Genomic DNA, 57,671 nt, shown 5'->3' with positions numbered 1-57,671 from the left:
CATTATGTCTATCGTATTCGTGCCGATTTTGCGGATGCCGGCTAAAATTTGCTCCTGCGAGCCTTTGCCAAGCGCTACGACACTGATGACGGCTGCGATACCGATGATGATGCCTAGCATCGTAAGTAGCGAGCGCAACTTATGAGAGAGCATCGCACTGATGGACATTTTAAAGCTTTCTATGAGCTGATCTTTGTAATAGACAAAAGCGCTTTTTTGCGGTGCATCGTGTTTTTTTGCGGTAAAAATTTCATCTTTTTTTGTCGTATCGCTAATGATGTTGCCATCTTTTATCTCGATGACGCGGTTTGCGTATTCGGCGATCTTTGGATCGTGTGTGACGATGATTATGGTGTGTCCGAGCTTATGTAAATTTACTAAAATTTCCATCACTTTTAGACCGCTCTTGCTATCAAGCGCTCCGGTCGGCTCATCGGCTAGGATTATCTCACCGCCATTTATCAGTGCCCTTGCGATAGATACGCGCTGTTGCTGACCGCCTGAGAGCTTATTTGGTAGGCTTTGCGCCTTATCGTCAAGCTCGAGCGAGGCTAAAATTTCATGCGCTCTTTGCTCTCTGCTTTTTTTATCCACACCTGCATAAACACTTGGAAGTGCGACATTTTGCAGAGCGTTCATCGTGGCAAGTAGATTGTATCTTTGAAAGATGAAGCCAAATTTATTGCGTCTAAGCTTAGCCAGTGCGTCGGAGTCGAAATTTGATATATTGGCGCCATCTAGCAGGTATTGTCCGCTGCTTGGACTATCAAGGCAGCCTAAAATATTCATCAGTGTCGATTTGCCAGAGCCCGACTGGCCGATGATAGCGATAAATTCTCCCTTTTTGATGCTTAAATTTATGCTGTGTAAAATTTCGATATCGCTATCGCCTACTTTAAATTTTTTGACGATATTTTTTAGCTCGATCACCTTGGGCCTCTATTTTCTTTCTCGACCATTTTAGCGATCTCGCTTGCCGTGCTTTGCGAGGTCACGATCTCATCGCCATCGTTTATGCCACTGATGATCTGAGTGTCGAGGTTGTCCCTTATGCCTGTTTGCACCTGCGTTTTTACCGCGTTTTGCTTATCTTTTAGTACATAAACGAAGCTCTTGTCACCCTCTTTTTTGATAGCTATGGTAGGTATGATGATCGCGTCTTCTATCTTTGCGACCAGGAGCGTATTTTGCGTCGTCATCCCGATGCGTAAAATTCCGTCTTTGTTATCCACGATGCTTTGAGCGTAATAATAGACTGCCGAGCTGCTTGATGAGCTAGAGGACGAGCTGGAACTGCTTGAAGTGCTAGAATACGAGCCGTCGCTAAGAGTCGTGAGCCCCGGATCTATCGAGCTCACCTCGGTTTGAAATTTCGTATTTGGCTCGGAGAGTATGGAGTATTCGACCGGAGTGCCGACTTTTATCTTTGTTATGTCGCCCTCGGCGATTTGCATTTTCATTTTTACCTTGCTTAGATCGGCGATATTTACGATAGTAGGCGTCGTTTGGTTTGAATTTACGGTCTGCCCCTCCTCTACTTGCACGGAGACGATCGTGCCATCTCTAGGCGCTACGATACGAGTGTAGCCAAGGTCGATCTTAGCGGTACTTAGCTCGATATTTGTCTGGTTGATCTGCGCTTTTATCTCTTTTAGTTTCGCCTCGTTTGAAACGTATGTATTTTTTGCGGTCTCAAATTCTTGCTTTGAGGTAGCGTTTTTCGCAAAAAGCCCCTTTTCGCGCTCATACTGCGTTTTAGAGATATCTAGTGCGACCTTTGCGCTTTCTAGCTGCGCCTCATATATCCTAAGCTGCGCTTCTTTGTTGTCGACGTTGTTTTGCTGTGTGGAGCTGTCTATCTCGGCTATGAGATCGCCCTTTTTGACATTATCGCCTAGCTTTACATATAGTTTTTTTATCTGACCGCCCACCTGAGCGCCCACATCTACAAGCTCGGTAGCAAAAATTTCGCCCGTGGCGTCTACCTTTTTAGAAAACGAGCCTTTGACGGCCTTTTGGGTTATAAACTCCACCCTTTCGCCGCTAGTCTTGAAATACTTATCGTAGACGAAAGCTAGCGCCAGAGCTACGATCAGCAAGAGGATAGCAATTTTAATGATTTTTTTCATTGTGATTCACTTTGGATAAATTTTGTCAATTTTATTTAAAAAAGTTGAAAGAAATGTTAATCCAAGCTTTTAAATTCCTGCACTAGCCATCCCTGCCTCGATCAAAAAACAGCTTGGCTGATAGGTGATCTTTTTGATCTTGTCAAATTTAGCATAGCTTAGATAAAGCTCGTCGCGCGCCCTGGTCACCGCGACGTAAAAGAGCCGCCGCTCCTCCTCCAGACTGCCGCCCATGCTCATGAGCTTTAAATTCGGAAAGCGATTTTGCGCCAGATCAACGATGAATACTTGATCAAACTCTAACCCCTTGCTCGCATGCACGCTAAGTAAGCTCACTCCATCACCCTCGCTCATCTCGTTGCTGCCAAGCGTGATGAAGTTATAAAATTTCTCGACATCGTTATAGTTTTTGCTAAGCTCGCTAAGGACGATAGATTTTTGCATTATACGCTCGCGAGCTTCCCCCTTTATAGCAGGATCGACGTTTCCGTTTTTTAGTGTCGCGCGCTTGGTGCTTAAATTTTCTACTATCAGCTCGTAAATTTTACTGTCTCTTATCTCGTTTATGAGTGAATTTGGCCTTACTAGGCGTCTAGCACTCTTTAAAAAGTTGTAAATTTCATATAAAAACAGCGCCCCGCCCTCGCTTAATTTTTGCATTTTTAGTATCGGATGCGCTAAAAACCTGTCGCTAAATTTCAGCTCTTTAAACCTCGAAACATCGGCAAATTCATCAAGATCGTCAAATAGCCCAAGCTGATAATTGTGCCTTTTTATCGAGGCGATGCTGACGTTTTTGTCCGGATTTAAAAGCCCTTCGATCAAATTTCCGTGTCCTAGCTTGACCAGGGCGTCGAAAATTTCTTTACTAAGCGCGCTACCTACGCCTTTTGCGTATTCACAGATATGGATGAACGCCATGATGTCTTTTGGGTTTATAAAAATGCCCATGATATCCACGAGCGCCTTTATCTCGCGGCTTTCAAAAAAGCTCACGCCGCCTTTTCGCTTTGAGCTGATACCACGCTCTTTTAGCGCGACCTCGATGCCGTCTGCCGAGGAGTTGTTGCGAAAGATGACAGCGATATTTTCGCGCGAAAACGGCGAGAGCGAGATGATATCGGCGATCGCGGAGTATTGATCGAAAAGCTCGTTATAAACAAGCAGCGTAGGGGCTTTAAATTTCCCCTCCCTGCTGACGTTTAAATGTTTCTCGTAAAGACGCGGGTTGTTTGCTATGACTTTGTTTGCGAGAGCCAAAATGCTTGAACTGCTGCGGTAGTTGACATTTAGTGCGTAGATGTTGGCGTCTTTAAAGCGATCTTTAAACGAGCCGATGATCTCGATATTTGCGCCGTTGAATGCGTAAATGCTTTGATCAAAATCCCCGACACAAAATAGGCTTTTTGTCTTAAACGCGCTGATGAGACTGCCTTGAAGTGTGTTCGTATCTTGATACTCGTCGATCAAAATTTCATCGTAATCAAGCGGTGCGCCGTTTTTTAGCTCGTCTCGCATCTTGATAAGAAGATCGTTAAAGTCTGCGTAGCCAAATTTCGCCTTCTCGCTCTCGAATTCGTTTAAAATATCCTCGTAGATCTCAGCATAAACGCCCTGCTCTTCGCTCTTTAGCTTTAGCCAATCAGCAAAACTGACGTCGCTCACGCTATTTTGATATAGCGAGTAAAGATCGTAAAGATACGCTCCGCCGTAAGGCTTGACGTCGCTTAGATGATGAAATTTACGCCTTTCAACGAGGCTTTTAAGTAAAATTTTAAGCTCGCTTGGCTGCTTTAAAACCACGCCCTTGCCTAGCTCTTTAAGTAGGCTATAAGAGACCGAGTGAAATGTGCCGGCGGTGATTTTGGCGGTGATCTTTTTATCAAAATAGCGATTTAGCCGCTCGATCATCTCGGCTGCGGCCTTGTTAGTAAATGTAAGAAGTAAAATTCGCTTGGCATCGACTCCTAAATTTAACAAATGTGCGATGCGAGCGACGATGGTGCTCGTTTTGCCCGTGCCTGCGGAGGCGATGATCAGATTGTGCCCTGCTGGAGCGGTCGCGGCGGTGTATTGTTCTTTATTTAGACGTGAAAGTGGCATGATTTCCTCTGTAAAAAGTGGAAATTATACCCAAACGGGCTTAAAACAAATAATGTAAATTTTTGTTTGGATTTAGGCAAATTTTAATATAATCGGCTCAACCACACGCCTATTTGAAATAAATAGCTGCCTCTTGAAAAATAGGCATATCGTGGAGCAAGAGGCAGTATGGGGTTCGATTCCCCACTGTGTAGGCCACTTAATTTTTTTCAAATCCGGGCCTCGGCTCGGTCGTTTAAAGCGTTTGCGGTATGCGAATGAAATTCCCCCGCAAGCGCCTCTTAAGCGCATTTTGCAAGGAGATGAGATGTTTACTAAAATAGAAATTCCACCACTACAATCTGGCATATTATATAAAGACAACAAATTTTATAAGCGCCTGCAAAGCGGTATTTATCGGTTTTTTGACTTTAGCCGATACCGCGTCACGCTACTGCCAGACATCCCGTGTGAAGTGCAAATTTACTCGCAAGAAATTTTAAGCAAAGATAATATCGCGTTTCGCGCGTCATTTGTTTTTACATACGAGATCGTAGCTACGGGCGAGATAGCAGTGCTCAGCAGGGACGATCTTGAAAACAGACTTCGCACGATCGTGCAGCTTTACGCCAGAAGCGTGATCTCGGCTTTGTCGGCGCAGGAGATCGCCGCACACACATTTACGCTCGATCCAAATGCGATAGGCGAACAAAGTAAGCGAGCTGGGGGTTAAAATTTTAAGCGTAGACTTTTTGGATATCACTTTTCCAAAGGCTATTCAAGCGTTATTTGCACGCGAGCTGGAGGCGAATCTACGTGCAAAGATCGAGCTGGAAAACGCTCGCACCATAATCGCCACTACGCGCGCGCTCAAAAACGCCGCCGCGATAATAAAAGACGATAAAGAGATGAAATTTTTACAGGTCATGGAGCTACTGCAAAATGCCGTCAAAACGGGCAAAAATACGCTAAATGTGAGCGAGATACTGGCGGAGTGATTTATCGCTCTTATTACCGCGATGCCACAAACACCGCGGCAATTTAACTACTAAAATTTTAAAATTTAACCTCCGCCGAAAGCATAAACGTCCTGCTTTCGCCCAGGCTCAAACCTTGGATGGAATTTAACCCGGAATTCGCGCCCGTGCCGTCCATACTCACCGGGTTCATCCCCGCCCAGTATCGCTTGTCAAAGACGTTATTTACGTTAAATCTAAGCGTTGTTTGCTTGCCTAGCCACGTCTTGCTCGTATAGCGCACGCTAAGGTCGGTCGTGAAATATGAGGGCGTCTTTTGGCTATTTACGTCGTCAATATACATCCCGCTTGAATAGTGAAAATTCGCACTGAATGCGAGCTTGTTGGTATTTGGCACGACGTAATCAAATAGCAAATTCGAATTTACCTTTGACACGCTAGGCACGACTTTGCTGTCCGCGGCGGCTAGCTTTGGATTTTTAAATTTCGGGCTAATCAGCGTCACGCTGCCAAAGACGCTTAAATTTTCTATCAGCCTCCCGCCAGCCATCACTTCAAGCCCTTGATTTATCTGTTTGCCGTGCTCGGCGTAGTTATCGCCGCTGTCCGCATACGCTAGTGGTCGCTCTATCCTAAATAGCGCGGTGCTGACATCAAGCTCGCCTATGCGCGCCTTTGCGCCGATCTCGTATTGCTTCGAGCGGTAGGGGTTTAGCACGACGATATCGCCGCTAGCTTTCGTATACGAGCCGCCCTCTTGCAGGCTGTCGGCGTATGTCAGATAAAGGCTCACGTTTTCAAGCGGCTTATAGATGAGGCTTCCCGCCCAGCTAAGCCCAGATTTATCGTATTTTGTGATAAACGGCGCGGTTTTTCTGTTTGCAGTCCTAGCGCGCGACTTCATCCACGCATTAGATAGGCTTATCATCACTTCAAATTTATCGTTTATCGCCACGCTATCAAGCACGGAGATATTTTTCATATCGACATAGTTTAGCTTGTATAGATCGCTACCGTTCCTGCCGCCCTTATTAGGGAAAACTTTTGGCGCGTTTATGTTCGCGCTGCCAAACTGCGGGCTATACACGGGATTTGCGAAGCGATAAGTGTAAAATCTATATCCGTTTAGCTGCGCGCTAAAATCGTGTTTTAGCCCCCAAGTCTCAAATTCCGTGACCGCTTTTAAATAGCCGTTTGGCAGCTCGTATCTGGCGTTTGGGATACCGCCGATGTGGTGCGCGCGGTAGTTGCCGTTGTTATCGTAGATCGCGTTTGTGATGCGGTGCGTATCGCGATCGAACCTCTGCCACGCAAAGCCGCCCTCAAAATACCAAATATCGCCCGGCGAATACATAAATTTAAGACTTGCAGTCTTATTTTTCAAATTCATACCGCCGTATGGCTGCCCGAGCCCCGGCGTTTTGTCATTTACAGCGTTTGGGATTTTATACTGCGCCACGCCACGCGTGATCGGGATGTAAAATAGCCCCGCAAAGCCGTGCGTGTTGTGCTCGTAGTAGCTAGCCGCGGCTTGCAATGTGAGCGCGTCCGTCGGATAAAGCTCAAACACGGCAGAAGCCAGGCGGCGCTGATAGTTGCTACCTTTTACCTGCTTGGCGCCGTCGCTGCCGTAAAAGACCGCGCGGTAGCCGAATTTTTCAAACTTCATCGAGCTATCAAGCCCGAGCCCGAAATTTGCGCGACTAGCGTAATCACCCCAGATGACCTGCTGATTTTCGACCGGACGCTTGCGCGTATAGCTGAAAATGCCGGTTGGATTTTGCTCGCCGTAAAGCGAGCCCGCAAGCCCGTTTTGGATCTGCAAGCTCTCGAACATCGCCATCGGATGTGCCACAGTCGCGACCGAGTAAAAGCCGTCCCAAAAGACGTTGCCAACGACACTACCCTGAAATCCGCGCGTCTGCGGACGTCCGGCGACCGAGCCGCCATACATCTGTATCGACGCGGACGGGAAAAATTTGACCGCCTCCTCAAAGCCCGTCACGCCTTGATTGTTCATCGTTTCTTTGGTTATCGTGTTGATCTGATAAGGCACGTCCTGCGTGCGCTTGCCGGATAAAATTCCATGTTGGATGTTTTTGTTTAAAAACCCTTCGTCGATACCGCTTTCGCTGATGTTATCACCGACGGAATTTACTTCAACGGCTTCTAGTTTGACTTGCTCTGCTGCGCTTGCGCTAAGGCATATCAAGACTGCACATGCGGCAGTTGAAATTTTAGATCTCATCTAAACTCCTTTTACATAAAATATAAAACTGTATATAATATAAACTATCTACTTAACGCTAAATTAAAAAAATATTTTAGTGATATTTACAATTTTATATTTTACTATTTACCTATTAAGAGCACTTTGGCTATAATCACGCAATGAAAATGAAAAAGCTTAAAATTTTAAAATTCGCCCTCGTTTTTTTAGCGCTTTTATTCGTCATATTTTTGATATTGGACGCCATTTTTCCTCTAAATTTAAGCGCGCTAAATAAAAGTCAAGCCAAAATTTTATACGACACAGACGGCAAGATCATCAGGATGCAGCTAGCAAACGACGGTATATGGCGTTTTCACACGGACGATGTGCCTGAAATTTTAAAGCAAAGCGCCCTACTCTTTGAGGATAAATATTTTTACTACCACTTTGGCGTGAATCCTCTCGCGATGATGAGGGCTACCGCTTACAATCTCACGCACAAAAACCGTATCGGAGCCAGCACTATAAGCATGCAAGTAGCGCGCATGATGGAGCCAAGCAAGCGAAGCTACACGAACAAGATAAAAGAAATTTTCCGTGCGTTGCAGCTAGAGTGGCACTTTAGCAAGGATGAAATTTTAAATTTTTACTTCAACCTGGCCCCATACGGCGGCAACATAGAGGGTGTGCGAGCGGCCGCTAGATTTTACTTCGGGCGGGAGCTAAACGAGCTTAGCTACGCGCAAATGGCGCTTCTTAGCACTATCCCAAAAAATCCGAACAGGAACCGACTCGATAAAAAATCTGACATCAATCGCCTAAAAAACCGTGTCGTAAAGCTGCTTTATAAGGCTAATATCATCGATCTTAGCGCATTTAAACGCGCTCAAAACGAGCCTTTTAAAAACACCCGCGTAAAAGCACCCTACAACGCTCCTAGCTACGCTGATGTCGCATTTAAAAATGGCCTTACTAAGACGAATTTAGACCTTGAAATCCAAAACGATCTTTTGAATATATTAAACAACGCGATGATAAAGCTTCGTGAAAAGAACGCAAATAACGCCGCTGCAGCCGTGATAGACAATGAAAAAATGAGTGTCATCGCCTTCGTCGGCTCTCACGATGAGCGCGCCAAAGACGGGCAAAACTCGGCCCTAAACATGAAACGAAATGTCGGCAGCACGCTAAAGCCGTTTATATTTTCACTAGCGCTTGATAGCGGGCTAATAACGCCTAAAACGCAGCTCATAGACACTGAAATTTTCATAAACGAATACGTCCCCAGAAATTTCAGCGGTGGCTTTTTAGGCATAGTGAGCGCCAAAGATGCACTAAATTTCAGCCTGAATATCCCGGCTGTGAATTTAAACCTAAAGCTGGGGGACAACTCGCTTTATGAGCTTTTAGATAGGGCGAATTTAGTAAATGAGAGTAAGGAATTTTATGGAGCTAGTATAGCGCTTGGAAGTAGTGAGATGAGCCTTTTAAATTTAGCCCATCTTTACAGCATTTACGCAAATGGCGGCGTATTAAGGCCGCTTGAGTTTGCGGGAGAATTTATAAACGCCCAGGATACGAACATCACTCTAATAAGCCCGCAAAGCGCCTATCTGACGGCAAAAATGATGAGCGAGGCGTCGCGCTCGTATCTAAAAAACGTATGGCGATACGCCCAGGATACGCCTACTATCGCGTTTAAAACGGGTACGAGCTACGGCTCGCGCGATATATACGCTATCGGGTTTGATAAAGACTACACCATAGCCGTTTGGATAGGAAATTTCAACGCCCAAAAGACCGACAAGCTCACCGGACTAAACGACGCCTCAAAAATCATCTTCGATGCCTTTAAACTCATGGCTCAAAAGCGAAATTTACACTTTCTAACAAGCACTGATGGCATCATCAAGATACCTACCTGCGTCGATGCGTTTGAGTTTGAGCAGTGTAAAAATTTACAGATCGACGAGCAAATTTCAGGCGTTTGGCTAAAGGATAAATGCACGAGCATAAGGGGCGAGGAGCTTGATTTCATGTACAAAAACGGCTTTTTGAACAAAGAGGAGCTAAGCTCTAGCCCGTGCCTTGAGACGCTTAAGAGCAAAAAGCCTTTATTTGCCAGCCCTTACGCGAACGAGACTATATTAAGCGATAGCAATATAACCAAAGTTATGCTAAAATGCTACGCATATTTGGGGGATGAGATCTACCTAAAAGTCGATGACGGCGAGTTTAAAAACGCACCTAGCGGTAGTGAGAATATCGTATCTTTAGGGATCGGCGAGCATACTTTAAGCTGTCTTGACGAGAACTCGAATTTAAATGAAATTCAGATAAAAATAAGGAGATAGGATGCGCAGTAGATGGTTGTTTCTAGCCTTTTTGTCGGCCATAAATTTAAACGCTTTGAGCTTTAACGGCGAGGTCGATGTCAAAACGCCTTTGACGATAGAATTCGGGCTTAATGAAAATGTGAGCGACAAGCTCGTAGGCACGATCGATAAAAAGAAAATTTTCGAGTGCCAGCCAAAGCTGGAGGGCATAATAGAATACAAAAAAGATAGCCTCGTCTACTATACAAACCAGCTTCACCAGGGTGTGGGCTACACTTGCAAAATGAATGGCGGCAGCGTGGAGTTTGAATACGGTAAATTCAAGCTAAAAGAGGTATTTAAAGCTTCAGACAGCAAATACATACTGAAATTTAACGACGAAGTAAATGCTACCGAGCTGAAAAAGATAAAGATAAGCGATGTGAATTTTAGCGTAGATAGCATGTCAAAGGTCGATTTCGCGCTGAATTTAGATAAAAATTTAAGCGCTCCTACTTTTGAAATTCCTGCAGGATTCGAGAGCAAATTCGGAGCGAAATTTGAGGAAAATTACAGCTACACATACTCACAAAAAGCCAAAAACGACGATAATGAGCAAAATTTTAAAAAAGAAAATGAAAAAGCAAAGACGCTTTTTATAGAAAATTTAGAGCCAGTCAGCCTTGATAGCGGGAAGCTAGCCGCCAGGATCTATCTCAAAGACTGGATGGATGACGATCGAAACCTCAAGAAATTCATTCACGTCAAGGGCATTCAAAATTTCAAAATGAGTGACTTGAACTACATCGAATACGAGCAAAGAGAAAAAATGCAGGCTGAAGGCAAGGATCTTTACTACTACATCGACATCATCAGCGATGATTTCAAGCCTCAAACCGAGTATGAGATAACGATCAAAAAGGGCTTTGGCGATAGTGACAACATCGTGAGAAATGATAGCGTTTATACGGTAAAAATGGGCAATTTAGCTCCGTTCGTGGAATTTACAAATGACAAGCCGTATATCTCAAGCGTCGGTCAGATCGGCATAAAAAGCGCAAACGTGAGCGAGCTCAAGGTCACGGTCGAAAAGCTAGCCGATCAAAATTATAGATATTTTCTAAATTTCAACTCCAGCAGCGACGATCTAAGCACTTTCAGCAAAGAGGTCGCGAGCAAAAAATACGATCTTGGCGGTGCGCTAAATGAAGTCTCCTTACATAAAATAAGGCTTGATTTCGCTGGCGGCGGAGACGGAGTGTATAAGATAAACCTCTCTTACGGTAAAGATCAAAGCATCTCAAAGGTCGTTTATCTAAGTGATATCGCCATCAGCGCCAAGGTCAGTAAAAACGAAATTTTCGTATTTGCCAACAGACTTGGCGAAAACACGATGCTGGCAAATGCTAATGTCAAAATTTACAGCAAAAAAAATGACGAGCTGGCAGTTGGCGCGACAAACGACGAGGGCGTATTTAAATTTAAACGCAAAGACATCTATAAAGACGTCTCCTCCGTCGTCGTATCCTTGGGCAAGGAGCAAAATTTCCTCCTCATAAACGAGGATGAAAACCTAAACGAAAACGCCAGATATATGCTAAAAGATGCGAACGAAACGATCGATGCTTGGACACATTTTGCCACCGATATCATCCGTCCAAACGAGGACATCGAGGGTGCGATATATCTAAGAGATAGAGATTTCAAGCCACTTGTAAACATGCCCGTAAAGCTAAAGATCACTGATCCTCAGAGCAAAGACATCGCGGAATTTGCTGCAAAGACGAACGAATTTGGCGTCATAAGCTTTAGCAAAAATATTTCAAGCGAGCTTAGCGGACGCTTTACGCTAAGCATAATCTACGCAAACAAAATCCTCGCAAAAGAGCCGTTTTTCGTCGAGAGCTTCGTGCCTGCAAGGCTTAAAAACGAGATCACCATGTCAAGTGAAATTTTACAGGCTAATGAATTTATCCCGCTGGAATTTTCAAGCAACTATCTCTTTGGCGGTGCGGCTAGCGGGCTTGAAGGATCGTTTGAAGTCTCATTTTTTGACTCGGAGTATAAAAACGAAAACTACAAAGACTATAAATTTAAAAACAGCACGATAAAAAGCAAGGGATACGCCAGCCTGGAGAGGCGAATAAAGCTCAACGAAAAAGGCAAAGCAAGCGATATCCTCGGGCTTAGCCTAGAGGGTGAGGGTGACGGTGATGTGCCTTCTATACTAAAAGGCGTCATAAATTTCAGCGTAAATGACGATGGTAAAAACGTCAGCACTAGCAAGACTTTCAAGGTCTATCCTTACGAAAATATGGTCGGAATCTTTGCCGACAAGACCTTCGTAGAGCCAAACGAAAAGATAAACATCAAAACAGTCGCTCTAAACGCCATCAGCGGCGAGCCTAAAAATTTGAGCCTGAAATTTAGCGTCAAGCGCTCGGTCTGGGAATACACGAGCGACGATAGAGGCGTAGTCAGATGGCATGAAAGGCTAGATGATGTGGATAACTTTTTCAAAGATAGCGGTTCGTTTGACTACAGCTTCGCTCAAAGCGGCTCATACACGATCGTGGCTTCCGACATAGTAAGCGGCTCTAGCACCAGCATCGATATCGACGTCAGCGGCTGGAACTACTCGACTTTAATGCCGACAAAAGAGCTTAGCAAAGCTCAAGTCAAACTAAACGCTCAAAGCTATAAAAAAGGTGACGAGCTAAGCGCGGATATAAGCTCGGCGATCAAGGACGGACTAGCGCTCGTGACGCTCGAAGATGGCGATGTCAAAGCCTATAAGGTCGTGCGTATCAAAAATAACTCGGCAAATGCTAAATTCAAACTTGATTTTGATTTCAACGGACTGTATGTAGGCGCAAACATCTATCGCCTAGCCGATGACGGCGTGACTCCTTTTAGAACTCACGGTAAAATTTACGCAAAAGCCGACAAACCTGAAAGAAAGATGGATTTGCAGATCGACGCGCCAAAGACGGCAAAGACGAATCAAAACGTAAAAATTTCGCTAAAAACGCTACCAAACGCCGATATCAGCCTCTTTGTAGTCGATCTTGGCGTGTTAAATATCACTTCGCAAGCACCGGCAAATCCTCTGGCGTTTTTTAACAAAATTTTGCCCGACTCGGTCTTTGACTACGATATCTACGACAAGCTCACAAACTACAAGGTGGACGGCAAAGTGCTAAGCTTTGGCGGCGATACAAAAGAGCTGGCTATGGAGGCCAAACTCGCAAAACACGATAGTCCGGTCGATAGTAAAAATATAAAAACATTCGCTAAAGCCGCACGTCTAAAAGCCGACGCAAACGGCACGGCAAGCTATGAATTTAAAACGCCAAACGGCTTTAACTCGGCTATCCGCGTGGACGCTATCGTCTCGAACGAAACGCAGATGGACGCCAAAAATAGCGAAATTTTAGTAAAAGACGATGTCATCATCAAGCCAAGCGTGCTCGCGTATATACTAAAAGGCGATGAGCTAAACGCGAGCTTAAGGCTCATAAACACGACAAATCAAGATAAAAATTTAAGCGTTTCGATCAAATCAAGCCCAAATTTAGAGCTAAACAGCGACACGAAAGTAAATTTAAAACCGCTTGAAAATAAACTCTTGCCGCTAAAGATCGCTGCAAAAGAGGCCGGAAAGGCAAATTTTGAAATCACACTCGATAACAACGGCGACACACTTACAAACTACACGAACCTTGACGTAGTCGATCCTTATCCGATAAGCACCTACGCAAAGAGCCTAGTCATAAGCAAGACAAAAGATATCAAGCTGCCTAAGGGCTTTACAAACGTCAGCATAGACGCTTCAAATTCCGTCACAAGCCTACTAAACGCCGCTTCACAAAATTTGATCGAGTATCCATATGGATGCGCCGAGCAGCGAAGTAGCCGCCTTTTGGCGCTTTTAAATGCGAAAGTCAAAGAGAAATTCAGAGACGAAGATAGAAAGAGATTTATCACGCTAGGGCTTGAGGATATTATCAAGATGCAAAAGAGTAACGGCAGCTTTGGCTACTGGAACGAGCTAAGCTACGTAAATATCTTTGCCTCCGTTTATGCGACCGACGTTCTTTTGGAGCTGGACGAAGCGGGCTACAAAGTGCCAAAAAGCATCAAAGACAAAGCCGTCAAAAGCCTGGCAAATTTAAGCTACGATACGCCGTTTGAGGTGCTTTACGGCCTTTACGTCGCAGCCAGAGGCAACGCACTGGATAGAGCGGCTTTAAACAGAATTTACGACGAAAAGCTCTACACCTCAAGCGTTTTAAACAAATACCTGATGGCCTCTACTCTAAAGATCGCCGGACTTGACGACGAAGCTTCCAATGTGCTTAAAAATTTAAATGCAAAAGAGTCTAAAGAAAAGAGAATTTACAGCGATTTTCACTCGGATCTAAGAGACCGCGCCTTCGTGCTTTATCTGCATGCAAAGCATTTTGCGCAAAATTCATACTCTGACGAGCTTGCGAATTTCTTGATAACAAATATGGACGAGCTAAGCTCCACTCAAGAGCGAGCCTTCGTTTTGCGTGCGCTTAATGCCTACTTTAAGCCAAAAGCTAACGAGACGAACAATAAATTTAAGCTTAGCTATGACGGAGTGCAGAAAGATTTTGACGGTCTTTTAAGCGTAAATATCACGACCGAAAAGGGCGAATTTAAGATCGATCCGCAAGGAGAAAACAAACTCTTTGCCGGTATTTCAAGCTCTGCTTACGTTCCGCTTGAAGTAAAACACGCACTAGAGCCAAAAGAGCTTGATATATATAGGATTTTCGTGAATAAAGACGGCAAAGAGCTAAATTTAAGCAATCTAAAGGTAAATGACGTCATTTACTCCAAAATCACGCTGAATTCAAAAAGTCCTATAAGAAATGGCGTGATAAACGAGATGACAAGCCCTTGCTTCGAGGTCGTAAATGAAAATTTAAGCGGCTTTACAAGAAGCGAGCAGACCAAAAACGATATAGATTTAGAATATCAAAGCATCAAAGACGACCGCGTCATAAGCTTTTATAACCTTGAAAGTAAGAAAGCAACGCTATTTACGCCGTATCGCGTAGTGATGAGCGGCAAATGCACGCTACCTGCGGTCATCACGGAAAATATGTATAACGACACGCAAAACGACTACGACCTAGCTCAAAAATCTTTCAGCGTCAAATAAAATTTAGGGCGAGCGATCGCCCTAATCTACGTATATATATCGTAAATAAAAAGAAAATTTTAAACAATCTTTAGGTAAAATCGCTTCATTTTACGCGATTGTGACGCCACAAAATATCGGCGCGCAAAGCAAATAAAAGGATGGAAAGTGGCTGATTTTTACGACGCAAAGCAAACGGAAGAGAAATTTTATAAAATTTGGGAAGAGCGCGGATATTTCGAGATAGACGCGAACAAAGAGATCCAAGAGCCAAATAAAAAATTTTGTATCATGATGCCGCCTCCAAACGTGACCGGCTCACTTCACATCGGACATTCGCTCACTTTCACACTTCAAGACATCATGACCCGCTACAAAAGGATGGACGGCTACAAGACCCTCTGGCAGCCGGGGCTAGATCATGCGGGTATCGCCACTCAAAACGTCGTAGAAAAGCAGCTTTTAGCTCAGGGCATAACAAAAGAGAGTATCGGGCGCAAAGAATTTGTAAAAAAAGTCTGGCAATGGAAAGAAAAAAGCGGCGGTATGATAGTGCATCAAATGCGCCGTCTAGGCATCTCTCCTACGTGGAGCAGGCAGAGATTTACTATGGATGAGGGGCTAAAAAAGGCGGTCAAAAAAGCCTTCGTGAGCCTTTATGAAAAAGGGCTCATCGTGCGCGAAAACTATATGATAAACTGGTGCACGCACGACGGAGCACTCAGCGATATCGAGGTCGAACACAAGGAAAATAAGGGCAAGCTTTATTATTTGCGATATTATTTGGCTGACGAGCCGTCTAAATTTGTGGTAGTCGCCACGACGCGCCCGGAAACATACTTTGGCGATACGGCGGTAATGGTAAATCCAAATGACGAGCGATATAAAAATTTGATCGGTCGCAAGGTCGTGCTACCTATCATCGGGCGTGAGATCCCGATCATCGCCGACGAACATGTAGATATGGAGTTTGGAACGGGCCTAGTTAAAGTCACGCCCGCACACGATACGAACGACTACGAGGTCGGCAAAAGACATAACCTCGAATTTATCACCGTTTTTGATGAAAAGGGCATTTTAAACGAGCAGTGCGATAAATTTAAAGGACTTGAAAGGCTGGCGGCACGAGAGCCCATCGTGCGCGAGCTAGAAAGGATCGGCAACGTCGAAAAGATCGAGGATTACGACAATCAAGTAGGCTACTGCTACCGCTGTAAAAATGTCGTCGAACCATACATCTCAAAGCAATGGTTCGTAAAAAAGCAGATCGCCGACAAAGCCATCGAGGACGTCGCGGCTGGGCTGGCTAAATTTTACCCGCCGCATTGGATAAATAGCTTTAACGCGTGGATGAGGGAGCTTCGCGACTGGTGCATCTCGCGTCAGCTTTGGTGGGGGCATCAGATCCCGGTATTTTACTGCGACGAGTGCGCTCACGAGTGGGCGGATGAAGGCGAGCCGAATGAATGCCCAAAGTGCAAAAGCAAAAATTTTCATCAAGACCCGGATGTGCTTGATACGTGGTTTAGCTCGGGACTTTGGCCTTTTAGCACACTTGGCTGGGGCAACGGCGAGGAGCTAAAAAACGAAAAATGGTTCGAGGGCGATCTGGCTGAATTTTACCCAAATACCCTGCTGATAACAGGCTTTGACATCCTCTTTTTCTGGGTCGCCAGGATGATGTTTCAGGGGCAAAATGCGCTAGAAAAGCTGCCGTTTGACGACATCTACCTGCATGCTCTGGTTAAAGACGAGCAAGGCAGAAAGATGAGTAAGAGCCTTGGCAACGTGATCGACCCGCTTGATAGCATCGAGGAGTACAGTGCGGACATCTTGCGCTTCACGCTCGCCCTACTCGCCGTTCAGGGTCGCGACATCAAGCTAAGCGACGAGAAAATGAAGCTGGTTAGAAATTTTACGAATAAGCTTTACAACGCCGGCAAATATCTGCTTTTAAACGAGAGTAAATTTGACGACTTAGACAAAATCGAGGTCAAAACGCCGCTTGGAGCGTATATGCAAAGCCGCTTTTACGAGTGCGTGCGCGAGGTGCGCGAGAACATTGACGCGTATCGCTTCAACGACGCGGCGAATGCGCTTTATAAATTTTTATGGGACGAGTTTTGCGACTGGGGTATCGAGCTAAGCAAGGCGAGCAAAGCAAGTGTCGCCGAACTGGGCGCGATATTTAAAGAGACGATGAAGCTTTTAAGCCCGTTTATGCCGTTTATTAGCGAATACCTTTATCACGAGCTTAGCAGGACAAATTTAGAAAGCTCGGCGTCCATAATGATCTCACGCTATCCGCAGACAAAAGAGCGAAATTTAGAGATTGAGAAAATTTTCTCGCTCGTCATCGAAGCGATAGTCAGCATACGCCGCGCAAAGGCTACGATCGAGCTTGGCAACTCAAAAATAGCAAAAGCTTATGTCAAGCTTAACGGCGACGTAAATTTAAGCGAGGCTTCAAACTACATCGCCCTACTCGCAAAGTGCGAAAATATCGAATTTACGAGCAGCAAAATAGACGGCGCGATCAGCGATGTGAGCGAAAATTTACAAAGCTTCATACCGCTTGAAGGCGTGGATATGTCGGCAATAATAATGCGACTGCGGTCGCAGAAAACTAAACTGGGAAAAGAGATAGCAAAACTATCGGGCATGCTAAAAAACGAGAAATTTGTCGCCAACGCTCCGTCGGAGGTGATAGAGGCAAATAAATCAGGGCTTGCAAACGCGCAAGAACAGCTTAAAAAGATAGATTCAGAGCTTATGAAATTTGATAAATAAACCTTTGAAAGGAGCGACGATGAGAAACGGCAGTATCGGAGGATTCACACTTGGGACGGTAGTGGCGGTCGCGTTATCATGGGGAGCGAACCATAGCATATTGTGGGCTATAATTCATGGTTTTTTAAGCTGGATATATGTGATTTATTATATTTTGATCAGAATATGAGGTAGTTGAATTTAATGATAGAGATCTCAAATTTACAGAAATTTTATGGTAGCACGCAGATCTTGCACGATATAAATTTAAACGTCGCTAAGGGCGAAATTTACGCTATCGTGGGACACAGCGGTGCGGGCAAATCGACCCTGCTTCGCTGCATAAACGGACTGGAAAGCTATCAAGGAGGCAGCTTAAAGGTATTTGGGCGCGAGATAAGCGAGCTCAAACAAAACGAGCTAAGAGAGCTTAGGCGCGATGTGGGGATGATATTTCAGCATTTTGCGCTGATGGCTAGAAAAACGGTGTTTGAAAACGTCGCCACTCCGCTTAAATTTTGGAGCTATCCAAAGGAGAAAATCCAAACCAGAGTGAGCGAGCTTTTAAATTTAGTCGGGCTTGAAAATAAGGCAAAAAGCTATCCTAGCGAGCTAAGTGGCGGGCAAAAGCAGCGCGTGGCGATCGCTCGCGCTCTTGCACTAAGTCCAAAAATTTTACTCAGCGACGAGGCGACGAGCGCGCTTGATCCAAATACGACGAATTCTATCTTGGAGCTTTTAAAAAAGATAAACGCCGAGCTTGACATCAGCATCGTCATCGTCACGCACGAGATGGAGGTCGTAAAGTCAGTCGCCAGCAGAGCCCTTTTGCTTGAAGGCGGCAAGATAATCGGTAGCGGTAGCATCGAAGAGCTATTTTTAAAACCCGATGAAAAGATGAAGGAATTTTTGGGCGAGATCGAAATTTTACCCGCAAGCGGCGTGAATATCCGCCTCTTTTTCCCAAAAGAGGTCGCGCAAAACAGCGTCATCACGCACATGGCGCGCACGCTAAATATCGACTTTAACATCGTCTGGGGCAAGCTTGAAAAGCTCGATAAAAACGTGCTTGGCTCGCTCGTGATAAATGTCGAGCCACAAGACGAGGCGCGCGTGATCGAATACATCAAGCAAAGCGGCGTGCTTTGGGAGGTGGCGTGATGTTTGGCATAGATTTTTCTAAATTTCCTGACGTGTTCGCACGCATTTTACTTCCTGCGATCAACGAGACGCTTTATATGAGCTTGATTTCGACGTTTTTGGCCTTTGTTATCGGGCTTATACCTGCCGTTTTACTCGTACTTTCGGACAAAGACGGGCTAAAACCAAACGCAAAGCTTTACTTTACGCTTGACGTGCTCATAAATACGCTCAGAAGCTTTCCGTTCATCATCCTAATCATCGTGCTTTTTCCGGTCACAAAAATGATCGTAGGCACGAGCATCGGCACCACAGCGGCGATCGTCCCGCTTACTATCGGGGCTGCACCTTTTGTCGCCAGACTCATCGAAAGCGCGCTAAAAGAGGTCGATAAAGGCATCATCGAAGCGGCAAAGAGCTTTGGCAGCTCAAATTTGCAAATCATCTTTCGCGTGATGTTCGTCGAGGCATTGCCCGGTATCATCTCGGCATTTACGCTAACTCTCATCGTAAATATCGGCTTTTCAGCGATGGCAGGCGCAGTCGGAGGCGGCGGACTTGGCGCGGTCGCTATCAACTACGGCTATCAGCGTTTTAGACCTGACATTATGCTTTACACAGTCGTGATTTTGATCATAATGGTGCAAATTTTTCAAATTCTTGGAAACTTTTTTTACAAAATTACAAAAAAATAGCACATTTTATCTGATTTTAAAGTTTTTTCATTTAAAATCGCCGAATTATTTTACTTGAAAGGATAAACATGAAATCAGATATGTGCGAAATGTGTCGCTTGATAGAACATAAGTCGTCGAAAGACTAACCGCTAAGCACAAATTTCTTTTTAAGTGCTTAGCTTGCTAAATACTTAAAAAGAAATTTAGACACTACTTTAAATTTATCCTTTTAAGTCGTTTAGCGCAAATTTAAAAAAGGATAAAAAATGAACAAAATACTTCTCTCTTCCCTAGTCGCCCTTAGTCTGTCACTATCTGCAAACGCCGCTGACAAAGCAAAAACTATCATCGTAGGTGCTACTCCCGTGCCGCACGCCGAGATCCTCGAAGTCGTAAAGCCGATCCTCGCAAAAAACGGCTACACGCTTGAAATAAAAGAATTTAACGACTACACCGTGCCAAATTTAGCCACAGAAGACGGCGATCTGGATGCAAACTACTTCCAACACCTGCCGTATCTTGAAGAATTTAATAAAAACAAAGGCACTCACCTTGTTAAAACCGTCGGCGTGCATTTAGAACCTATGGGGGTTTATTCAAAAAAGATAAAAGATATCAAAGAGCTTAAAGAGGGCAGCAGCGTCTCGATACCAAACGACCCGACAAACGAGAGCCGCGCACTTGATGTTTTAGCCAGCGCAGGTCTCATCAAACTAAACAACAACCCGCTAAAAACCCCACTTGACATCGTCGAGAACCCTAAAAAGCTAAAATTTGAAGAGATCGAGACAGCCCAAGTGCCGCGCACCCTAGATGACGTAACGATCGCAGTAATCAACACAAACTACGCTATGAACGCAAATCTCAACCCTACAAAAGATGCGCTCGTGCTAGAAAGCAAGGACAGCCCATACACAAACTACGTCGTAGTCAAAGCCGGCAATGAAAACAGCCCGAAGACCAAAGCACTCGACAAAGCTATCACAAGCCCGGAAGTGAAGAAATTTATCGAGGAAAAATATAAAGGTGCGATACTTCCGACGTTTTGATCTTGCAAGCTACTTAAATTTGACCTGCCGTAGGCAAATTTAAGCGCGCAGTGAGCCTAAATTTTAGTTTAGAGGATACTCTTAAATTTAAGGCGGCGTAAAAGCTTTTACCTTTTTAGCGCCGTCCTTTTCATAAAAAAGGAAAAAATAATGAAAATTTTAAACCTGCTAGCAGCCACATTTTTGGCTCTGAATTTATACGCTAAAAGCGACGATAAAACCATAATAGTCGGCGTTTCGCCCGTTCCACACGCTGAAATTTTAGAATTTGTCAAACCAAAGCTAAAAGAGCTTGGATACGACCTGGTGATCTCCGAGATCACGGACTACTCGATCCCAAATATCGCGACACAAGATGGCGATTTGGACGCGAATTTCTTCCAGCATTTGCCCTATCTTGAAGAGCAAAATAAAAACCGCGGGCTAAATTTAGTCAAGGTCGCGAGCGTGCATGTCGAGCCGCTTGGGTTTTATTCAAAAAATATAAAAAACATAAACGAGCTAAAAGACGGCGCGACGGTTGCGATCGCGTATGATCCGTCAAATGGCAACCGCGCTTTGAGGATTTTGGAAAAAGCAGGACTCATCGAGCTTGATAAAAAGGCTGTGCAGGCAACCCCTCACGACATCACGAAAAACCCGCTACATCTTAAATTTGTCGAGCTTGAAGGTGCTCAGATACCGCGCACGCTCGACGAAGTCGATCTAGCCGCCATCAGCACAAATTTCGTGCTTGATCTAGGCATGAGCGTGGCAAAGGACGCGCTGCTGCTTGAAGACGCAAATAGCCCATACGCAAACATCATCGTCACAAGAGCTGGCAACGAAAACAGCCCAAAGATCAAGGCTCTCGTTAAAGCGGTGTTGAGCGATGACACGAGGAAATTTATCCTTGATCGCTACAAAGGCGAGGTCATACCGGCGTTTTAAAATGGGCGAGCAGCCCTAAATTTAAAGGAAAAAATGAATCCGCTTATGATTTTGACCCTGGCGGTCACGCACTTTTTTGTGCTGATCGTCCCGGGCCCAGATATACTTCTCATACTTCGCACATCGCTAGCTAGTGGTTACAAAGAGGCGATCGCCGCTAGCCTTGGTGTGGGATGTGGCATCGTGATATGGATATTTCTCACCGTTCTTGGACTAAACGCCCTATTTTTGGCATTTCCAGCGATACAAATTTTACTGATGATCGCCAGCAGCCTTTATCTGCTCTATCTGGGCGTGGGCATTTTGAGGTCGCTAAAAAGCGGTGGTAGCTTAAATTTAAACGGCAAATCGACCAAGGGCGGGCTACGGAAATTTTTCATCACTGGATTTTTTACAAATCTCTCAAACCCAAAAGCAGTGCTTTATTTTGCCAGCGTGTTTTCGGTCTTTGTAAGCTCTCTTGACTCGCTTTGGCAGCTGCTTGGCGTGGCATTTTTTATCAGCTTTGAAAGCCTTTGCGTATTTTTGCTCGTGGGTAAAATCTTCTCAGCTAAAAGGCCACGTGAGATATTTTTAAACAATCAAAAAATTTTAGACGCCGTTTGCGGTGCGATATTTATCGTTTTCGCACTTCTCATCGCTTATGAGTGTTACCAAAAGATACAAGGATAAATTTTGCAACAAATCATTGATTTTATCGTCGGCATCGTGAGTCAGTGGGGCTACACGGGCATTTTTGTTATGATGTTTTTAGAAAGCTCATTTTTCCCGTTTCCAAGCGAAGTGGCGATGACCCCGGCGGGATACCTCGTGCATAAGGGCGAGATGAATTTGGCTTTTGCGTTTTTAGCTGGTGTGGGCGGTAGCCTCGCGGGAGCGGTGTTTAACTACTATCTATGTTACTTTTTCGGACGTGAGCTTATCTTAAAATACGGTAAATTTGTCGGTATCACGGATGAAAAAATGGCAAAATTTGAGGCATTTTTCAACAAACACGGCGAGATCTCGACCTTTAACTGCCGCCTGATCCCCGGTATCCGTCAATACATCAGCCTACCAGCTGGGTTAGCAAAGATGAATATGTTTAAATTTTGCCTATTTACCGCACTCGGAGCTGGTATCTGGGTAGTGATACTACTTGGTGTCGGGTATTTTTTAGGGACAAACTATGATCACGGCACGTTTAGTCATATAGTCATCGCCCTACTCGTTGTGGTCGCGTTTATAACGGTATTTTACGTCCTTTATATCAGGCGAAAAAATAGGAAAATTTAGGCTATTAATTTTGGCTCTGTTATAATAAATCACTGATACTTGCTTCGCAAACCGTACTCGCTCCGCAAAGCGCCGAACATATAGCACGATTTTTTCTGCTTCGCGTTGCTTGCAGCTTTTCAAGACGCTTCGTTGCACTCGCAACTGCGAGCAGACCGCGTTCAGCCTGTGGCTTCTCTGCTCGTAGCGTATTCTTGTCACGAGCGACAGCGAAGTGAAAAATCGGCGGCGATAGCGTCGCTTCACAAGAGTTTTACTCGAATGCTGTTCGCATTCTACTGCTTTGAGAGCTGAAAATCAATGAAATATTGTAGAGCCTTAATTTTTTAAGACTTTCTAAATCGTTTAGTCAGCTTTAAAATCTCTTTTACTAGATTAAAAAATGAAAATTTTGCCCTCTTTGCGCCCAAATTTTGCAGGTAATACCCGCACAGATCAAGTGCTAGAAGTATGGATGAGCGATTGTAATAATAATAGAGACACTCAAAGCGACAACTGTACCTCGCAAAATAGCTTGTAAATTTAGGCTATTTTAGATACTGACGCAATACTACACACCGATGATCACTACAAGCCCCACAAATAGTAACTATCAAGCAACGCGCCCGCTTTTGAATTTACATTCTGGATAAATTAGCGATTATAAAATCAAATAATGCTTGTAATGCGAGCGATAAACCAAACATATAATAAAGTAGAGCTTAAATTTTATTTCTTCTTCGGTCTAAACACCTTCATCTTGCTCTCGTCAGTCTCGATAAACGCTCCGCCGATAAGGTCGATGCAGTATGGCATAGCCGGAAATATCGGCTCCAGGCACTCTCTTATCGCCTTTGGCTGACCGGGTAAATTTACGATGAGAGCGTGAGCACGGATACCAGCCGTCTGACGCGAGAGGATCGCTGTGGGAACAAATTTCAGGCTCGCTGCTCGCATAAGCTCGCCAAAGCCCGGCATCATCTTTTTACACACTGCCTCTGTCGCTTCGGGTGTCACATCGCGCTCTGCGGGCCCAGTGCCCCCTGTAGTCAGGATAAGATCGCAGCCAAGCTTATCACTCATATAAATGAGTCGCTCTTTAATAATTTTAAAATCATCAGCTATGACTTCGTAAAAATACTCTCGCTCGCTCACGATCCACTCGTCTAAAATTTGCCTGATAGCAGCACCAGAAAGATCCTCATAAATGCCCTTGCTTGCTCGATCAGATAGAGTTAAAATTCCTATTTTAGCTTTCATTTATCCTCCAGTTCATAAGTCTCGTTTAATATATTTGCCACCATCTCTTTATCCACGCTCTCATAGACTAGCAAAAATTCGCTGATACGCGCTATTTGCATGCTTACGCCCTTTAAAAAGCTTATGGTTTCTTCTCTTGCCTGGCTCAAAATTTCCTCAACGTCTGCAGGATTTGGCACGAAAGACTTTCCCATGCCGTATTCGTAGACCATCTTTGAGGCCAAGTCTTTTGCGTAGTTCAAGTCCGTGCTAGAATTTGAAAATATATCGTTCTCGTCGAGCTCCAGCTTGCACATACCGGCTAAAAAAACCTTTATGCGAGAGATCATTTGCGAGCGCGACTCTATCTCTCTTTCGATACCGACAAACCTATCCTCGATGAGTGAAATTTTGTCGAATTTCACGTCAAACCAAAAAGCGGCCAGCGCCTTTGCCGCCTGATAGGTCGCTTGTATCTTTTTCTCGGACTCGGAGTAGCTTAGCACCTTTTTTTTACCGAGTAAAACCTTGTTTAAGACCGCTTCAAAGTCACCCATCCTTAAAATTTCACTGCCGTTTCTTAGCGCGTTTATCGCCGCTTCGTTCACGAGCGTGCTTAGTGCCGCCCCTGAAAAGCCTACGCTCATCTTGGCTATATCGCTCACGTCGGCTTCACATTTTTTGCCTTTTAAATAGGTCTTTAATATCGCCATTCTATCCTTGAAATCAGGCATGGATAGGAAAATACGCCTGTCAAATCGCCCCGAGCGAAGCAGCGCCTCGTCGATCATCTCGATGCGGTTCGTCGCTGCGATCACGATGACGCCTGAGTTGTCTTCAAAGCCGTCCATCTCGGTGAGAAGCTGATTTAGCGTGGCTTCGCGCTCGTCGTTGCGGCTACCTCCCCTGCTCTTTCCCACCGCATCTATCTCGTCGATAAAGATGATCGATGGGGCGTAGGATTTTGCCTTGTTAAAAAGCTCACGGACACGTTTTGCGCCCATACCGACGTAAATTTGCACGAAGCTAGCGCCGTTTTGATAAAAAAACGGTACGTTCGCCTCTCCGGCGACCGCCTTTGCCACGAGCGTTTTACCCACGCCAGGAGGCCCTATCATCAGCACGCCTTTTGGCATTTTGATACCGAAATTTCGGTATTTTATAGGGTTTTTTAGAAAGTCCACGATCTCGCTAAGCTCCATTTTGACATCATCGATACCGGCTACATCGTCAAATCTCACGTTTGAAATTACCGGTGTAGCGAAGGAATTTACTATGCTTTCAAGATCGTAAGCCGGCGTTTTATCACCGGCTGGCTGGCTCTTTTTTCTAAATCTAAGCAGTAAAAGCACCGCTACAAAAAATATCAACAGTATGAAACAAATGGTGAAAATTTCGCTCATCACGATATAGTTTTGCGCTCGCTCGACGGGCACTTTTTTGACGAGCTCCTTTATATCCACGCCGTCTTTTATGATCTTGTAGCGGTTATTTTGGGCGTAGAGTATGACGTCGTCTTCATCGATTACGGCCTTGTCGATGAAGTTGCCGCTAAGAAGCTGCATATATCCTTCGTAGCTTATGCTCTTTGGCTCTTTGCTCACGGCAAGAGCCAGGACGACGACTAAAAGCACCGCCGCTATGATCAAGATATTTTTTTTGTTGAATTTAAAACTGAATTTTTGCATAATTCGCTTCATTTTGGACCTCATATTCGCCTACCTCCAGCCACTCTTTGCTTATATCTCTAGCCGAGTCGATCCTTAGCTTGTTGTAAAACTGATCGAAGCCCTCGTAGAGATCAGCATTTTTTTTCTCCACCAAGACCTTTAAATTTTCCTTATGCCGTTTTCTGAAATTTAGATTATTTTGTGCGGTGATCTGCTTTAGTAAATTTAGCCTCTCTTTCGCCACGTCGCCGCTGACACCTGCTTTCATCGTCGCAGAGTGCGTATTTGCACGAGGAGAATACGCAAACACATGCAAATGAGTAAGCGGGAATTTTTTAAAATTTTCAAGCGCCTCAGCCCATATCTCCTCGCTCTCTCCAGGATGACCTACGATAAAATCTGTCCCCAGCGCAAAGCCAAGCGAGCTTAGCTCGTTAAAAAGCTCCAGGTCGCTAAAGGCTTGATTTCTACGGCGCATGATACGCAGCATCTTTTCGCTGGTGTGCTGAAGCGCGATATGCAAATGCCGCTCCAGCCAGCTCTCTTTTAAAATTTCGCGGAAGCTCTCGTCTATCTGGCTTGGCTCGATGCTGCCAAGTCTGATGCGCCTGATGCCCGGGATTTTGCCTAAATTTGCCAAAAGCCTACCAAGCGAGCTACCCGTATCTTTGCCGTAGCTACCGATATTAGTGCCTGTTAAAACGAGCTCGTTGTAGCCGTTAGCGGCTAAAATTTTAGCCTCGTTTATGATAGAGTTTTCATCCATGCTTCGCGCTTTGCCGCGCACGGACGGGATGATACAGTAGCTGCATGCGAAGTTACAGCCCTCTTGGATCTTGATGAAAGCCTTGGTGTGGTTCTCGTAGCTCGTCACGATGTTTTTATCGATGGAATTTAGATCGCCAAGCTCGAAAAAGCGCTGTTTGGAGCTTAAAAGAGAGTTGATATTTGCTTTTTGGCTAGCGCCCATGACTCCAAATATAGCGTCCTTTTCAAAGAGCTCTTTACCTTTACTGACCGCTCCGCAACCTGTTAAAATTACCTTTGCACCGCGCCTTTTCACGCCGTTTATGTAGTTTCTCACGCCGCTGTCGGCGGAGTTTGTGACCGTGCATGAGTTTATCACGACTACGTCGGCTATCTCTTCGTCATTTGTGATCTCGTAGTCCTTTACGTAGCTTTTCATGAGCTCCGTATCGTAGATGTTCGTGCGACACCCGAAAGTTTTAAAAAATATCTTTTGCATCAAGCCAGACTCTCGCCTTCAAATTCGCTATGAGCGCTTGGAGTCTGCTTCTTGCCAAGATAGAGCGTTTGGCTAGGATATGCGATCTTTATGTCGTCTTCTTTATTAAACGCGTCTATGAGCTCCGCGCTTATCGTGCTTCTAAGCGCTAGTGTGGCATATGAGTTAGACATATACCAGCTAGAGATGTTTATACCGTATGGCTCGAAAAATGTGAAAATTCTAGGCTCGACATTTGGATTTTTTACGCTGTATTGGCTGCGAAGCTTCGTCATTTGGCGCTTTGCGATATCAGTGTAGCCCTTTGAATACTTTCGCACGATCGTTTTAGCGATATGCACGGCCTTTTTATGGTTGCTATCAAAGCTTATCACGATATCGATGCCGTCCCAAACGGTCTTCATACCGTAGTGCGAATAGTTTGCGATGAGATCGGTAAATATATAGTTGTTTGGCACGAAAACGATACGCCCTGCGCGGCGATTGAATTTATACGTCGAGTAGGTCACATCCTCAAAAACCGTCATCCTAAGTAGCGATATATCGATGATGTCGCCTACGAATTCCGAGCCGTCGTGAAAGACTCTGACGCGGTCTCCCACGTGGATCGAGCCGCCAAACATTATCACCATCCAGCCAAGCATGCTCATAAACATATCTTTCATCGCGATAGCGATACCGGCTGATGCAAAACCAAGCACCGTCACGACGTAGGTGACGTTTTCGATATAGGCAAAAAGCAGTATCAAAACGATGATCGTCACGTTTAGGAAATTTAAAAATTTATTGACCGTGTAAAATCGCTCGTTATCGCTGATAGTGCGCTTTGCGATAAATTTCGCAAAAAACGTAAGAGCGATAGTGATGATGATCACGATAGCGATGTTTAGCATGCTCAAAAACTGCGATTTTATATCCGTAGTCGTTATATTTATGGCTTCATCCGCTCTTTTTTCATATACGTTGAAAGTAGTATTGGCTATTTGCTTTACCGCGTTAAATTCGCTTATCTCTTGCCTAAGAGCGTAAAGATCGTCTCTGTTTGCATCGCTGTTGTCAAATTCTAATAGCTGCGTCATCAGCTTTTCTTTATCCTCCAGCTTTAACAAAAGAGCTTCGAGCTCGACGATATGACGTGAATAATCAGCCTTTTCGCCTTTGATCTTTTTGATATATGAAAAGCCCGATATCAGCGCGATAGGATTTATTATGCGTGGTGGGGTCTCGACCTCGGGAGCGGCCAGCATATTTGAAAAAGGCACTTTCTCATACTCTTTTAGCAAATTTATCTGTTCTTTTAATGTCCCGCTACGCCTAATAAGCTCGTCGCTTTTACGTGAATTTTTATCCAGTTTTTTAAGGGCGGCCTCGTTTTTTTCAAGCTCACTTAAAAGATTTTGATAGGTGTTGTAGTTTGCGTATCTGGTTATCCACACGTTGCCCCTTAGCGAAGTGTCGATAGCAGATATTTGCTGCCTTATGTCGGCTGCTTTGCTGCTGTTTTCGATGTCATCAAGGGGGACACTCGCATTTTGTTCACCATAAACAAAGGCCAAAAGTCCTAGTAGAAAAAGTAAGATCCTCATTTGAATTCTCTTAAAATTTTTATCACGTCATCACGTTTTATATCGTTTTTCATAACCGCGCTTCCGATACCGTTTGAGAGTATGAATTTCACGCTGCCCTCTTGCGTCTTTTTATCGAGCATAAAGGCCTCGTAAAACGCACTCTCATCTCTTAGCGCGTAGTGCGTAGGCAGGCTAAATTTAGCCAAAAGCTCTTTGATCCTAAGAGCATCTTTTTCGCTCATCAAGCCAAGCTTCACCGAGAGAGAATTTGCCATATTCATACCGATCGCCACCGCCTCTCCGTGCAGGTATTTTTTATAGCCGGTCTCATTTTCTATCACGTGAGCGAAAGTATGTCCGTAGTTTAGCAAAGCACGTAGTCCTCGCTCTTTCTCATCGGCTTCGACTACGCGAGCCTTTATGAGCACCGATCGTTCAACGAGTTTGGCTAAATTTTGCTCCTCGTCAAGCGTCGCGTTTTCAAGCCACTCAAACATTTCTTTATCAAACGTGACCGCCATTTTCACAGCCTCGGCCAAGCCCGCGTTAAATTCTCTAAATGCCAAAGTGCGTAGGAATTTACTCTCGCAATAAACCGCCTTTGGCTGATAAAACGAGCCGATCAAGTTTTTGCCGAATTTATTATTCACGCCCGTTTTGCCGCCAACGCTCGCATCGACTTGCGCTAGAAGCGTCGTCGGGATATTTATGAAGTTTATCCCACGCTCATAAATGCTGGCTGCAAAGCCCGTCATATCGCTTATCACACCGCCGCCAAAGGATATGAGCGTACTTGAGCGGTCAAGTTTGCTCGTAAAAAGCTGCTCCAAAATAAGCTCGATAGTCGCTAAATTTTTATACTCCTCGCCGTCAGGAACGCTGATGATGAAGTATTCGTCGCATTTTAGAGAATTTAAGAGCGCCTTTAGATGAAGCCCGGCGATTTTTGGATTTGTCACGATTGCCGTTTTGCCCTTTATCTCTATACGCTCAAGCTCATTTATATAGACATTGTAACCGTATTTTTTTTGCTCTAAATTTAATCTTATCTGCATCATTTACCTTTTAGTTATTTTATCCAAAAAGCTTCAAAAATGTCTAAAATCATTCGCTAGTCGGCACAAAAAGCTGCGAGTTGCCGCTTAGTTTTTTATAAAGACGGTTCATATCAGCCGACAAAAACGCAAACATATCAGTATGTGTAAATTTCTCGTCAAATATGACAAAATGCAGCAGATCGTCGCTGCCTTTTAGCTTTATGAGCGGATTTTTCTCTTCGTCGTTTTCGATGATTATGCGTTTTGAAAAGAGGTTGCTGATACTTTCAAAATGCTCGCTAAGCTCGGCTGTGTCGCTGTTTTTGCTATCAAAATAGTAAAATTTCATCTCGATGTCAAGCTGAGTGCAGCAGTCCATTATGACGGCGGATTGATTTTCTATCTCCTCGCCCTGCTCGCCTAAAATGACGCCTTGCCTTACATTTTGCAGTGAAATTTTACCCGTTTTTAGCACGGGGATCTTAGTCTCGTAAAAAAGCCTTTGAAATTTAAAAAAATACTCGTCGTCACTTACCAAGAGTCCGACGTCAGCCCTTGCTATCTCGGCCTTTACGTTAGAATTGTCCCGTGCAAAATAATCCATCAAAACGATGATACTTTTATCCTTGATCGCCTTTAGTCTGTCTAAATTCTCACCAAGCGTCGGGTTTAAAATTTTAAAGATCAATCGCTTGTTGTTTAACTTGGAATTCAAAAATAGGCTGTCATCTATGAGCTTGGCGATGCGTTTGTCGCTCATCACGCGCATATCGATGATCGTGTAGATGTTGCTGCCAAAAGGGTTTGGAAACTGCCCCCTTTCGCGCTTTATCGAGCGATATACGTTTTGAAGTACGTTTGGATCGCCTACGATGAGCAAGGTATCGTTTGGATGTATCATTACGCTTGGCTTTGGCAAGATTATCTCGCTACCACGATAAACGAGGGCTATACGCCACTTTTTTTGTTGTATAGAGTTGATGTGACGATACATATAGGCACTTCCTATCGGCACTTTCACCTCCATTATCTCGCCCTCGCTAAGCCCGATATTATCGGCAAGTACTGGCACGTCAGGCAGATAGTCCATCAGTCTTGAAGCCGCGATGTCTCTTACATCGACAATGCTTAGGTGCTTATCGGCGCTAAAAATTTTATCTTGGGCGTCATCTTGCTCCCAGATATTCATAAAAACTATCTCTGTTTTCGTACTGATCCTGCGTAAATTTTCGTAGCTTGCCAGTGCGTCGGCTTTGTTTTGAGTGATGATACAAAACTGGCTAAAATACCCGTCCGCGACGCTCTTTAGCTTTGAAAAGCTGGTAGGATCGAAGTGATAGAAGCTAAAATTTTCAAAATTCATCTGAGTATCGATGATCTCTTTATTTTGCGCGATGATGATGTAATGATGGGAATTTGACTTCGCTTCAAAAAGTCTGCTGAGAAAATTTTTAGCCAAGATCCCGTCGGCTATTATCAAAATTTTTTTCATATGCTCTCCAAATTTAAACGAACATTATAGCAAAACGGGATTAATCAAGGCTAATGAGCTAAGGTCAAACGATATCGGCCAAAAGCGTATCGATAGCTAAATTTACGGCTTTGTTTATGGTGTCAAATATCGTTTTCGAGCTGGGATCGGGGCAGAAAAGCTCCTTGTTTATCATACCTGATTTTATCGATTTGTTCGCGTTAAAAAGCTCGTAGGCAAAGGCAATCTCGGCCTTGTCTCCTCTGATTTGAAGCGATATGACGCTGATCTTTAGGCGCAGATCGTCAAAATTTGGCGAAAATATCGGCTTTGCAGCACAGTTTGAGTAAAGTCCCTTGACAAGGGCTTTATAGATCATCTCGCTTGGAAGCGCTACGAATTTCGCATCTTGCAAGAAGCGTATCTGATTGTTTTCGGCGACTATGAGGATCTGGCGAGTATCGACCATGTCGAGAGCACTCACCTTTTCGATATAGACGTTTTTACGAAACTCTTGACGTTTTTCTGCAGCGCATTCTTTGTTCGCGTAGTAGATCTCATACATCGTCGCTTGAGGAACGTCGGTCTTTAAAGAGCAGCCAGCAAAGATCGCCACCAAAATAAAATACATAAAATTTCGCGTAATATTTTTCATTTTCCATCTCCATTTTGCTGTGAATTTGGCACCGGATTTTTAAAGAAAAATTCGTAAGGATTGTCCTCTAAGCGGTAAAGTGCGCCTCTAAACTCTCGCAATGTCTTTTCAAAGCCGCTGAAAAATTCAGTCGCTTCAAGAAGCATCGGCGTGAGCGTATTTTTCAGATCGTATTCGCCGTTTTCAAGCTTGATCTTTACTAAATTTTGAACGCTTTGATATCCACCTATGGCTGTATTCAGAGACTTTGCGACTAAATTTGCATTTGTAAGCAAGGCATTTACGTTTTGCATCGTGCGATTTATATCGGCCTGGTCCAGATTGTCAGTGAAATTTCTAAAATCCGTAACTATCTGATCGACTTTGCTAAGCCCGTCCTCATCCGTCAAAACGCCCGTAAATTTATCGATATTTGCCAAGATCGTGTTTAGATGTTCGATATTTTCAGGTGAGAAGAAGCCATCTATCTTCGTCAGCGTCTGATTTAGCTTCTCGGTTATATTTTGCGCGTTCGTTCCCAGCTTTGAGAGCAAGCTCTGCTCCAGGCGTAAGATCGGTCGCTCGCCCTTGGCAAATTCCTCTTTGCCGCGGCTTATATTTATGCTAGCCACGCCGCTTATGGCCTGCGTCTCGATGCTGGCGACACTATCTTTTCGTATCGGCACGTCATCGCGGATCTTCATCGTTATCTCGATAAGTGCGTTTTTATCGTCCTTTACGAAGTCTATCTTGCTTACAGTGCCTGCCGGTACGCCGATAAATTTTACCTGCGAATCGACTTTTAGCCCGCTTGGCAGCTCGCTAGTGTGGATGTAATAATTTTTGTATTGCAGTTTGCTGTCGTCGTGGTTCGTCATCCACCAGATGAATACCGCAAAAGCGCTCATACAAAAGATAAAAAACATACCCACTATCGTGTAAGAATTTCTATTTTCCATCTATTTTTTCCTCATTTTAAACAGCTCTTCAAGCGGATTGTGCCCCGCATCTTCGAGCTCTTTTAAAGTTCCCTCAAAGGCGATCTTTTTGTTTTCTATTATCAAAAAGCGATCAAGTATATCAAAAATACTATCCGCATCGTGCGTGACCATAACGACAGTAAGCCCCAGACTATCCCTTAGATCCCTCACCAGTGCGTCCATCTGACGCGAGCTGACAGGATCCAGTCCGCTGTTTGGCTCGTCTAAAAATAGCACCTTTGGGCTAAGTACCAGCGCACGAGCTAGTGCAGCGCGCTTTTTCATGCCGCCGCTCAGCTCGCTTGGATAGAGGCTGGCGCTCTCCTTTTTAAGTCCCACTTTTTGTATCCAAAACATCGCGATCTCGTCGATCTGACGTTTGCTAAATTTCGAGTATTCGCTCAGCAAAACGCCCACATTATCAAGGATATTCATCGAGCTATAAAGCGCACCAAACTGAAACATCGTCCCACTTGAAAGCTTTATCTCTTTTTGCTCTGCCAGATCGCTCTTCCACATATTTTTATCGTCAAAATATATATCCCCTTCATCAGGCTTTTTTAGATATATCATCGTTTTCATCAGCGTCGTCTTACCGCTACCGCTACCGCCTAAAAAGCCGTAAATTTCAGCCTCGTTCACACTCCAGCTCACATTATCGTGCATTACGCGCTCGCCATAGCTTGTAGTGATATTTTCACCCCTGATTATTTTTTTCATATTTTTAGCCACATGAAGATTATCGCGAAAAACGCATCAAGCGCGATGACCCAAAATATCGCATTTACGACGCTTATAGTCGTCATCTCGCCAAGGCTTTGAGCGTTTGAATTCACATCAAAGCCGCGCATGCAGCCGATTATCGCTATGATCGCTCCAAAAAACGGCGCTTTTATCATACCCACTGCAAAATGCCTAAGCTCGACCATATCCTTAAAACGACTAAGATAGTCGGCAAAGCTGATATCAAGCACACCTTGACATATCAGCATCTGCCCTAAAATGCTTATCGCATCGGCTATAAAAATGATGATAGGAAGCGACAAGACCATGGCGATGATACGTGGCAAGACCAAAAAATTAAACGGCTCAAAGCCCATCGTTTTCATCGCGTCTATCTCCTCGGTGAGCTTCATCGCGCCGATCTGCGCCGTAAAGCTGGACGCCGAACGTCCCGCAACCACGATAGCTGCGATGAGCGGGGCGACCTCGCGTAAGGTAAGCATACCCATGATCTCGACGATAAATATACTAGCTCCAAAATTTGCCAGCATCGCACTGCCAAGGTATGCGAGCACCACGCCTATCAAAAAGGCGGTCAAAGATACGATAAATACGGCATTTACGCCGCCATCTTTTATGTAATTGCTAAATTCTCGAAGCCGCAGGCTCATAGGATTAACGAAAATTTTTATGGTTTTTATGAGAAATTCGCCCAAAAACGAGCCAAATTCCAGTAAGTTTTTAAAGCCGTCGCAGATCTTCTCGCCCAAACGAGCGAAAAAATTGAGCTTATTTTGTGGCGGGATATAGCTAAAATCGATACTTTCATCATCAAGCAGACTGATCATCGCTTTTATTTTCGTATCGGAGGTTACAAATTCGGCTTTTTTGCCTTTTATGGCGTTTTTAACAAGTATCAAAACCGCGTAATCAACGTGTAAAAGCTGCAAGAAATCAAATCGCAAAGAGCCTCTTGCTTTAGCGATCCTAGAAAGTGTATTTTGCAAAATTTTGGCGTCTTTGTAGGTAAATTTACCGATAAATTTAAAGCTCGTCACGCCGCTCGCAGCGGTAGAAATTATCTCGTTTTCCTTTTGCAAAGGCTTCCTTGTTTGTCTTTTAGAGTGTGATTATAATATAAAATTTGCTAAAATATCAAAATTTTAAAGGACAAAAATGAAATTTGAAGTCTTAAAAACAGATGGCAACGCACGCGCCGGAGTACTCACGACCGCGCATTCAGTGATACAAACGCCCATTTTTATGCCGGTTGGCACCGTGGGCGCGGTAAAGAGCCTAGACGCCACCGATATGCGCGAGATTTTAGACGCCAAGATCATCCTAGCCAACACCTATCACATGTATCTGCGCCCGGGTAGCCGCGTAGTGGCGGAGTTTGGCGGGCTGCACGGATTTTGCAAATTCAACCGCTCCTTTCTCACCGATAGCGGCGGCTTTCAGGCGTTTAGCCTGCGCGCGAACACCAAAAACGACGAGGGCGGCATAAAATTTAAAAGCCACATTGACGGCAGCATACACTATTTCACGCCCCGCTCCGTACTTGATACGCAGTATGAGTTGGACTCTGACATCATGATGATCTTGGATGACCTTGTCGAGCTCCCGCGCGATCCGCACGCATTAGGTGCGGACGAAAAGGCGCGACTAAAAAAGCGTATCGATCTAAGTGTGACGCGTACGATAAAATGGGCGCGCGAGGCGATAGATTATCATAAATTTAAGCAAAGCCAGGGCGCGGGGCTAGATCAAAACATCTTTGGCATCATCCAAGGCGGCACCGACTACGACGCACGTAAAATTTGCGCGCAAGCTCTTTGCGAAATGCCTTTTGACGGGCTAGCCATCGGCGGGCTAAGTGTGGGCGAAGCAAACGAGCATATGTATGAGACCGTGGAGGCAGTGATGCCCTTTATCGACGCTGCGCGTCCGCGCTATCTCATGGGGGTTGGCACGCCCGAGGACATCGTCGAAAACGTACAGCGCGGGGTCGATATGTTCGACTGCGTGATGCCCACGCGCAACGCCCGCAACGGCACGCTCTTTACGAGCTTTGGCAAGATCGCCATCAAAAACGCCCGCTTCGTAAATGATCAAGGGCCCATCGACCCGGAGTGCGATTGCTACACCTGCCGCCGCTACTCGCGCGGATACCTAAATCACCTATTTCGCGCGCGCGAGCTCACGTTTTTCCGCCTCGCGAGCCTGCATAACCTGCACTACTATCTAAATTTGATGAAGCAAATAAGAGAAGCGATAACGGCCGGAAAATTTAGCGAATTTAAGCGAGAATTTTACGCCAAACGAAGCGGAGGCGAAATTTAGGAGGCTACGATGAGTGAAAAAATCGGTCAAAAAAGCGATATCTCGGGCTACTTTTACACCGACAGCTACGATTACATCTATCTAGTGACGGATGGCAGCGAGCAAAACTATAAATTTATCTTCAAAGATGAGAAAATTTACGATGGTGATGAGAGCAAAGAGTGTGACAGTAGCGAATTTATCGGCGTTATAAAAAAGATAACTAGCGAGTTTAGAAACAAAATTTTAGAGCATCAAGCCGAGCTTGAAAACTACGAGAAAATTTACACCAACCGCAAAGACTACACGAAATTTATCAAAAAGCACTCGATCCTAAAATACGAGATCCGCAAATTTCAAAACAAAATTTTGCATTTTTACGAGGCGTTAGTGATCTGCCAGACCGAGCAGCCAGCCCTTAAAAAGCAGCTTAAAAACTACACTTACGAGGCGGGTTTGTTTAAAAACGTAGTCGCCGAATACGCCGCTAGAGTCGAGGACATCTACGCGCATATACAAGGCATCAAAAATGATAAGATCAACCGAAATATCTATATCTTGACGATGATATCGGCTCTACTTTTGCCTTTAAATTTCATTACTAGCTTTTTTGGGATGAACACGAGTGGGCTATTTTTGAGCGAGTATAAAAACGCCACGACGATAGTGAGCGCCTTTATGCTGGTGACTCTGATTATTTTAGCTATTTGCTTTTGGCTATATGACAAAAAGCAGGAATAGCGGGGCTAGAATTTCGCCCCGTAAAATCGCGGATCTAACCGCGTCAATTTTTCTTGAAAAATCTTAAAATTTTAGCCTGAATTTTAAAAAACTCATCAAGCGGCATTATAGGATAGGCTCCTGCGTATTTTTTACCTGCGTCTAGGTCTTTACTCACGCCGCCTCGAGCGGCTATTTGTGCAAAGTCGCCAACTCTGACATGTCCGGCCGAGCCGCTTTGTCCGCCCATGACGACGTTTCGTCCTAGCGTAGTGGAGCCTGCCAGTCCCGTTTGCGAGACGATGAGGCAGCCGTTTCCAAGCTCGCAGTTGTGGCCTATTTGAACGAGATTGTCTATCTTTGTGTAGCTTGCTATCATCGTGCTTTCAAAGACGCCGCGGTCTATCGTAGTGCATGCGCCGACCTCGACGAAATCGCCCAAAACGACATTGCCGTTGTGATAAATTTTGACATGCTCGCCAGTCTTTGTGTGCGCGTAGCCAAAGCCGTCCGAGCCGATGACGCAGTTTGCCAGTAAATGGCACTCGTCACCGATGACGCAGTCGTTGTAAATGACGACATTGGGGTGGATGATGCAGTTTCGACCGATCTTTACGTTATCACCCAAAAACACACCCGCCATCACGATGCTACCCTCGCCTACGCTGACATTTGAGCCGATATGCACGTTTGGCATTATCGTGGCGCTTTGGGCTATGTTTGACGGCTTTGGCTCGCAAAACAGTGGCTTTGCAAAGTCCTTGCTAAGTATCGCAAAGGCTAGATGCGGGTTCTCGCAAACTAACGCACTCATGCCTTCAGGCACGAAAGGGAGTAAATTTTGCGAGATCAGTATCGCTCCGGCGTTTGAGCCTGCGATAAATTTCGCGTTTTTCTCGCCATCGCAGTAGCTAAGTTCGGCTTTGTTCGCATTTTTTAAAGAATTTAGAGCAAAGATCTCTATATCCTCACCGCTAAAGCTTGCACCCGTTTTTTGCGCTATTTCACTTAGTTTCATCTTAAATATCCATCAAAACCGAGCCACCACGCACGATGTCGACCGGGTTAAATTTTTTTATCGCTTTTAAAAAGTTATCTATCCTGCTCGCATCATCGGCGACCATGACGATGATGTAGTTTTCATTTGTATTTGCCACACTGCCGTTATAGGCCTTTAGTATCGCGTCAAGCCCGGCAAAATTTTCATTTAACGGGATCTTTATGAGCGCCATCTCTTTTTCTACGAATTCTCCGCTTTCGATGACCTTATACGTAGGTATGAGCTTGTGAAGCTGCTTTACTATCTGCTCCAGCACGCGCTCATCGCCGCCAGTGACTATGCTAAGGCGCGAAAATTTACTATCTGGTATCGGTGCGACCGTGAGGCTGTCGATGTTGTATCCGCGTCCTGCAAAAAGCCCGGAGATACGAGCCAAAACGCCATGTTCGTTCAAAACTATAACCGAGATCACTCTTCTTATACTACTCATTTTTGGCCCTTGTCATCAAGTATCATGTTGTATATCGCAGCGCCTGCGGGCACCATAGGAAGCACGTTCTCAAAGCGGTCTATGACGACATCTATGAGCGAAATTTTATCGCTTTTTAGTGCGGCTTTGAGCGCTTTTTGAAATTCCGCCTTTGTGCTTACTTTAAAGCCTATGCCGCCAAAGCTTTGCGCTAATTTAACAAAATCCGGCTGGATCTCAAGATCCGTCGCCGAGTAACGCTCTCCGTAAAAAAATGTCTGCCACTGACGCACCATGCCCAAAAAGCTATTGTTCAAAATGATGTTTATTACGGGCTTTTTATTCACGCTTGCAGTCATCAGCTCTTGGATATTCATCAGTATCGAGCCATCGCCAGTGAAATTTACGACCGGCTTATCTCCTACGGCCCATTTAGCGCCCAGTGCAGCAGGCAGGCCGTATCCCATAGTGCCTTGTCCGCCGCTGGTTATCAGCTGACGAGGCCTGTTAAACGGATAAAACTGCGCCACCCACATTTGATGCTGTCCTACGTCGGTGGCTATCACCGCGTCCTTGCCGACTATTTTTGCGGTTTGCTGGACGATCCATTGAGGCTTTAAAATTTTATCGCTGTCTTCAAATTTAAGCGGATAAAGCGACGCGTAACGAGCCAAAATTTCCCTCCAAGGTGCGAAAGTCTCGCTGTTTGCATTTATGCGAGGGATGAGCTCCTCAAGCACGCTCTTTAGATCGCCTACTATCGGGAAATGAGCGTTTATTATCTTTGAGATAGAGCTTGGATCGATGTCGATGTGGATGATCTTGGCGTGCTTTGCAAATTCGCTCAGCTTTCCGGTTATGCGATCATCAAATCTCGCTCCTAGCGCGATCAGCAGATCGCTCTCCGATAGCGCCATATTTGCCGCGTAGCTACCGTGCATGCCGGCCATGCCTAAATTCAGCTCGTCATCATAGTCTAAAACACCAAGCCCCATCAGCGTACAAACGCTTGGGATACCGGCTTTTTTGACAAATTCTCTCACCAGTTGGCTAGCCTGCGAGCTGATCGCGCCACCACCCACGTAAACAAGCGGCCTTTTGCTCGCCTCTATGACCTCGGCTGCCTTTTTTATCTGTTTTGCGTTGCCTTTATATGTCGGTTTGTAAGTAGGTATGCTTATCTCTTTTGGGTATTCAAATTTTCCTACCGCAGCCGTTATGTCCTTTGGCACGTCGATATGCACGGGACCCGGTCGTCCGGTGCGAGCGATGTAAAATGCCTCTTTTAAAATTCTAGGCAGCTCTTCGATATTTTTTACAAGGTAGTTATGCTTCACACAGGAGCGCGAGATCCCTACGGCGTCGATCTCTTGAAATGCGTCCGTTCCTATCAGTGATGTCGCGACCTGCCCGCTTATGAGCACGAGAGGGATACTGTCTGAATACGCAGTCGCAAGCCCTGTCACGGCGTTTGTAAATCCAGGACCGCTCGTAACGAACGCTACTCCTATCTTGCCGCTAGCACGTGCGTATCCATCGGCTGCGTGCACTGCGGCTTGCTCGTGGCGCGTGAGGACATGCTCGAAATAATTTTGCTTATATGTTTCGTCGTAGATATTTAGCGCCGCACCGCCCGGATAGCCAAAAACGACATCCACTCCTTCAAGCTTCAGTGCTTCGCTTATCATTTGCGAACCGTTTAACTCTTTCATTTTTCCGCCTTGCTTGAAATTTAGACCTTATTATATCCTTAAAATTTTAAAAAGAGATGATATACAGGCAAATTTGAATATGGTTGTTACATTTTTTAGCACTTGAATTTACAAGCTTAAAAAGGCCAGATAGCCTCCATGAGTCTCGTGCCCCAAGGCTTTTTGGTAGATTTGTCCACGTCGCCCTCGGTCTTATATAAAATTTTGGCGTCGGCGATGTATTTGGAGTCGATCTGGTTGTTTTGCGAGATGTCGTAAGGACGGATGACTCCGCTTACTTGAATGACCTGTTTTTCGCCGTTTACTAAAATTTCGCGGCTGCCCTCTATGAAGTAGTTTCCGTTGTTTAAAATTTTGATGATCCTAGCCGAGATGGTCGCGGTAAATCGCTCGTTCCTGCTCGTCGTGCCGCTACCTTCGAATTTATTTTCGCCACCGGCCTTAAAGCCGATATCAGAATATTTATTCAGCTGATTTGCGACCGTGGAAAGTGGCGCCGCACCCGCAGTGAAAACACCTCCGCCAAGCGAAGTGGTGCTGTCTCTGCTTGATTTTTTACTGCCCGTAGAGGACTGCGTAGCGGTCTCTGAAATGACGACTGTCACGATGTCATTGACGTTCATAGCTTTTCTATCTGAAAAAAGAGGATTTTCTCCGCGCCCAAAGAGGCTTCCTGCGTTACTTTGGCCGCTTCCGCTCTCTTTGGCGGGCAGCTGCTCGACATAAACCGGCGGTTTCATGTTGATGTGCGGATCGGCACTTGGCGTACAACCCGTGTAAAGTATGGTAGCAGTGGCGAAAGACAAGCAGTATTTAAATTTCATAAAAAAGCCTTAAAATCTATATGTTTATGCTAAAATTAAGCAAATAAAGTTCCAAAAAGGCACCGCAATGAACAGCTGTTACATATTTAGCGATGAAAATTTAGCATATTTAAAGGGGATTATATCAGCAAAATTTAAAAAAGTCGCTGTTTTAAAGATAAAAACCAGCAACAAGGAACAAGAAAAATTCATAAATGGCAAAGAGAAAGATTTTTTTATCGCGCTCATCGATAAATTTGAAAAACAAAAAGAGCAAAACGACTTCGTCATAGTCGTAGGCTGTGAAAATTTCAGCATTTTTGGCGCTTGCGAGCTAAATTTGAAGATAGCCAAAAATTTAAACTGCCCTGTCTTCGAGCCTCAAAATTTCAAAGCCTTAAAAGCGCTAAATCCAAACTCAAAGCTCATAATCAGCGGCGATATAGATGAAATTTTAAGCTGCACCCAAGAGATAATCACACCGTATAAATTTGAAAATATCTTACTAAACCGCGCGAGAAGCGCCCACTCGTCGGTCGTTTTGCCGGAGAGTGACGACGAACGCGTCTTACGCGCGGCTGAAATTTTACTCGCTCAAGGCGCGGTCGATATAGTTTTACTAGGAGAGGAAGCCGCCATCAGGCAAAAGCAAAGCGAACTGGGGCTAAATTTAAGCAAAGCTCGCATCATCGATCCTCAAAACAATGACTACACGCAAGCCTTTGCGGCTAAAATTTACGAGCTGCGCAAGGCAAAAGGCGTGAGCGAAAAAGATGCCGAGCGGATGGCGCGAGATAAGGTGTATTTTGCAACGATGCTGGTAAACGAGGGCGTGGTAGGCGCGATGGTGAGCGGAGCTAGCATGAGCACGGCCGAGACTATACGTCCCGCCCTTCAGATCATCAAAACAAAGCCGCAGACAAAGATCGTCTCGGGGTTATTTTTCATGGCGCTAGAGGAGGAAATTTTACTCTACGCAGACTGCGCTATCACGCCAAATCCAAGTGCCGAGGAGCTAGCCGGTATAGCCGTCATCACGGCCCAAACGGCGGCCTCGTTTGGACTGCAACCTCGTGTAGCGATGCTTAGTTACTCGACTGCTGACAGCGGTAGCGGACCTGACGTGGAGTTTGTAAAGCTAGCAGCTAAAAAAGCGCTGGAGATCGAGCCTGGCTTGAGCCTGGCCGCTCCTATCCAATACGACACCGCGGTCGATGTCAAAGTAGGTGCTAAGAAAATGCCAAATTCTAGCGTAGCGGGACGGGCAAACGTGTTCATATTTCCAAATTTAAACTGCGCAAATATCTGCTACAAGGCCGTTCAACGCAGTGCAAACGCCCTAGCCGTAGGACCGGTACTACAAGGCCTCAAAAAGCCGGTAAATGATCTAAGCAGAGGCTGCCTCGTCGAAGACATCGTAAATACAGTGCTGATAAGCGCGATACAAGCGGGAGAATGATATGAAAATTTTGGTTTTGAACTCTGGTAGCAGCTCTATAAAATTTCAGCTATTTTTAATAGAAGAAAATCGCAGCATAGCAAGCGGCATCGTGGAGCAGATCGGTAGTGAAAATTCTCGCGCCGTGCTTAAAGCAAACTCAAAAGAATACGAGAAAAAAAGAGCGATAAAAGACCACCACGAGGGGCTTGACGTGATGAACGAGCTCTTTAGAGAGTCAAACACGCTACATGATCTTAGCGAGCTCGACGGCATCGGACACCGTATCGTGCATGGCGGCGAGAGCTTTTTTAGCTCAATGATAGTAGATGACTCCGTGATAGCCAAGATCGAGCAGATAAGCCCGCTGGCACCGCTTCATAATCCCGGTCACATAGCCGGCATAAAAAACGCCATGCAAAGTAGCGGCGATGTCCCTCACGTGGTGGTTTTTGATACTGTATTTCATCAGACCATGCCAGAATACGCCTATCGATACGCCCTGCCCTACGACATCTGTAAAGAGCATCATATCAGGAAATACGGCTTTCACGGCACATCTCACAGATATGTGTGCAAGCGTGCGGCAAGCTTGATGGGGATAGAATTTCAAAATTTCAACGCCATTTCGCTTCATCTTGGTAACGGAGCCAGTGCTTGTGCAGTGCAAAATGGCAAAAGCATCGATACCTCGATGGGGCTTAGCCCGCTTGAGGGGCTCATAATGGGCACCAGAAGCGGCGATATGGACCCTGCAGTAGTCGTGTATCTGCTAAATATCGGCGTTTTAAAATGGGACGAGATAGATACGTTTTTAAATAAAAAAAGCGGCCTCTTTGGTATTTGCGGATCCAGCGACATGCGTGACGTGGTCGCAAAAATGGCAAACGATGAGCGAGCCAAGCTTGCTTTTGAGATGTTTTGCTACCGTGTCAAAAAATATATCGGAGCCTACTACGCCGTGCTTGGCCGCGTCGATGCGCTGATATTTACCGGCGGCATAGGAGAAAACGCACCAAACACCAGGCAAAAAATTTGCGATGATCTAAAGCATCTGGGCATCCACGTAAATCACGATCTAAATTTCAGCCAAGAGCGCGGCGAGCGATGTTTGGACGATAAAAACGCAAAGATAAAAACTTTCGTCATACCAACGAACGAAGAGCTAGAGATCGCTATCGAAACCATGAGAGTGATAAAAGAAAGAGCGAAAATTTAGAGTTAAATTTCGGGCTTCGCTTTAAATAAAATTTGACTCTGTTAAAATATTTCATTGATTTTTAGCTTTCAAGTGAAGTCAAACCCTATGAAGCGACGCTATTACCGCCGATTTTTCACTTCGCTGTCGCTCGTGACGCTCTGTTTGCAGTTGCGAAACGAAGTTAAGCAAAAATCAGCGAAGCGACCCGTAGGGAGAATCTCTTGAAATGCTACTCGCTCCAGGAACGACCTAGCACAGACGTAAGCTACATTCAAGCAAGCAAGTCTAGGCTTATAACACGTTTTACAGCTAAATTTACTCGTTTTTTGCAGGCGCTTGCGTCGCGTTTTGATCGCCGCTATCTTTATACTCTGCGGCGAGCTCGTCGTAGCGCGTCAAAGCGTTCTCATAAACGCCGGGGGCCAGCTTGTCACCTATATCTTTTTTCAGATCCACTATATCGCTGCATGCATTTAGATACCCAAGATCACAGCTTTTCATTACAAATTCCACGCCGATATCGATGTTTGAGCGTTTTTGCAAGCTAGCATCCATCTGCTCGCTCACCTCGCCGTTTATATACATGAGCCCCAGCTCTTCGCAAGAAAGCTCGTCTTTAGCCTCACAGCCAGCTGAAAATATATCGTAAGCCTTTTGCAAATTCCCGTTGTTTAGCTCGTTTATGCCCTTGTCAAAGTCATCTATGTCAAAGCCAAACATGCCAGTCGCGATCAGCGCAAAAAATATAAATTTCCTCATCACATAAAGCTCGGTGCGTCGTTTGAAAATAGTATCACATCGCCTGCGCGAGTATGTTTGGCAAGCATCTCTTGCATCTTGGTCTTATCCTTTATGATGATTATTTCGGGCTTGACTATGGTTTTTAGCAACGCCTGCGCATTTAGCGGGCTTGATATCATCACCACGTCAAATATCTCGTTGATTATCTTTCCTAAATTTTCGTTTTCAGCTTGCGTGCTCTCGACGATGCCGGGCGTTATGAGCACTTTGCGTCCTTTATAGGTGCCAATTAGCTCGTAGCTGGCGCTCATACCGACGAAATTCCCGTTGAAGCTGTCGTCTATTATCAGCTTGCCGCCAGCTTGCATCTTTTGCAAGCGATGTTCGACGTTTTGCAGTTTTTGCAGAGATTTTTTTATATTTTCATCGCCAAGACCTAAAAATTTCGCTACTTTTATGCACGCAGCGAGATTTGCAGCGTTAAATTTCCCGAGCAAAGGCGAGGTGTAAATTTCGCCGTCAAGGCTAAATTTTATCCCGTCAAAATCAGCGCTCACATCCTTTAGTCCGGCGTCATAAATCTGTGTCTTATCGTCTGCGCTTTTTAGCGTGGAGCTATGCACGAAAGCTTGCTCTAAGCGTTTGCTATGAAGCGCTTCAAGCTTGGTGGCGCGTATGTTTTCTATACTTTTAAAATACTCTATATGTTGCGCGCCTATCTCGCCGACTATGACGATGTGCGGGCTTAAAAAGTCGGTGATCTCTTTGATGTCGCCTTTTAGCCGTGCTCCGGCCTCGGCGATGTAAATTTGCGTCTGCTCGGTCAGATTTTCATTGACATCTTTCATTAGCCCAGCTAGGGTATTGACGCTGCGAGGCGTTTTGTGGCAGTTAAATTCATCTTTTAGCAGCTCATAAAGGAAATTTTTGATGCTAGTTTTGCCGTAGCTTGCAGTGATCAAAATGACTTTCAAATTTGATAGCTCGGCCAGCCTTTTATCGGCCGCTCTTTTGAAATTTTTAAAATTTAGCCTCTCCAGCATATCGCTAAGCGCCAAAGATATGACGACGACCAGAGTCACATCGCAATCTGCAAAATTTTTAAATAGCGCGTAAGAGAGCGTGTATTGAGCAAGGAGTGCCAGGCTTAGAATGATGAAAAATCTCTTTATCCTGCCGGTAAAAACGAGCTTTTTATCAAGCTTTTTATGCCACAAAAAAAGCGCAGGCGCGTAAGCAAAATAAAAATATATCCAAAACCAATGCCCTGTCGTGTAGTATAAAACTAGCGGCAAGATGATGAAAAACACGTGCCATGCGGGCTTTGTAAAATGAAACACGACTCGCTCGAGGCGGTAAGAGAACCACTGAAAGCAAGTGATGAGATAAAAGGCGAGCGCGTAGGTGAAGACTGCGTTGCTAAGCCCGAAAAACAGCTCTTTCATCTCACCTCCTCTATGCCGCTTATGTCCTCTAGCTCTTCACTTTGATCTGTGTCCAGATCGTTTTGGATCGTTTCGCAGATAAATTTAGCGTGCAGCAAAAAAAAGAAATGATCTCCTTTTAGCGGGAAAAAGGCACTGTTTTTTATCATCTTATGGATACTCTCGCCGCTTTTTAGCGGTGTGGCGCGGTCATTTTCGCCCCAAAATATAAGCGCCCTACCCAAAAACGAGCTAAATTTAGGGCTAAAATCCTCGTTCACGACGTTTTTTAGAGTCTCATACATCGTTACGCTCATTCCGCTGACGTCTTTCGTCGCAAAAAATTTATAAAATTTACCAAACCCAAGAAGCTTGAAAATCTTAAAAACGGAGATCTTAAAACGCACGAAAAACGGCTTTTTCTCGACTATACCGGCCGAGCTTAGAAGCACTAAATTTTGAGGCTTCAGCAGGGTCGCGACCTTGCCGCCAAAGCTGTGTCCGACGATGATGAGCGGTGGATTTGAAAGAGTGTCTATGAAATTTTGTAAAATTTTGGCGTAATCGCTCGTTTTTAAAGCGCGCTCTATGCTACTGGCACCAAAGCCCGGCATATCGACATAAATATGGCAAAACTGCGGCAAAAACGCGCCGAAAGCCTTTTTCATTATCTCTTTGTTCGCGCCCCAGCCGTGTAAAAAAAGTATGCTTTGCTTGCATTTGGGGTTTAAAATTTCGTAGCTTATGTCGTATGAAACGCCGCCAACTTTAAGAGTCTTACTCGCCACCGTTTTCTCGCTTTTTAGCCGTATATATCGCTTCCAGGACGCTCACGGCCTCTTGCAAGCGCTCGTATTCGCCCATATTTAAAAGCACGGCTTCAAATTTATTGTTTTTGACGATGACTGCGCGTTTTAGCTCGGCTTTACTGATCTTTGTCAAAACCGAGCTAAAATTTCGCACGACCTCGGTAGCTGTGTAAATTTCATCTTTGCTGAATGCTGTCATTTTTACTCTTTACATAAAATTTTATGTAAAATTAGCATAAATTAGTTTAGATTATCCTAAAATAGGCGCTCAAAACGCTAAATTTTACCGCTTCCCTTTGCAGAAGTGATGGAATTTATAAATTTATAGTCGATATTTATCTTTCGCTCTTTTGGCAGTCTGCTTGCCGCAAGCGCATTTAACATCGCCTCAAAGTCCTCGAATAGATAGTTTGCGAGGCTGCCCGGGTTTGGATTTATCTCATTTAGATAGACTTCACCCTCTATTACGAAAAAGTCACAGCGTATTATCGCACCCTCAAAGCCAAAGCCGTAAATTTTGACAAAATTTTCCTTTAGTCTATCTCGCAGCTCTTCGTCGATCCTAGCCTCTTGCGCCTTGCTTTCGTTAGAAAAGCTCATATACTTTTGCTCGTAGTCGAGGAATTCCTTCTTTTTTGGCTCTTCGACGATAGAAAATCTCATCTTGCCATCTATCATGCAACCGGCTAGATTATACTCCTTGACACCCTCGATAAACGGCTCTACCAGCACCTCCTTATCAAACTCAAAGGCGACGTCTCTGGCGTATTCGAATTCGCTCTCGTCTTTTACGACGCTAACGCCTATGGAGCTACCAAGACGAGCCGGCTTTAGTATGATAGGCAGTGCAAATTTAGGCAGTTCTTCATATGTTATCATCTCGTAATCAAGCGTTTTCACCCCTACTTTTTGCGCTAAAAATTTAGTCAGCTCCTTGTTGTAGCTCATCACGCTAGCCTCAAGGCGCGGCCCGATATAGCTGATCCCGTAAAAATCGAACAACGAAGCGAATTTACCGTCCTCGCCGTCCATGCCGTGTATCAAATTTATATAAACATCTACCTCCAGGCGCTTCACGCCAAAAAGCGAATGCGTATAAAATCCGCCCGCCATCAAAAACAGCTTTTTGCATTTTTTATATTTGCCCGAGCTGAAAAAATTCGCTCTCATATCGGTAGGCTCGATCAGGTAAAATTTACGCTCCTTGTCGCAAAAGATAAAGCTTAGCTCCTGCTTTAGGACGTTTTTAAGCACGATCGCGCTTACTATACTTATCTCGTGTTCAAAGCTCTTAGCCCCAAAAACTACACCTAATTTCATGAATTTCCCTCTTATGCTAATTTTTTAAGCGCTTCTTTTACAAGCTCGCTCGTGCTTGTGCTCTTTAAATCAGGCAAAATTTTAACGATCTTCTCGCGTTTAAAGCCAAGTGCCTCAAGCGCCAAGAGCGCCTCGTTTTGATACCCCGGCACGCTCTCGTCGCTGATTAGTTTGGCGTCGCTTAGCTCGGCTATTATCCTGCGCGCGGTCTTTGGCCCGATGCCGGGCACGCTTTTAAATGTGTCTGCATCGCCGTTTATGACGGCATTTGAAAAGGCGTTTGGGCTCAGGCTCGAGCATATCGCCATCGCCGTAGATGCGCCTATGCCGTTTAGCTTTATGAGCATCTCAAACATCTTTTGCTCGTTCGTGTCTAAAAAACCGTAGAGTAAATTTGCGTCCTCGCGTATGATCTGCGTGGTATTTAGCTCCACTTTTTCGCCTTTGCTCAGCTTGGCCGAGCAAAAAAGCGATATGAAAAGCCCGTAGCTTACGCCCCCGGCTGTCTTTAAGACCACGAACGCCGGCTCTTTTTTCGTTATTATGCCCTCGATAGCCCTTATCATCGATATCCTTTGTGAAATTTAAAAGCTTGTGTTTTCAAAGTCTTCAAGCTGATTTGACTTTTTGACCTTATACTCGACCTTGCCGTCGAAATTTTCTACCTTTTCCAGGCTGATGACGCGTGCCGTCTCGTTTTGCTTGGTCGAATACGTGATATTTTGCGGAGGATCTATCAGGACGAATCGTATCTCGTTTAGCTCTATCCAGTTACCGCGATTTATGACCTTTGCAGAAAAAATCCCGTTTTGCATCATCTCAAGCTCCGCCCTAAGGTCGGCCACCTGCTCTTTTTTACTTCTAAATTCTTTTAAAAGCGCGTTGTAGTCGTTTACCAGCTCTTGATACTCTTTTAGCTTTTTCATGAAGGTCACCGGCGGGATCACTTTAGCGCGCGAAAGCTCCTCGACCTTGGCTTTTATGGTGTATATCGAGCCTTTGTTTTCGTCTATGACCGTTTTTTTGGCTTCCAGTCTTTTTGGCATCTGGCTTAGCTCTCGTTTGATCTCTTCTATCTTATCAAGCTGTTCGTCCGTCTCGTCGCTTCGCTCTTTCATCTTGCTGGCGTCGATTATGAAGCGATTGCCGGTGCCGCGCAGATATTTTATATCGATGAGGTGAGCCGCCGTGATGGTGCAGTTTGAGCCAAGCGTTTCTATTTGTATGATTTGAGCCGTTATCGAGCCGCCTACGACGCTTTTAACTTTGACCTTTTTAGCAAGGACGCTACCGCCTTCTAGTCTGTCTATCTCGACGTTTTCGGCTTCGACGTAGCCTATATGCGTAGCGATGTTTGCGTTTTTGGCGTAAATTTTAGCCTTTTGATGCGTCTGTCCGCCGATAGTGACCTCGTTTGCTTTTATGATAGCGTTTGCACCGATATTGCCCTTTACCTGCACGTCGTCTGCCTCTACTATGACGCCCGTGCCTATCGCGTCTTTTATGAGGTCAGTCTCTTTTACGACCAGCGTTACATTCGTATCGACTCCAGCCTGGATAGAGCCCGTGGTTTTGAAATTTACCTCATTTATCTCAAGGCGCTCCTCTATATCAAACGTCCCCTTATTTTCTACGACATAGCCTGCTTTTTTGGCGATAAATTTAACACCCTCGGCGTCCTCTTTGCGCTCGATATTTTCAGTCACGCTGATGTCCGTAGCGCCGTCTTCTTTGGGGTCTGGAGTCTTTATAAATTTGCCCCTTAGATCACGTCCGTCACGTCCGGCATGCGATCTTTTTTGCTCCATTATCACTTCGCCTGCGGCCACGCCAAATAAAAATCCGCGATTTGAGTAGTCTATCTTGTCGTCTTTTTTCAGGCTGTCAAGCTTGTTTTTATAGTAGTAGATGGTCTTTGCATCGATGGCTTTTATAGGATTTACCCCGCTTGCAAAATTTATCGTGTAGTCTTGATCTATCTGATCCATCACGCGTAAAACGGAGGCGATCTTGGTCAGCTCCTCTTTGCTCCTGCCTACTCTTATGCCGATCAAAATTTGCGCCTTTATGAGTTGCTTGGCGATGTAGTCAAAGAGCTTTTGCTCATAGTTCGTCTCATAAACGCACTCGTTTGACTTGTGGATCGTCGCCACGATCTTTGTTATCAGAGGATTTACGCCTATGCTGATCTTTGGCAGTTTTGGCGCGTTATTTACCCTCGTGTCGAAAAATTCTACTTCGTATCTTTGCTCGATAGCTAGCGTAGGATCAAGGAAAAAGTCGTTGTCGTCAAATATCCTCAGATCGTCCTGCCCGACCAAGACCGGGTCTGAATTTTGCTCGTTCGTGTAGGTAGTGAGTATATTTTTTATGCGAAAGTCGATGAATTCGATCGGTATCTGACTTTGCTTGCTAAGCTCCTTTAGCTTGGCGTAAGGGGTCGGCGTCTCTACCTGAATGGGCGGTAAAAAATTTTCTTGTTCCTGCGTTATCTCACTCAAATTTTAGTCCAATCATTAAAGTAGTCGGTATTATCTCTAAAATTTTATTAAATTTCGGTTATGCTTCGTGTGGAGAGGAATTTTGCAGCCCTAAGCAGCTGCGACGAATTTAGAAATTTCGGGGCAAATGACCCCGAAATTTTACTTTTTAAACGCCTTTTGCAGATCGATTGGCAGCGAGCGATAGCCGATTGTGTTCGAGTTTATAAATTTCATCTCGAATTCGACCTCTTTCGTGCCGTATTTTATCTCCTCTAAAAACGGCGTGAGCTTCTCCTCGCCCCTTCTAAACGCCTTTACATCGCCCATTCCCGCCGTAGCCGAATACACGAACATTGTGTCGCGTGAGGGCTGATACTCCACGACCGAAGTTATCGGGCTGTACCATTCAAAGCCGCGCTCCTTGCCGTATTCCCAGACCTGCTGGACGGTCAAATTTTTCTCGTCGATCTCGTATTCGACCGCGCGGGAGTATTTCATATCCGCCATCGCTGGCTGCTCCATGCCGCGGGTGTCGCCGTTGTCAAAGACACTCATATGGATCTTGTCGCCCTTGCTTTTTTCGCCGATCTTAAACGCCGTGTGCTGCGTCCAAGTGTAGTCAAATCCTCCCTTCTCGCTCGTGTATCCCGGGCATTTCGAGCCGCTCTCGCCGCGGTCTATCTTCTTGCCGCTTGCGTCTATGGGTTTTAACAGCTTGGCGGACAGCTCTTTGTTCCAGCCTTCGGGCGAAGATAATATCCATTTTACCTTTTTGTCGCGTCCGATTTTGACGACTGCGCTTTGGTGGCGGATCGAGATGATGATACTATCGTCGGCTGGGTCGTAGTTGGCGGAATTTATATGCGCCCAGTTGCGTCCCGCACCCACACCCGGTATATCGCCAAATGGCGCTTTGGCGTCTTCGAGCTCTTCTTTATTCGCCGTGTGTCCCGCCTTGCTCGCATCGACGTTTAGGCAGACCGCACCTTGATCGAGCACGAGCAGATTTGTCGCTCGATACGGGTCTAAAATTTCCATTATCTTCCACTCGTCGATCAAATTCCCGTCCTTATCGACTTCAATAATTACGTCGCGCAGTGTGCGGACGTTTTTGCCATCTTTGCGTTTATAATCATTAGAGCCCACGCGGAGCAAAAACGTGCCCTTGGCTGTCTCTTCCATGTGGTGAGAGAAGTCTATGTAGCTTTTTGGTAGGTCGCGTTTAAAAATTTTACGCCCCATGAGGTCGAAGCGGTTGTAAGTCTGCCCCATGCCCCAGACGATGTCGCCGTCTTTTGTCTGATCAAAGCCCATCATATTGCCCTTTTTATTTAGCACCTCAGGGTCACGGAATTCGTCCGTTTTTAGATACCACCTGATATCGCCCTTGCCATCGACTATCCAAACGTAGCTTTCATAGTCCCACTCCAGCGCGCCGCCAGCCGGGTTGTTCCACGTCACCTGAGCTGCGTTTGGCAGAGTCGAGCTTAGGTGGTTCATCAGGTATAAATTTTTATGAAATTTCGGATTATCCTTTGTCACCACGGCTGTCGGAAGTGCCTGTGTTTGATTCGTCCCCGAGCCATACACCGCAACGGCTGGAGCGTAAATTTTATACGTTTCGCTCACCGGCTCTCCATTTTTCTTATAGCTCACGGCGACCTCGTTCACATAGTCCGGATACAAGCCCCAAACGGGAATACCACCATGCTGAAGCGCTTTTTGATCGGATACGTCATAGCTGATATCCACGCCGTCTTTTTTGGCTTTTACGGTTACTTTGATGTCTGAGAGCGTGTAGCCTGCACTTTTGATGACGGCAGTCAGAGGAGCTACTTTGTAAGGATTCATAATCACCGCACCGATTTGTCCCACACCTCGGTAAGTTTTCGGACCGCTCGCACCGCCTGCGGCTAAAGCCGGAGTCAAAGCCGCACACAATGTCGAAGCAACTGCAAAAGAAATCAACTCTTTTTTCATTTGATCCTCCTTAAAAAATTTAATTAATGCAATTTTAACCAAACCAGCTAACATAAAAATCACGGAAATATTAAAAAATATTGGAATTTGAAAAATAATTAGAAATTTTAGAATTTTAGGCTCGCAAAGGATGAAAACGAGCCTAAATTTATAAATTTCAGGGCAAATTCGCCCTGAAATTTTGCGTAAATTTACTTCTCAAACGCCTTCTCTACGCTAAACGGAAAGGCTTGATAGCCCATAGCATTCGTCATTTTGATTTCGATCGAAGGCTCTTTCGCACCCCATTCGAATTCGTCGATATGAGGGCTTGGCTGACCTACGGGACGACCCTTTGCGATGTCAAACTGCATGCCAGCTACCGCAGAATACACCATCACGCTATCAAGGTCGTCTTGATACTGCGCTAGCGACGTGACTGAGCTATACCACTCTTTGCCGCGCGCTTTGCCGTATTCCCAAATTTGCTCTACGGTTTTGTTTTTCTCGTCTATTTTATAAACGACGGCGCGGGAGTATTTCATATCCGCCATCGCTGGCTGCTCCATGCCGCGGGTATCGCCGTTGTCAAAGACGGTGAGATAAACTACGCCTTTTTTGGACTTGCTGTCGATACGAAACGCCGTATGCTGCGTCCACTGCCAGTCAAATCCGCCTTTCTCGCTCTCGTAGCCCGGGCATTTTGAGTACTCGTCCTCGCAGACGATCTTTTTGCCGTCTTTATCTACAGGCTGGAGCAAGTAGCCTTTAAACTGATCCTTCCAGCCCTTGTGCGCGCCCATTATCCATTTGACTTTTTTATCGCGGCCGATCTTGATGACGGCGTCTTGGTGGCGGCTGGAGATGATGATACTATCGTCGCTGGGGTCGTAATCCACGCTATTTACGTGCGCCCAGTTGCGTCCAGGGCCTGAGCCCACGATGTCGCCCCATTTATCGCTCAAATCCATCGCTTGAAGCTCGTCCGCGCTTGCCGTGTGACCGGCTTTTTTAGCGTCGATATTTAGGCAGACCGCACCTTGATCAAGCGTTTTTAGCACGATGTCGCGGTAAGGGTCTAAAATTTCATACAGCCTAAAATCATCGACTACGTTGCCGTCGCGATCGACTTCGACTATCACGTCGCGCACGGTGCGGACGTTTTTGCCGTCGGCTCTTTTATAGTCCGCATTCGCCGCGCGCAAGAAATAATGCCCATTTTGCGCCACGTCCATGGAGTGCGAGAAGTCGTTATACCCCGCAGGCAGCTCGCGGTCGAAAATTTCGCGCCCGAGGATGTCGTATTTGGCGTATCTTTGACCGTATCCCCACGTCATCGCGCCGTCATCGTTTTGTTTAAAGCCCATCATGATGCCCGCGTGGAAGGGCTGCTTCAAATCATAAATTTTATCGGGCTGCATATACCACCTGACCTCGCCTTTGGTGTCTAAAATGAAGTTATTGGGGCTATAATTCCACTCGAGCGCTCCTCCTGCGGGGTTGTTCCATACGGCTTTCGTGCCTTTGCCGGTTTTATTTACGAAGTTATTGACGAAGTAAAGGCGGTTAGCGAATTTTGCACTCGGAGCTTTTACGACCTCGATCTTATCAAAAAGCGCATGTTTTTGATTTGGCATGCCGCTGCTTTCCAGATATATCGCCGGGGCGTAAATTTTATAGCTCTCTTTTACGTGCTTGGTTTCGCCCTTGTAGGTCTTGTCGTATTCGACCTCGATAGTGTTTTGATAGTCCGGATACATGCCAAAGATCGGTATCCCGCCGTGGGTGCGAAGGTGCTTGTCGGCGAGCTTGTAGCTGATCGTTTGACCGCCAGGTTTTGGTACGACGGTGACTTTGGCGTTGCTTAGCGTGTAGCCGCCGTTTTTGATGACAGCCGTAAGAGGCGCGATGTCGTAGGGATTTACTACCACTTCGCCGATCTGCCCTTGCACGGCATAGTCGATACGCGCCCCGCTAGGACCGCCGATAGCGAGTGCAGCGGTAGCAAAGCCGCCTAGCAAAGCCACTGATAGGGCAACTGATGAAAGCATATTTTTCATGGTTTCTCCTTTTGGATAAATTTAGATTGTTTTATTTTTAAATTCGTCTTAAAAAAATTTTATTAGTGCTATTTTAAGTAATATTTCTAACGCAAAAATCACAGAAATATTAAAAAATATTGAAATTTGGAAAATAATTTGAAATTTTAGAAAATTTTGGCAAATTTCGCTTAAATTTATCTAAATTTCAGTCTAGCGTTATTTTTGCAAAAGCTGCGCGGTGTAAAATTACACCAAATCAAATTTAAAACAAGGAGTTTTCCATGAATTCATTTTTTAACAAAGCGGCCAAGGGGCTACTTGCAGCTATGATGTTTGGCGCGATCGGCGCGAGCGCATTTACCGAGGGCGAGGACTACGTGAAGCTAGAAAAGCCGCTTGACGTGCCGCAAAACACGCTCGTTAAAGTGTTTAGCTACGCTTGCCCGTTTTGCTACAAATACGACAAAACCGTCACGCCAAAGGTCATGCAAAAGGTGCAGGGGCTAAAATACGTGCCGTTTCATTTGAAAACAAAGGGCGATTACGGCGAGGCTGCGAGCAAGGTATTTGCCGTGCTCATCACTATGGACGAGGCGAAGGGCGTGAGCTTGTTTGATGAAAATTCGCTCTTTAAAAAAGCAAAATTTGCCTACTACAAAGCCTATCACGACAAAAAAGAGCGATGGAATGACGGCAAAGACGAGGCTGCGTTTCTTAAAACAGGGCTTGAGGCAGCGGGCGTGAGCGAAGCGGACTATCAAAAAGAGCTAGAAAATCCAAAAGTAAAAGAGCTTCTTAGTAAATGGGACGCAGCCTACGAGGTGGCGAAAATTCAAGGCGTGCCGGCGTTTGTGGTAAATGGCAAATATCTCATTTATACAAAATCCATCAGCTCGATAGACGGCATGGCGGCGCTCATCGAAGAACTACTCAAAAAATAAGGCGCGGCGATGAATTTGGCTCAAAAAATCGCTAAATTTCAAGATAGCCGCTACACGTGGGCGCTTTTGATATTTGTGAGTGCGGGGCTTGTCGTGCTGGCGCACTCGCTATTTCAGGAGTATGTCTATATGCCTCCTTGCGAGCAGTGCGTCTATATCCGCTTTGCATTTTTGTGCATGGCGCTTGGCGGCGTGATCGCTATCATTGATCCCAAAAATTTAGCCCTCGCCGCGGTGGGTTACATTTTCGCGTTTTGGGGCGCGGTGCAGGGCATAATGTATAGCGTCAAGCTCGCTAAGATCCACACCGCCGTGCATGGAGACGATCCCTTTGGTGTGCAGGGCTGCTCTACCGAGCCGCATTATCCCTTTGGTATCCCGCTTGAAAAGTGGGCGCCTGATTGGTTTTTACCCACAGGTGATTGCGGCTACGACAGCCCGATCGTGCCTGATGGCGTCACGCTAAGCGGCGTGCAAAAATATCTCGTGGGTCTCTATCAAGACGGCTGGTATCTGATCCCGTCATCAAAATTTATGTCGATGGCGGACTGCACGCTTATTGGCTTTGGTGTGTGCTTCGTAATACTTGCAGCGATGCTCGTATGCAAAATTTTAACTCTAAAAGCACAAAAATCGGTCTAAATTTAGACCGATTTTGATATACTCTTAGTTACGTTAATTAATATTTTGAAGCAATGTCTTATGAAGCGACGCTATCGCCGCCGTTCTGCTCGCAGTTGCGAGTGCATAAGCACGAAGCAAAAATTAAAGGAAGCGTAAGCTGGCCGCTAATTTCGTGCCATGTGTTCGGCGTCTTGTGGAGCAAATAAGACATTGCAAAAATGAAATTTATGAAAGCCCTAAAAGAGCATAACCTTAAAATTTACATTATCATCATTATTTCAAGCTTTTTCCTAGTCGCGCTTGGAGCAAACATCTACGTGGGCGCAAAGGCAAAGATCACCGAGCTGGCGAATAAAAACAAGATCGCAACGAGCGAAAATATCGTGGATAATTTTCAAATTTGGCTGGACGAGCGGATAAACTCTCTCGTGCGCGCGGCAAAATTTATGGAAAACGCAGGCGTCGTCAGCGACGATGAGAAGATCAAAAATTTTATCGTACTCTTTAAGCAAAACGCCACAGAATTCGACATCGTCCAGCTACTAAGAGAAGACAGCGAGATATTTGTAAATGGCAAGCATATCTTAAAAACAAGCGGAGAGGAGGATCGAACGAGCCTCGTGTGGTATGCAGAGACCAAAGCCACCGACGCTCCGACGGTAAATTTCATGCAAAGGCACAGGGTGCTAAACGAAGCGACGCTAAATTTTTGCGTGCCTGTGCATAAAGAGGGCAAATTTGCCGCGGTGTTTTGCGGTGTGGTAAAGACTGCTGGCATCTTTAAAAATATCAGCAACTTCAAGCTACCGCCAAATTCGTATTCGTTTCTGGTCACGCACAGCGGCGAGGTGCTCTCACCGATGAAGGACGCGGCACTAAAAGAAAAGATCGAGCGTAAATTTAGGGAGCTGTTTTTAACAGACGAGGACATCACGAGCCTAAATATCGGCTCAAATTTCATCTCGGTCGCCGAGATCCCCACGCTAAACTGGTTTATCGGGGCTGGCACGGACAATGAATTGGAGCTAGCCGAGCTAAACCGCGCGGTGCTAAAAAACGCGCTCGTGCTGCTGTTTGCCTTCGTCGCACTCGCGCTGACGGCAAATTTCCTGCATAACTTCATGTATGCGAGGATCAAAAAGCTGCAAGATGAGTATGAGATTTTGCTCACGCACAAGGCGAAAATGAGTGAAGCCGGCGAGCTAATCAGCGGGATAAATCATCAGTTTATTCAGCCCGTAAATTCGCTAAATTTGATGATCTCAACGCTACTGATGCTGCAAAAAGACGGCAAGCTTGATGATGAAAATCTGCACTCGATGCTACAAAGCGGGCAAAAGTCGGTGCAGCTACTCTCAAACACGATCGAGATTTTTAGAAATTTTTACAAAACGAGCGAAAATATAGAGGAATTTGACGTCGCTCAAAGCGTGAAAAACCTGCTAACTCTCATGCACACCGAGCTTAGCCGCGCAAACGTGCGGGTAAATTTAGAGGCTAGTGAGGGCATCAAAGCCCACCAGATAGAAAACATCATCCAGCAAATTTTGCTGATTTTGATCCACAACGCAAAGGACGCGGTGGTGGAAAAATTTAAAGACGACCTAGGCAGGCGCGAGATTAAGCTCAGCGTGAGTGCGGACGGGCAAAAGTGCCGTATTGGCGTGAGCGACTTTGGCGGCGGCGTAAGTGAGGCGCTGAAAGATAAAATTTTGACCGAGCCAAAGACGACCAAAAAGCAAGGTAGCGGCATCGGGCTTTACTTTGGCAAGAAGCTCGCAAACGAGAAGATAAACGGCGACATCAAGCTGCTAAGCGCGGCGAATCCGACGACGTTCGAGCTTAGTTTTGATGTGGATTTGAGGGCGGAATTTTAATGCGGATCTGATTTACAGATGCTACGCAAATTTAACTCGCTCCACAAAGCGCCGAACGTGTAGCACGATTTCCGCGCTCACTTAGTATCGCTGGAAATCGGCGGCGATAGTGTCGCTACGTTAAATTTGACTTCGCTGATACTTGTAACTCGCTTCTTGCAAAGCTGCGAACGGAGTGAAGCAGAGCAAGACGCTCTTTAGTTTTTAGGGAAGCTGTAAAGCTGATCGCAGCCTGCTTGCAGTTGCGAGCGGAGCGTTGCAAAAAATCGTGCTACATGTTAGGCACTCTGTCGCCGCTCATCCTATTTTGCCATGCAATCGCAAAGCAGAAGCGAAGCTTTTATGATAGAGCTTCGACACCGCGCCAAAAATAAAATTTAAAGGACAAAAATGGACGCTTATGAAACGCTTAAAAAGATTTCGGTTTTGGTAGCCGAGGACGACGAGATGGCGCGCGGGCTCATTGTAGGCGGCTTGAAGCCCTACTGCGGCGAGGTGGTCGGTGTGGCGG

Annotated in this window: 45 protein-coding genes (1 of these 45 running past the window's edge); 18 read left to right on the top strand and 27 right to left on the bottom strand. The window is 45.3% G+C overall.

What is annotated here, in order from left to right; genetic code table 11:
- The 3 genes from HMPREF1139_RS05620 to HMPREF1139_RS05610 all read right to left on the bottom strand — a co-directional run.
- Nucleotides 1-930: the start of a MacB family efflux pump subunit gene (locus tag HMPREF1139_RS05620; RefSeq protein WP_009650426.1), read on the bottom strand. The gene continues 999 nt to the left of window position 1, outside the view; only the first 930 of its 1,929 coding nucleotides appear in the window; it begins with the start codon at nucleotides 928-930; its stop codon lies off the left edge, out of view.
- Entirely contained in the window at nucleotides 927-2,129 is a 1,203-nt protein-coding gene (locus tag HMPREF1139_RS05615; protein ID WP_009650423.1) for an efflux RND transporter periplasmic adaptor subunit, read from the bottom strand. The genes HMPREF1139_RS05620 and HMPREF1139_RS05615 overlap by 4 nt, the downstream gene beginning before the upstream one ends.
- A gap of 69 nt (nucleotides 2,130-2,198) precedes the next feature.
- On the bottom strand, nucleotides 2,199-4,232 hold the full coding sequence (locus HMPREF1139_RS05610; protein ID WP_009650437.1) for an ATP-dependent helicase: 2,034 nt from the start codon (nucleotides 4,230-4,232) through the stop codon (nucleotides 2,199-2,201).
- Between the two features lie 307 nt (nucleotides 4,233-4,539).
- Between HMPREF1139_RS05610 and HMPREF1139_RS05605 the strand changes: the two genes are divergently transcribed.
- Nucleotides 4,540-4,944 (top strand): SPFH domain-containing protein, encoded by a 405-nt coding sequence (locus tag HMPREF1139_RS05605; protein ID WP_009650442.1) that lies wholly within the window; start codon nucleotides 4,540-4,542, stop codon nucleotides 4,942-4,944.
- A 19-nt stretch (nucleotides 4,945-4,963) separates the two neighbouring features.
- Nucleotides 4,964-5,209: a hypothetical protein gene (locus HMPREF1139_RS05600; protein WP_009650388.1), complete on the top strand. Its 246-nt coding sequence runs from the start codon at nucleotides 4,964-4,966 to the stop codon at nucleotides 5,207-5,209.
- A gap of 58 nt (nucleotides 5,210-5,267) precedes the next feature.
- On the opposite strand, the gene HMPREF1139_RS05595 is transcribed toward HMPREF1139_RS05600, so the two are convergent.
- Nucleotides 5,268-7,436, bottom strand: a complete 2,169-nt coding sequence (locus HMPREF1139_RS05595; protein ID WP_009650433.1) for a TonB-dependent receptor — start codon at nucleotides 7,434-7,436, stop codon at nucleotides 5,268-5,270.
- Between the two features lie 143 nt (nucleotides 7,437-7,579).
- Here HMPREF1139_RS05595 and pbpC point away from each other — a divergent pair, with 143 nt between their 5' ends.
- The 9 genes from pbpC to HMPREF1139_RS05550 all read left to right on the top strand — a co-directional run bounded on the left by pbpC (nucleotide 7,580) and on the right by HMPREF1139_RS05550 (nucleotide 22,728).
- A complete protein-coding gene (gene pbpC / locus HMPREF1139_RS05590; RefSeq protein ID WP_009650444.1) occupies nucleotides 7,580-9,754 on the top strand; it encodes a penicillin-binding protein 1C in 2,175 nt (724 codons plus the stop codon).
- Between the two features lies 1 nt (nucleotide 9,755).
- Nucleotides 9,756-14,909, top strand: a complete 5,154-nt coding sequence (locus HMPREF1139_RS05585) for an alpha-2-macroglobulin family protein (protein WP_009650425.1) — start codon at nucleotides 9,756-9,758, stop codon at nucleotides 14,907-14,909.
- A 147-nt stretch (nucleotides 14,910-15,056) separates the two neighbouring features.
- Entirely contained in the window at nucleotides 15,057-17,678 is a 2,622-nt protein-coding gene (locus HMPREF1139_RS05580; RefSeq protein WP_009650397.1) for a valine--tRNA ligase, read from the top strand.
- Between the two features lie 183 nt (nucleotides 17,679-17,861).
- On the top strand, nucleotides 17,862-18,818 hold the full coding sequence (locus HMPREF1139_RS05575; RefSeq protein ID WP_009650441.1) for a methionine ABC transporter ATP-binding protein: 957 nt from the start codon (nucleotides 17,862-17,864) through the stop codon (nucleotides 18,816-18,818).
- Nucleotides 18,818-19,492, top strand: a complete 675-nt coding sequence (locus tag HMPREF1139_RS05570; protein ID WP_011992280.1) for a methionine ABC transporter permease — start codon at nucleotides 18,818-18,820, stop codon at nucleotides 19,490-19,492. Before HMPREF1139_RS05575 ends, HMPREF1139_RS05570 begins: the two co-directional genes overlap by 1 nt.
- 248 nt (nucleotides 19,493-19,740) lie before the next feature.
- Nucleotides 19,741-20,523 (top strand): MetQ/NlpA family ABC transporter substrate-binding protein, encoded by a 783-nt coding sequence (locus tag HMPREF1139_RS05565; RefSeq protein WP_009650384.1) that lies wholly within the window; start codon nucleotides 19,741-19,743, stop codon nucleotides 20,521-20,523.
- Between the two features lie 150 nt (nucleotides 20,524-20,673).
- A complete protein-coding gene (locus tag HMPREF1139_RS05560) occupies nucleotides 20,674-21,453 on the top strand; it encodes a MetQ/NlpA family ABC transporter substrate-binding protein (protein WP_009650447.1) in 780 nt (259 codons plus the stop codon).
- 33 nt (nucleotides 21,454-21,486) lie between these two features.
- Nucleotides 21,487-22,125, top strand: a complete 639-nt coding sequence (locus HMPREF1139_RS05555; RefSeq protein WP_009650390.1) for a LysE family translocator — start codon at nucleotides 21,487-21,489, stop codon at nucleotides 22,123-22,125.
- Nucleotides 22,126-22,128: 3 nt separating this feature from the next.
- Nucleotides 22,129-22,728: a DedA family protein gene (locus HMPREF1139_RS05550; protein WP_009650439.1), complete on the top strand. Its 600-nt coding sequence runs from the start codon at nucleotides 22,129-22,131 to the stop codon at nucleotides 22,726-22,728.
- 708 nt (nucleotides 22,729-23,436) lie between these two features.
- Here HMPREF1139_RS05550 and mog read toward each other — a convergent pair.
- The 10 genes from mog to HMPREF1139_RS05500 form a co-directional block, all read right to left on the bottom strand.
- Nucleotides 23,437-23,967: a molybdopterin adenylyltransferase gene (mog, locus tag HMPREF1139_RS05545; protein ID WP_009650445.1), complete on the bottom strand. Its 531-nt coding sequence runs from the start codon at nucleotides 23,965-23,967 to the stop codon at nucleotides 23,437-23,439.
- A complete protein-coding gene (locus tag HMPREF1139_RS05540) occupies nucleotides 23,964-25,634 on the bottom strand; it encodes an AAA family ATPase (RefSeq protein WP_009650431.1) in 1,671 nt (556 codons plus the stop codon). The genes mog and HMPREF1139_RS05540 overlap by 4 nt, the downstream gene beginning before the upstream one ends.
- Nucleotides 25,615-26,865: a tRNA (N(6)-L-threonylcarbamoyladenosine(37)-C(2))-methylthiotransferase MtaB gene (gene mtaB / locus HMPREF1139_RS05535; protein WP_009650400.1), complete on the bottom strand. Its 1,251-nt coding sequence runs from the start codon at nucleotides 26,863-26,865 to the stop codon at nucleotides 25,615-25,617. The genes HMPREF1139_RS05540 and mtaB overlap by 20 nt, the downstream gene beginning before the upstream one ends.
- On the bottom strand, nucleotides 26,862-28,448 hold the full coding sequence (locus HMPREF1139_RS05530; RefSeq protein WP_009650403.1) for a mechanosensitive ion channel family protein: 1,587 nt from the start codon (nucleotides 28,446-28,448) through the stop codon (nucleotides 26,862-26,864). The genes mtaB and HMPREF1139_RS05530 overlap by 4 nt, the downstream gene beginning before the upstream one ends.
- Entirely contained in the window at nucleotides 28,445-29,485 is a 1,041-nt protein-coding gene (gene aroB / locus HMPREF1139_RS05525; protein WP_009650406.1) for a 3-dehydroquinate synthase, read from the bottom strand. The genes HMPREF1139_RS05530 and aroB overlap by 4 nt, the downstream gene beginning before the upstream one ends.
- Nucleotides 29,486-29,534: 49 nt before the next feature.
- Entirely contained in the window at nucleotides 29,535-30,959 is a 1,425-nt protein-coding gene (locus HMPREF1139_RS05520) for a COG3400 family protein (protein ID WP_009650415.1), read from the bottom strand.
- Between the two features lie 64 nt (nucleotides 30,960-31,023).
- Entirely contained in the window at nucleotides 31,024-31,593 is a 570-nt protein-coding gene (locus HMPREF1139_RS05515) for an ABC-type transport auxiliary lipoprotein family protein (protein WP_009650448.1), read from the bottom strand.
- On the bottom strand, nucleotides 31,590-32,531 hold the full coding sequence (locus HMPREF1139_RS05510) for an MlaD family protein (RefSeq protein ID WP_009650385.1): 942 nt from the start codon (nucleotides 32,529-32,531) through the stop codon (nucleotides 31,590-31,592). Before HMPREF1139_RS05510 ends, HMPREF1139_RS05515 begins: the two co-directional genes overlap by 4 nt.
- Complete coding sequence (locus tag HMPREF1139_RS05505) at nucleotides 32,532-33,272, bottom strand: ABC transporter ATP-binding protein (RefSeq protein WP_009650418.1); 741 nt, start codon at nucleotides 33,270-33,272, stop codon at nucleotides 32,532-32,534. It lies immediately after the preceding gene.
- On the bottom strand, nucleotides 33,269-34,375 hold the full coding sequence (locus HMPREF1139_RS05500; protein ID WP_009650440.1) for an MlaE family ABC transporter permease: 1,107 nt from the start codon (nucleotides 34,373-34,375) through the stop codon (nucleotides 33,269-33,271). Before HMPREF1139_RS05500 ends, HMPREF1139_RS05505 begins: the two co-directional genes overlap by 4 nt.
- 76 nt (nucleotides 34,376-34,451) lie before the next feature.
- Here HMPREF1139_RS05500 and tgt point away from each other — a divergent pair, with 76 nt between their 5' ends.
- Together tgt and HMPREF1139_RS05490 are read left to right on the top strand one after the other, a co-directional pair.
- Nucleotides 34,452-35,618, top strand: a complete 1,167-nt coding sequence (tgt, locus tag HMPREF1139_RS05495) for a tRNA guanosine(34) transglycosylase Tgt (protein ID WP_009650395.1) — start codon at nucleotides 34,452-34,454, stop codon at nucleotides 35,616-35,618.
- 9 nt (nucleotides 35,619-35,627) lie between these two features.
- Nucleotides 35,628-36,338 (top strand): CorA family divalent cation transporter, encoded by a 711-nt coding sequence (locus tag HMPREF1139_RS05490; protein ID WP_009650450.1) that lies wholly within the window; start codon nucleotides 35,628-35,630, stop codon nucleotides 36,336-36,338.
- Between the two features lie 43 nt (nucleotides 36,339-36,381).
- On the opposite strand, the gene lpxD is transcribed toward HMPREF1139_RS05490, so the two are convergent.
- The 4 genes from lpxD to flgH all read right to left on the bottom strand — a co-directional run bounded on the left by lpxD (nucleotide 36,382) and on the right by flgH (nucleotide 40,322).
- Nucleotides 36,382-37,335 (bottom strand): UDP-3-O-(3-hydroxymyristoyl)glucosamine N-acyltransferase, encoded by a 954-nt coding sequence (gene lpxD, locus HMPREF1139_RS05485; RefSeq protein WP_009650424.1) that lies wholly within the window; start codon nucleotides 37,333-37,335, stop codon nucleotides 36,382-36,384.
- Nucleotide 37,336: 1 nt separating this feature from the next.
- Nucleotides 37,337-37,798 carry an acetolactate synthase small subunit gene (gene ilvN, locus HMPREF1139_RS05480; protein WP_026175437.1) on the bottom strand — a complete coding sequence of 154 codons (462 nt, stop codon included), beginning with the start codon at nucleotides 37,796-37,798 and terminating at the stop codon, nucleotides 37,337-37,339.
- Nucleotides 37,799-37,803: 5 nt separating this feature from the next.
- Nucleotides 37,804-39,498 (bottom strand): acetolactate synthase large subunit, encoded by a 1,695-nt coding sequence (locus HMPREF1139_RS05475; RefSeq protein ID WP_009650389.1) that lies wholly within the window; start codon nucleotides 39,496-39,498, stop codon nucleotides 37,804-37,806.
- Nucleotides 39,499-39,614: 116 nt separating this feature from the next.
- Nucleotides 39,615-40,322 (bottom strand): flagellar basal body L-ring protein FlgH, encoded by a 708-nt coding sequence (gene flgH, locus HMPREF1139_RS05470; protein ID WP_009650387.1) that lies wholly within the window; start codon nucleotides 40,320-40,322, stop codon nucleotides 39,615-39,617.
- Nucleotides 40,323-40,389: 67 nt separating this feature from the next.
- Between flgH and pta the strand changes: the two genes are divergently transcribed.
- Nucleotides 40,390-41,760 carry a phosphate acetyltransferase gene (gene pta / locus HMPREF1139_RS05465; RefSeq protein WP_009650436.1) on the top strand — a complete coding sequence of 457 codons (1,371 nt, stop codon included), beginning with the start codon at nucleotides 40,390-40,392 and terminating at the stop codon, nucleotides 41,758-41,760.
- A gap of 1 nt (nucleotide 41,761) precedes the next feature.
- Nucleotides 41,762-42,958, top strand: coding sequence for an acetate kinase (locus HMPREF1139_RS05460; RefSeq protein ID WP_009650386.1), 1,197 nt, complete (start codon nucleotides 41,762-41,764; stop codon nucleotides 42,956-42,958).
- Between the two features lie 297 nt (nucleotides 42,959-43,255).
- Here the strand turns inward: HMPREF1139_RS05460 and HMPREF1139_RS05455 are convergent, their stop codons facing one another.
- The 9 genes from HMPREF1139_RS05455 to HMPREF1139_RS05415 form a co-directional block, all read right to left on the bottom strand.
- Nucleotides 43,256-43,699: a hypothetical protein gene (locus HMPREF1139_RS05455; RefSeq protein WP_009650411.1), complete on the bottom strand. Its 444-nt coding sequence runs from the start codon at nucleotides 43,697-43,699 to the stop codon at nucleotides 43,256-43,258.
- On the bottom strand, nucleotides 43,699-45,126 hold the full coding sequence (locus HMPREF1139_RS05450; RefSeq protein ID WP_009650428.1) for a Mur ligase family protein: 1,428 nt from the start codon (nucleotides 45,124-45,126) through the stop codon (nucleotides 43,699-43,701). Before HMPREF1139_RS05450 ends, HMPREF1139_RS05455 begins: the two co-directional genes overlap by 1 nt.
- Nucleotides 45,123-45,893: an alpha/beta fold hydrolase gene (locus HMPREF1139_RS05445; protein WP_009650438.1), complete on the bottom strand. Its 771-nt coding sequence runs from the start codon at nucleotides 45,891-45,893 to the stop codon at nucleotides 45,123-45,125. The genes HMPREF1139_RS05450 and HMPREF1139_RS05445 overlap by 4 nt, the downstream gene beginning before the upstream one ends.
- Nucleotides 45,883-46,113, bottom strand: coding sequence for a type II toxin-antitoxin system Phd/YefM family antitoxin (locus tag HMPREF1139_RS05440; RefSeq protein WP_009650391.1), 231 nt, complete (start codon nucleotides 46,111-46,113; stop codon nucleotides 45,883-45,885). The genes HMPREF1139_RS05445 and HMPREF1139_RS05440 overlap by 11 nt, the downstream gene beginning before the upstream one ends.
- A 77-nt stretch (nucleotides 46,114-46,190) precedes the next feature.
- Complete coding sequence (locus HMPREF1139_RS05435) at nucleotides 46,191-47,234, bottom strand: D-alanine--D-alanine ligase (RefSeq protein ID WP_009650398.1); 1,044 nt, start codon at nucleotides 47,232-47,234, stop codon at nucleotides 46,191-46,193.
- Between the two features lie 11 nt (nucleotides 47,235-47,245).
- Nucleotides 47,246-47,800: a Holliday junction branch migration protein RuvA gene (gene ruvA / locus HMPREF1139_RS05430; RefSeq protein WP_009650427.1), complete on the bottom strand. Its 555-nt coding sequence runs from the start codon at nucleotides 47,798-47,800 to the stop codon at nucleotides 47,246-47,248.
- 18 nt (nucleotides 47,801-47,818) lie between these two features.
- Nucleotides 47,819-49,735 carry a flagellar assembly protein A gene (locus HMPREF1139_RS05425; protein ID WP_009650429.1) on the bottom strand — a complete coding sequence of 639 codons (1,917 nt, stop codon included), beginning with the start codon at nucleotides 49,733-49,735 and terminating at the stop codon, nucleotides 47,819-47,821.
- 141 nt (nucleotides 49,736-49,876) lie between these two features.
- Nucleotides 49,877-51,697, bottom strand: coding sequence for an aryl-sulfate sulfotransferase (locus HMPREF1139_RS05420; RefSeq protein WP_009650421.1), 1,821 nt, complete (start codon nucleotides 51,695-51,697; stop codon nucleotides 49,877-49,879).
- A gap of 191 nt (nucleotides 51,698-51,888) precedes the next feature.
- Nucleotides 51,889-53,736: an aryl-sulfate sulfotransferase gene (locus HMPREF1139_RS05415; protein WP_009650394.1), complete on the bottom strand. Its 1,848-nt coding sequence runs from the start codon at nucleotides 53,734-53,736 to the stop codon at nucleotides 51,889-51,891.
- Between the two features lie 263 nt (nucleotides 53,737-53,999).
- On the opposite strand from HMPREF1139_RS05415, the gene HMPREF1139_RS05410 reads away from it, so the two are divergent.
- From HMPREF1139_RS05410 to HMPREF1139_RS05400, 3 genes are all read left to right on the top strand, one after another.
- On the top strand, nucleotides 54,000-54,659 hold the full coding sequence (locus HMPREF1139_RS05410) for a thiol:disulfide interchange protein DsbA/DsbL (protein WP_009650404.1): 660 nt from the start codon (nucleotides 54,000-54,002) through the stop codon (nucleotides 54,657-54,659).
- A gap of 9 nt (nucleotides 54,660-54,668) precedes the next feature.
- Complete coding sequence (gene dsbI, locus HMPREF1139_RS05405) at nucleotides 54,669-55,301, top strand: protein-disulfide oxidoreductase DsbI (RefSeq protein ID WP_009650413.1); 633 nt, start codon at nucleotides 54,669-54,671, stop codon at nucleotides 55,299-55,301.
- A 200-nt stretch (nucleotides 55,302-55,501) separates the two neighbouring features.
- Nucleotides 55,502-57,160, top strand: a complete 1,659-nt coding sequence (locus tag HMPREF1139_RS05400; protein ID WP_009650410.1) for a sensor histidine kinase — start codon at nucleotides 55,502-55,504, stop codon at nucleotides 57,158-57,160.
- Nucleotides 57,161-57,671: the final 511 nt, after the last annotated feature.

It is taken from the genome of Campylobacter sp. FOBRC14 (assembly GCF_000287855.1).
GTDB lineage: Bacteria > Campylobacterota > Campylobacteria > Campylobacterales > Campylobacteraceae > Campylobacter_A > Campylobacter_A curvus.
Note: the sequence above shows the minus strand (reverse complement) of the source record. Positions and strands in the feature narration are given on the sequence as shown.

Coding starts and splice junctions, on each gene's coding strand:
- HMPREF1139_RS05455 (WP_009650411.1), bottom strand. CDS start 43,699: ATGAGGAAATTTATATTTTTTGCGCTGATCGCGACTGGCATGTTTGGC.
- pbpC (WP_009650444.1), top strand. CDS start 7,580: ATGAAAATGAAAAAGCTTAAAATTTTAAAATTCGCCCTCGTTTTTTTA.
- HMPREF1139_RS05520 (WP_009650415.1), bottom strand. CDS start 30,959: ATGAAAAAAATTTTGATAATAGCCGACGGGATCTTGGCTAAAAATTTT.
- HMPREF1139_RS05565 (WP_009650384.1), top strand. CDS start 19,741: ATGAACAAAATACTTCTCTCTTCCCTAGTCGCCCTTAGTCTGTCACTA.
- HMPREF1139_RS05585 (WP_009650425.1), top strand. CDS start 9,756: ATGCGCAGTAGATGGTTGTTTCTAGCCTTTTTGTCGGCCATAAATTTA.
- HMPREF1139_RS05510 (WP_009650385.1), bottom strand. CDS start 32,531: ATGGAAAATAGAAATTCTTACACGATAGTGGGTATGTTTTTTATCTTT.
- HMPREF1139_RS05460 (WP_009650386.1), top strand. CDS start 41,762: ATGAAAATTTTGGTTTTGAACTCTGGTAGCAGCTCTATAAAATTTCAG.
- mog (WP_009650445.1), bottom strand. CDS start 23,967: ATGAAAGCTAAAATAGGAATTTTAACTCTATCTGATCGAGCAAGCAAG.
- flgH (WP_009650387.1), bottom strand. CDS start 40,322: ATGAAATTTAAATACTGCTTGTCTTTCGCCACTGCTACCATACTTTAC.
- HMPREF1139_RS05490 (WP_009650450.1), top strand. CDS start 35,628: ATGAGTGAAAAAATCGGTCAAAAAAGCGATATCTCGGGCTACTTTTAC.
- HMPREF1139_RS05400 (WP_009650410.1), top strand. CDS start 55,502: ATGAAATTTATGAAAGCCCTAAAAGAGCATAACCTTAAAATTTACATT.
- HMPREF1139_RS05595 (WP_009650433.1), bottom strand. CDS start 7,436: ATGAGATCTAAAATTTCAACTGCCGCATGTGCAGTCTTGATATGCCTT.
- HMPREF1139_RS05475 (WP_009650389.1), bottom strand. CDS start 39,498: ATGAAAGAGTTAAACGGTTCGCAAATGATAAGCGAAGCACTGAAGCTT.
- HMPREF1139_RS05540 (WP_009650431.1), bottom strand. CDS start 25,634: ATGCAAAAATTCAGTTTTAAATTCAACAAAAAAAATATCTTGATCATA.
- HMPREF1139_RS05605 (WP_009650442.1), top strand. CDS start 4,540: ATGTTTACTAAAATAGAAATTCCACCACTACAATCTGGCATATTATAT.
- HMPREF1139_RS05420 (WP_009650421.1), bottom strand. CDS start 51,697: ATGAAAAAAGAGTTGATTTCTTTTGCAGTTGCTTCGACATTGTGTGCG.
- HMPREF1139_RS05415 (WP_009650394.1), bottom strand. CDS start 53,736: ATGAAAAATATGCTTTCATCAGTTGCCCTATCAGTGGCTTTGCTAGGC.
- pta (WP_009650436.1), top strand. CDS start 40,390: ATGAACAGCTGTTACATATTTAGCGATGAAAATTTAGCATATTTAAAG.
- ruvA (WP_009650427.1), bottom strand. CDS start 47,800: ATGATAAGGGCTATCGAGGGCATAATAACGAAAAAAGAGCCGGCGTTC.
- HMPREF1139_RS05450 (WP_009650428.1), bottom strand. CDS start 45,126: ATGAAAGAGCTGTTTTTCGGGCTTAGCAACGCAGTCTTCACCTACGCG.
- HMPREF1139_RS05505 (WP_009650418.1), bottom strand. CDS start 33,272: ATGAAAAAAATAATCAGGGGTGAAAATATCACTACAAGCTATGGCGAG.
- tgt (WP_009650395.1), top strand. CDS start 34,452: ATGAAATTTGAAGTCTTAAAAACAGATGGCAACGCACGCGCCGGAGTA.
- HMPREF1139_RS05575 (WP_009650441.1), top strand. CDS start 17,862: ATGATAGAGATCTCAAATTTACAGAAATTTTATGGTAGCACGCAGATC.
- aroB (WP_009650406.1), bottom strand. CDS start 29,485: ATGCAGATAAGATTAAATTTAGAGCAAAAAAAATACGGTTACAATGTC.
- HMPREF1139_RS05610 (WP_009650437.1), bottom strand. CDS start 4,232: ATGCCACTTTCACGTCTAAATAAAGAACAATACACCGCCGCGACCGCT.
- lpxD (WP_009650424.1), bottom strand. CDS start 37,335: ATGAAACTAAGTGAAATAGCGCAAAAAACGGGTGCAAGCTTTAGCGGT.
- HMPREF1139_RS05560 (WP_009650447.1), top strand. CDS start 20,674: ATGAAAATTTTAAACCTGCTAGCAGCCACATTTTTGGCTCTGAATTTA.
- HMPREF1139_RS05530 (WP_009650403.1), bottom strand. CDS start 28,448: ATGAGGATCTTACTTTTTCTACTAGGACTTTTGGCCTTTGTTTATGGT.
- HMPREF1139_RS05440 (WP_009650391.1), bottom strand. CDS start 46,113: ATGACAGCATTCAGCAAAGATGAAATTTACACAGCTACCGAGGTCGTG.
- HMPREF1139_RS05515 (WP_009650448.1), bottom strand. CDS start 31,593: ATGAAAAATATTACGCGAAATTTTATGTATTTTATTTTGGTGGCGATC.
- HMPREF1139_RS05615 (WP_009650423.1), bottom strand. CDS start 2,129: ATGAAAAAAATCATTAAAATTGCTATCCTCTTGCTGATCGTAGCTCTG.
- HMPREF1139_RS05570 (WP_011992280.1), top strand. CDS start 18,818: ATGTTTGGCATAGATTTTTCTAAATTTCCTGACGTGTTCGCACGCATT.
- HMPREF1139_RS05555 (WP_009650390.1), top strand. CDS start 21,487: ATGAATCCGCTTATGATTTTGACCCTGGCGGTCACGCACTTTTTTGTG.
- dsbI (WP_009650413.1), top strand. CDS start 54,669: ATGAATTTGGCTCAAAAAATCGCTAAATTTCAAGATAGCCGCTACACG.
- HMPREF1139_RS05410 (WP_009650404.1), top strand. CDS start 54,000: ATGAATTCATTTTTTAACAAAGCGGCCAAGGGGCTACTTGCAGCTATG.
- HMPREF1139_RS05435 (WP_009650398.1), bottom strand. CDS start 47,234: ATGAAATTAGGTGTAGTTTTTGGGGCTAAGAGCTTTGAACACGAGATA.